General features: G+C 49.1%; 27 protein-coding genes, 3 tRNA genes and 1 pseudogene. 17 read left to right on the plus strand and 14 right to left on the minus strand.

Annotated features, from left to right (window positions below):
* The 3 genes from JIN82_RS05570 to JIN82_RS05580 form a co-directional block, all read right to left on the minus strand.
* Window positions 1-344: transposase (locus tag JIN82_RS05570; protein WP_200310654.1), on the minus strand; the 344-nt coding region annotated here is incomplete at its 3' end.
* A gap of 426 nt (window positions 345-770) precedes the next feature.
* Complete coding sequence (locus JIN82_RS05575; protein WP_200310655.1) at window positions 771-1,049, minus strand: hypothetical protein; 279 nt, start codon at window positions 1,047-1,049, stop codon at window positions 771-773.
* Between the two features lie 711 nt (window positions 1,050-1,760).
* Window positions 1,761-1,848 (minus strand) — tRNA-Ser (locus tag JIN82_RS05580).
* Between the two features lie 133 nt (window positions 1,849-1,981).
* On the opposite strand from JIN82_RS05580, the gene JIN82_RS05585 reads away from it, so the two are divergent.
* Complete coding sequence (locus tag JIN82_RS05585) at window positions 1,982-2,134, plus strand: hypothetical protein (RefSeq protein ID WP_200310656.1); 153 nt, start codon at window positions 1,982-1,984, stop codon at window positions 2,132-2,134.
* Window positions 2,135-3,140: 1,006 nt separating this feature from the next.
* Here the strand turns inward: JIN82_RS05585 and JIN82_RS05590 are convergent.
* Window positions 3,141-3,217, minus strand: a tRNA-Pro gene (locus JIN82_RS05590).
* Between the two features lie 548 nt (window positions 3,218-3,765).
* Between JIN82_RS05590 and JIN82_RS05595 the strand changes: the two genes are divergently transcribed.
* The 5 genes and pseudogenes from JIN82_RS05595 (at window position 3,766) to JIN82_RS05615 (ending at window position 12,275) form a co-directional block, all read left to right on the plus strand.
* On the plus strand, window positions 3,766-4,275 hold the full coding sequence (locus JIN82_RS05595) for a hypothetical protein (RefSeq protein ID WP_200310657.1): 510 nt from the start codon (window positions 3,766-3,768) through the stop codon (window positions 4,273-4,275).
* A 195-nt stretch (window positions 4,276-4,470) separates the two neighbouring features.
* Window positions 4,471-5,454: pseudogene (selD, locus tag JIN82_RS05600) on the plus strand (selenide, water dikinase SelD); the annotation flags it as partial.
* Window positions 5,455-5,948: 494 nt separating this feature from the next.
* Window positions 5,949-7,514, plus strand: a complete 1,566-nt coding sequence (locus tag JIN82_RS05605) for an MFS transporter (protein ID WP_200310659.1) — start codon at window positions 5,949-5,951, stop codon at window positions 7,512-7,514.
* Between the two features lie 337 nt (window positions 7,515-7,851).
* A tRNA-Lys gene (locus tag JIN82_RS05610) sits at window positions 7,852-7,924 on the plus strand.
* An 811-nt stretch (window positions 7,925-8,735) separates the two neighbouring features.
* On the plus strand, window positions 8,736-12,275 hold the full coding sequence (locus tag JIN82_RS05615) for a bifunctional proline dehydrogenase/L-glutamate gamma-semialdehyde dehydrogenase (protein ID WP_200310660.1): 3,540 nt from the start codon (window positions 8,736-8,738) through the stop codon (window positions 12,273-12,275).
* Window positions 12,276-12,333: 58 nt separating this feature from the next.
* Here JIN82_RS05615 and JIN82_RS05620 read toward each other — a convergent pair whose 3' ends face one another.
* Entirely contained in the window at window positions 12,334-14,124 is a 1,791-nt protein-coding gene (locus JIN82_RS05620) for a choice-of-anchor D domain-containing protein (RefSeq protein ID WP_200310661.1), read from the minus strand.
* A 164-nt stretch (window positions 14,125-14,288) separates the two neighbouring features.
* On the opposite strand from JIN82_RS05620, the gene JIN82_RS05625 reads away from it, so the two are divergent.
* From JIN82_RS05625 to JIN82_RS05635, 3 genes are all read left to right on the plus strand, one after another.
* The gene (locus JIN82_RS05625; protein WP_200310662.1) at window positions 14,289-16,805 is read left to right on the plus strand and encodes an AsmA family protein; all 2,517 of its coding nucleotides are present in this window, start codon (window positions 14,289-14,291) and stop codon (window positions 16,803-16,805) included.
* Between the two features lie 137 nt (window positions 16,806-16,942).
* Complete coding sequence (locus JIN82_RS05630) at window positions 16,943-17,860, plus strand: UbiA family prenyltransferase (RefSeq protein WP_200310663.1); 918 nt, start codon at window positions 16,943-16,945, stop codon at window positions 17,858-17,860.
* A gap of 546 nt (window positions 17,861-18,406) precedes the next feature.
* A complete protein-coding gene (locus JIN82_RS05635) occupies window positions 18,407-18,916 on the plus strand; it encodes a hypothetical protein (protein ID WP_200310664.1) in 510 nt (169 codons plus the stop codon).
* 13 nt (window positions 18,917-18,929) lie between these two features.
* Here JIN82_RS05635 and JIN82_RS05640 read toward each other — a convergent pair whose 3' ends face one another.
* Window positions 18,930-19,781: a bile acid:sodium symporter family protein gene (locus JIN82_RS05640; RefSeq protein WP_200310665.1), complete on the minus strand. Its 852-nt coding sequence runs from the start codon at window positions 19,779-19,781 to the stop codon at window positions 18,930-18,932.
* Between the two features lie 244 nt (window positions 19,782-20,025).
* Between JIN82_RS05640 and hemB the strand changes: the two genes are divergently transcribed.
* The 5 genes from hemB to JIN82_RS05665 all read left to right on the plus strand — a co-directional run bounded on the left by hemB (window position 20,026) and on the right by JIN82_RS05665 (window position 24,603).
* Window positions 20,026-21,018 carry a porphobilinogen synthase gene (gene hemB / locus JIN82_RS05645; protein ID WP_343221726.1) on the plus strand — a complete coding sequence of 331 codons (993 nt, stop codon included), beginning with the start codon at window positions 20,026-20,028 and terminating at the stop codon, window positions 21,016-21,018.
* 285 nt (window positions 21,019-21,303) lie between these two features.
* Window positions 21,304-22,134 (plus strand): 3-deoxy-manno-octulosonate cytidylyltransferase, encoded by an 831-nt coding sequence (gene kdsB, locus JIN82_RS05650; RefSeq protein ID WP_234041793.1) that lies wholly within the window; start codon window positions 21,304-21,306, stop codon window positions 22,132-22,134.
* A gap of 19 nt (window positions 22,135-22,153) precedes the next feature.
* Complete coding sequence (gene pyrG, locus JIN82_RS05655) at window positions 22,154-23,776, plus strand: CTP synthase (RefSeq protein WP_200310667.1); 1,623 nt, start codon at window positions 22,154-22,156, stop codon at window positions 23,774-23,776.
* Window positions 23,777-23,799: 23 nt separating this feature from the next.
* Entirely contained in the window at window positions 23,800-24,264 is a 465-nt protein-coding gene (locus tag JIN82_RS05660) for a RidA family protein (RefSeq protein WP_200310668.1), read from the plus strand.
* Between the two features lie 138 nt (window positions 24,265-24,402).
* Complete coding sequence (locus JIN82_RS05665) at window positions 24,403-24,603, plus strand: hypothetical protein (RefSeq protein WP_200310669.1); 201 nt, start codon at window positions 24,403-24,405, stop codon at window positions 24,601-24,603.
* Between the two features lie 80 nt (window positions 24,604-24,683).
* Here the strand turns inward: JIN82_RS05665 and JIN82_RS05670 are convergent, their stop codons facing one another.
* From JIN82_RS05670 to JIN82_RS17565, 7 genes are all read right to left on the minus strand, one after another.
* Window positions 24,684-24,896 (minus strand): hypothetical protein, encoded by a 213-nt coding sequence (locus tag JIN82_RS05670; RefSeq protein WP_200310670.1) that lies wholly within the window; start codon window positions 24,894-24,896, stop codon window positions 24,684-24,686.
* Window positions 24,897-25,070: 174 nt separating this feature from the next.
* The gene (dnaN, locus tag JIN82_RS05675; RefSeq protein ID WP_200310671.1) at window positions 25,071-26,174 is read right to left on the minus strand and encodes a DNA polymerase III subunit beta; all 1,104 of its coding nucleotides are present in this window, start codon (window positions 26,172-26,174) and stop codon (window positions 25,071-25,073) included.
* A gap of 130 nt (window positions 26,175-26,304) precedes the next feature.
* Window positions 26,305-27,699 (minus strand): chromosomal replication initiator protein DnaA, encoded by a 1,395-nt coding sequence (gene dnaA / locus JIN82_RS05680; protein ID WP_200310672.1) that lies wholly within the window; start codon window positions 27,697-27,699, stop codon window positions 26,305-26,307.
* 284 nt (window positions 27,700-27,983) lie between these two features.
* Window positions 27,984-29,711, minus strand: coding sequence for a sodium:solute symporter family transporter (locus JIN82_RS05685; RefSeq protein WP_200310673.1), 1,728 nt, complete (start codon window positions 29,709-29,711; stop codon window positions 27,984-27,986).
* 123 nt (window positions 29,712-29,834) lie between these two features.
* A complete protein-coding gene (locus tag JIN82_RS05690; RefSeq protein ID WP_200310674.1) occupies window positions 29,835-30,641 on the minus strand; it encodes a 3-keto-disaccharide hydrolase in 807 nt (268 codons plus the stop codon).
* 72 nt (window positions 30,642-30,713) lie between these two features.
* Window positions 30,714-32,708 carry a murein biosynthesis integral membrane protein MurJ gene (murJ, locus tag JIN82_RS05695; RefSeq protein WP_200310675.1) on the minus strand — a complete coding sequence of 665 codons (1,995 nt, stop codon included), beginning with the start codon at window positions 32,706-32,708 and terminating at the stop codon, window positions 30,714-30,716.
* Window positions 32,709-32,772: 64 nt separating this feature from the next.
* The gene (locus tag JIN82_RS17565) at window positions 32,773-33,822 is read right to left on the minus strand and encodes an L-threonylcarbamoyladenylate synthase (RefSeq protein WP_200310676.1); all 1,050 of its coding nucleotides are present in this window, start codon (window positions 33,820-33,822) and stop codon (window positions 32,773-32,775) included.
* 70 nt (window positions 33,823-33,892) lie between these two features.
* Between JIN82_RS17565 and JIN82_RS05705 the strand changes: the two genes are divergently transcribed.
* The 3 genes from JIN82_RS05705 to JIN82_RS05715 all read left to right on the plus strand — a co-directional run bounded on the left by JIN82_RS05705 (window position 33,893) and on the right by JIN82_RS05715 (window position 39,426).
* Window positions 33,893-34,447: a shikimate kinase gene (locus tag JIN82_RS05705; protein ID WP_200310677.1), complete on the plus strand. Its 555-nt coding sequence runs from the start codon at window positions 33,893-33,895 to the stop codon at window positions 34,445-34,447.
* Between the two features lie 144 nt (window positions 34,448-34,591).
* Entirely contained in the window at window positions 34,592-35,602 is a 1,011-nt protein-coding gene (locus JIN82_RS05710) for a polyprenyl synthetase family protein (protein ID WP_200310678.1), read from the plus strand.
* A 545-nt stretch (window positions 35,603-36,147) separates the two neighbouring features.
* Window positions 36,148-39,426, plus strand: a complete 3,279-nt coding sequence (locus JIN82_RS05715) for a glycoside hydrolase domain-containing protein (RefSeq protein WP_200310679.1) — start codon at window positions 36,148-36,150, stop codon at window positions 39,424-39,426.
* A 254-nt stretch (window positions 39,427-39,680) separates the two neighbouring features.
* Here the strand turns inward: JIN82_RS05715 and JIN82_RS05720 are convergent.
* Window positions 39,681-40,631: transposase (locus JIN82_RS05720; protein ID WP_200310680.1), on the minus strand; the 951-nt coding region annotated here is incomplete at its 5' end.

Consider the following 40,631-nt stretch of genomic DNA (forward strand, 5'->3'; position numbering starts at 1 on the left):
CGACGCTGATTTTTAGGCAAAATCTTCGGCTCAAATTCTCCCTTGCGATCTCGCGGGATGGCCACCTCTAACTCACCGTGCTCACTGATCGCTTTTTTGCGGCTGGTTCCGTTGCGCACATTTCCGCGTTTACCGCCTTTGCGCTGGCCTTTTTCGTAGCCTAAATGGTCATCCATCTCACCAGCTAAGGCACTCTCGTAGAACCTTTTCATTAGCTTTTTGATGAGATCGTCACCCTGAACTGCCAGCTCAGCCGGACTCGCTCCAGCTGCCTTTTGTTTCGCTATGAATAAGTTAAAAAATTCATCCAACGCCTTGTCTGCTTCTGTCTTTTTTTTCTTCATGGTCGTATTTTACAAATGCGACCAAAAACACAAATATTATGTCAGGCTCTCGTCTGCGATCAGAGTGGTCATTGGTCATTGGAGACTGCGCCCGCGGTGAATTATTTCTCTCAGTTGTCTGTCTAGTAATATGCACTTTTAGATGATTGCAAAAATTATTGGATTTAAACTGTCTATCTTTCTATACAGAATGTCTTTTTATTTATGCAATTTATCACCATGTAAATCCCCAACTTACCAGCTGACCGGACTCGTCAAATTCAACATCTAATCCCACAGGGTCATCATATAAGGGGTTCCTTGTTAACAACAAACTATCTACACCTTCAACTCGGTAGCTGTAAATCATACTACTTGAATTCTTTAGCTTTTCGTCTGGAGAACCTAAGTATTCAATAAGCTCCTTCTCTGTAACTCTCTGCTTCTTCAAAAAAAGCTCAATATCCAGAACTTTATGAGTCTTAAAAACCATGCTACTTGCTTGCACTTGCTTGCACTTCTTGCACTTGCTTGCACTTCTTGCACTTCTTGCACTTCTTGCACTTCTTGCACTTCTTGCACTTCTTGCACTTCTTGCACTTCTTGCACTTCTTGCACTTCTTGCACTTCTTGCACTTCTTGCACTTCTTGCACTTCTTGCACTTCTTGCACTTCTTGCACTTCTTTTGACTCACAAGCACTCAAGTGGAAAGCTGAGACCAACATTATTAATGTCCTATTTTGATACCCTCTCATAATATTTAAAAATACTCCATGTAGTCAACAGCTTGCATCTAATAGCTTCACTTCCAGAAAGAATACCAGAGGCTGGCCCCTGCCATTCACTTCCCCACCCATCTCTCCAGTCCTCAATTATACCGCCAAGTGTTTGATCGCCATTACACCTCTTAATATGACAAGACAGGTTTAGCATCGTATAACAGGTAGTTCAATCTTCAATCACATCATTTTGTTAGCTTAAATCGCTGAATTCCCTCCCCTAATGTAGATTTAAAATTCCAGCTGGACGGCTCTCTGACCAACTAGGCTTCAATACGTTACTAAATTTTATAACTGGAATCATTGAACGTCACTTCAGCAAGTTTCTAGCAAGCATTGCTTGCAACAAAAACACATCTCTCCAACAACAGGCTGATAGCACTGCTTATCTTGATGCCGGTTTGTTGGGTCAGGTGGATTCATCAAATGGCATCTCAAAATTTCAGCTAGCCGTCTCACTCCAGATCGTTTGCTGGTGCAGCTATCGCTAGGCCCATGCATGAGTCAGCACGAATCAACGAAGTGGTGAGACTCTATTTACTCCGCTGATATTCATGCAAAGTACCTGCTTTTACTAGTGACACTATAGTGTACAAAAGCATCTAATCATAAACGCAAAAAAGCCGCAATTGCTTGCGGCTATTTGCTTTAGATCAATGGCAGAGGGGGAGGGATTCGAACCCTCGATACCTTGCGGTATGCCGGTTTTCAAGACCGGTGCATTCAACCACTCTGCCACCCCTCCGTGTGACCTTGTAAGGCGCGCGCAAAGTGCATGGAAACGTGAATAATTGCAAGCTACAAAAGCAAAGAAATGGCATTTTTTTCATCTCCCATAGTCAAACCACACACAATTCACTCATCATCAGCGGGTAAAAATGAAAACAGACGAACCTGAAAATTCCTCGCGAGCAGGCACAGCCATGATGGTGATCGGTATTGCCTTAGCAGGTCGCATTCGCGTCGATGAAAAAGGCCCAACGTCCCCAGCTGATGAAACTACTCAGAGACCGATTCTATGTGAATGTTGAACTAGCGAATCGGGCTGAGCTCTCGCTCAACTTAAGATGAAATGGGCTTATGGCCCTGCTGGAGGGCTTGTGACGCTTGAGGTCAGATCGGCTAAATGCTATGGCTGCATTGCTACCGCATCGCCTTATATAATAAAGCGTGCCCGACGCTAGCTAGAGTTAATGAGACTAGGAATATAGACACTCCCCTCGCCGCTTACTGTAGCTGTAGCAAACCAGATGCAGTTCATTGAAAATGGCCCGCAGTCACTTTTTTTAACTGACTCAATGAGCGTAGGGTGCAGGTCGATGACATCGGTGAGCTATAGGAAATTTAAGGTGGATCTATCCTAGCTGGCAAAAGCGGCGAAGGATCGCCGCGCTACAAAGCCTGAAGCCGAGCTAATGGTGCCGCGCCGGTGCGCGCCACCTAGCTAGAAGGTGTGACTGAGTATAGATCGTAGTTTGATGACGTTGGTGAACTATAGGAAATTTAAGGTGGATCTATCCTGGCTGGCAAAAGCGGCGAAGGATCGCCGCGCTCCAAAGCCTGCGGCCGAACTCATGTTGCAGCGCCGGTGCGCGCCACCTAGCTAGAAGGTGTGACTGAGCATAGATCGTAGTTTGATGACGCCGGTGAACTACGGGTAATATAAGGTGGATCTATCCTAGCTGGCAAAAGCGGCGAAGGATCGCCGCGCTCCAAAGCCTGCGGCCGAACTCATGTTGCAGCGCCGGTGCGCGCCACCTAGCTAGAAGGTGTGACTGAGCATAGATCATAGTTTGATGACGCCGGTGAACTACGGGTAATATAAGGCAGATCTATCTTAACCGGCAAAAGCGGCGAAGGATCGCCGCGCTCCAGAGCCTGCGGCCGAACTCATGGAGCGGCTTCGGCTCCGGTGGCGCGAAGCTGATCTGATCTGATCTGATCTGATCTGATCTGATCTGAGAAATGTGTGAAGATTTTGCAGCTGGCTAGAAAACAAAAAACCTGCCATTCGATTTCTCGAAATGACAGGTTAAATGGTCGGGGAGACAGGATTCGAACCTGCGACATCTGCGTCCCAAACGCAGCGCTCTACCAAGCTGAGCTACTCCCCGCTGGCCTTGCGGCGGCGGGAAACTGCACTCGATTACCGTTTCGTTCAAGGAAAAACGATATCGAGAGATGACTTTTTTCAGCAAGCAGAAATCAATACGCCACGGGAGGCATTTAATTCCAGTCAATTAGCCGATGAAACACCCCATTGAAGATAATAAAGAAATGTGGATTATTAGCACCGCTGAAACTGTCCCCCTCATGAACAAAATACAAAAACCACCACAATTCCCCCACTATTGCGCCTGCCATTGACAGCAAAAATCACCCCTCTCCTGCCACATTTACTGAATATTCGTGAAATTATTTTTGCTCACGCGCTCATCTAGCCAGATGAGTTCGACAATCAGCTGGAAATCATCATGAGCGGATACGGAAAAATCCGCCATTTGGCATGCGCAGCGTGAGCTGACAGCTCACCCAGTCATGAAATAATTCTATAACCAGAATCAATCGAACGTTCATATTTATCTAGCATTTCTGAACTTTCAACCTATAGTGTGTGAGTATTGGGGTCAGCCCCGAACAAATAACAAACACAACAACTACGATGAAAACAATCCATACAATCATTGCGGCAAGCATCGCCATGAGCCTTGCTTCATGCGAGAAAGCAGCTGACGAAGCCAACAAAAAGGCCGAAGAAGCAAAAGCGGAAATGGCAGCCGCCACTGAAAAAGCAGCCGAAGCAGCCAAAGAATCTGCGGGTGAAATCACTGAAGGCAGCAAAAAGGTAGCTAACGAAGTCGTTGAAGAGACAGAAAAAGCCGTCGACGCTACGACCGAAGCTGCATCTGACGCCATGGACGCCACCAAAGAAGCCGCATCTGACGCCATGGACACTACCAAAGAAGCTGCTAGTGATGCCGCTGACGCCGCTACAGAAGCAGCCGCCGACGCTACTGAGTCAGTAGAAGAAGCTGCTAGTGACGCAGCTGACAGCGCTCAGGAAGCCGCTGACGACGCCATGGAAGGTGCTGAAAAAGCAGCTGACGATGCTGCAGACAAAGCACAAGATGCGATGGACGACGCAAAAAATTCATTACCATCAGCTCCATAGTTCTAGCTGACTGATCAAAGATAATCATTCCATGCATTAAAATCCGGCCGCTATCCGCGGTCGGATTTTTTTACGCAACCTTGCAAGCTAGGTGAGCCGTGCTTAGTGTTGGCCAGAAAGTAAATTATGGACAGAGAAGAAATCATCAAGCTAACAAGCATGGCATCCTGTGGTGGATGAGCGTCCAAGCTCGACCCTGCGTCACTGGTGCAAGTTTTGCATCAACTACCACAACACAACGATGATAGATTGCTAGTTGGCTCAGCTACCGCTGACGACGCTGGTGTATTCAAAATCGACGATCAGCGCGCGCTTGTGCAGACCTTAGATTTCTTCACCCCTATCGTCGACGACCCGTATTTGTTTGGCAAAATCGCGGCGGCGAATTCGCTCTCTGACGTCTACGCCATGGGTGGCAGACCGATTACGGCGATGGCTATTGCCGGCATGCCCGACGATTTGCTAGACAATGAGACCATTCGCGAAATTTTGCGAGGAGGAGCCGAAATGGTCATGCAAGCAAAGGCCAGCTTAGTTGGTGGCCATACAATTAAAAATCCAGAGCCGATTTACGGTCTATCAGTCACCGGCATCGTTCACCCAGACAATGTGCTAGCCAATGCTAACGCTGAAGCTGGCGAACTCATCATTCTTACTAAACCACTCGGCACAGGCATTCTATCAACTGCCATCAAAAGAGGCCTGTGCGATGCCGAGTTAGAGCTCAAAGCATCTGAGATCATGATCCACCTGAATACAGTGGGCGCCTATCTAGCTGAAAAAGGTCTGGTAAAAGCCTGCACGGACATCACAGGATTTGGCCTCGCTGGTCACTTGATAGAAATGGCTGACGCCAGCGGCACCACTGCCATTTTAGACAGCTCGGTCATTCCAGCTATCTCACCGGAGGTGATAGAGTTCATCGAACAAGGTTGCGTCCCAGGCGGCACGAAAAAGAACCTGCTCAACGCCGAAACCAAAATCAGCTTTGGTGAACACATCAGCGAATCACTCAAACTGCTGCTGGCTGATGCACAAACATCTGGCGGACTTATGCTCTCTGTACCAGCTGTTCACGCGGAAGAGGTACTCGCCCACCTCCATCAAGAAGCGACTCCGTGCGCCGTGGTCATCGGCAAAATGGTAGCGCGCGCGCAACACAGCATCATCGTCGAATAATCTATCGATTAGACTCTAATCAGCCAGCCTAGGAGAAAATTCCAGCTGGCTGGAAATTTCTAACTACCGCATCAGCCCAGCGCTGTGCGGTAATTTTTTGTCCACCTATCGCGGATAGTTTCCATCTAGCTAGGCCATCGTGCGAGGTGATCTAGCAAAACCTAGCTAGAATAACTCACTGATCCATTCGGCAAGTTAGATATTTTCTGACCCTTATCAGGAAAAATAAAAACTCTGAGAATGATGACGACGATGCCCATTTTCAGCCGATTTGACGAATTCGGACTAGAGTCAGACGCGTGCTATCAATCTCTGCGTTTATGGGGGAAAATCATCCTTGCCAGAGGAATGACTAGTCCGTAATCAAGCTAAGAAATCAGTAATACACGCGTATTACTGAATCCATATTCTAGCTAGCCCAATGCCATACTCCCACGATGGCAATCACCAGCTAGCAAGCTCACAATCAATTCATACCACTAACTACCATCCCTATGGATCTTACTAACAAAGAACGGAACCTACTTTTTTGGGCCAGCTTTCTCTCACTAGCAGCCGCTGGCTTCGGATTTGTCTTCCGCGTCATGATGCCCAACATCTGGGCCGATGAATTTAATATCACGGGAGCCGAAGTTGGCCATCTAGCTGGCGCCGCACTCTGGCCAATCGCCATCACCATGATTTTATTCAGCTTTTTGGTAGATAAAATTGGCTACAAGAGCTCGATGATGATCGCCTTCGGCCTGCAGACACTCTCGGTCATTCTCACTTTCGTGGCCAAAGATACACGTATTCTTTGGTATGCCTGTTTCGCAGCCGGCCTCGGTCACGGCGTGGTAGAAGCCTGCATCAACCCACTGTGCGCAGCCATCTATCGCGAAGAAAAAAGTAAGTGGCTCAACATCCTGCACGCTGCCTGGCCAGCTGGTATCGCCGCTGGCGGCACGATTTACCTGCTCACCCGAGATTCCCTCCACTGGAATACCGTTTTCCTTTTCATGCTGCTGCCCGTCATCGCTTACGCCGTGATGTTTCTGCTCTGCCACCGCTATCCAGCTGACGAGCGCGTGGAGGCAAATGTTTCCACTCGCGACATGCTCAAAGAGTTTGGTGGCCTAGGTGCCTTTATCGCCATCACCTTCCTGTTTTATGAGATCGCCAAACAAGCTGGCGGTCATTTCGATCCAGATGGCAGTTCATTTGTCATGCAAAACCACCTTTCCGTCAGCCTTGCCATTGGCGCGCTGGGCGGCCTGATCTTTGGATTTGTGGTGAAATCCATGGGCCAGATCCTCTTTTTCATCCTCTGCCTGATCATGATCCCGCTCGCCACTGCCGAACTCGCCACTGACGGCTGGATTCAAAGCCTGATGCAGCCGGTGCTAGCTGAAGAATATGACATGCACTCTGGCTGGGCAATTGTCGCCTCAGCTTGCATCATGATGACGCTGCGCTTCTTTGCAGGCGTGCCGCTGAAATTCATGAGCCCGCCAGCCCTATTGCTCTTTAGCTCGATATTTTCCATCATCGGCCTCTATCTGCTATCTGGCGCTACTGGCATCATGATTTTTGTGGCCTTTGCTTTCTACGCGGTAGGTCAGACATTTTACTGGCCCACAGTGCTTGGATTTGTCGCTGAGCGATTCCCTAAAGGTGGCGCGGTTACACTGAATACCGTCAGCGCCATCGGCCTGCTAACCGTTGGCATCTTTGGTTTCCCATTCCTCGGCGCCGTCAAAGATAGCTTCGACGCTAAAGCAGTGAAAGCCACCGAGCCAGCCATCTACGCCGAAGCTCAGGCGGCTGGAATTGCCGAAAACAAAAAGCTTTTTGGCGTTCCCTACCAGAGCATCAATACGGAAAAACTGATGGATGAAGTCGAAATCGACGCCCACAACAAAACCGTGCTGGAAGATGAGATCGACAAAAGTGCGCGCAAAACCATCAAAGTGGCTGCCGTATTGCCGCTCACTATGGCTATCGCATTTTTGTTTATCATCATCTGGTTCCGCATGAATGGTGGCTACAAAGCCATTCACCTCACCCAGCCAGAAGCGTAATTGATACCATTGGAGAGCTAAATTGGGCGAATGGTATAAGCCCACTTCCCCAGCCATCCCCTGACTAGCGCCGAGCTCAGGGGATTTTTTCCTGAAAAATCACAATTTCGCAGCTAGCTGACGGGTCATAAAATCACAAACATCACCGCAAAATTGTATTTCGCCTACGCGCAGCTGTGAAATTCATCACCAGCAGCAGAAAAAATCATCATCTCAAATCGTTGTATATTAAACACTTCTTAATTAAATCGAAAATTAATACAAAAACGATCTTGCCATGAGGCGATTTCTGAGTACTTTTCCGCCGCCGCGAGGCACCAAGCAAATCCAACTAAAGGCGCAGATAGCTCAGTTGGTAGAGCAGTTGGCTTTTAACCAATTGGTCCTGGGTTCGAGTCCCAGTCTGCGTACTTTTAGTTTGCTTAATTTAATCCACACGATTCTCTTGAACGTGTGGATTTTTTTGCCCAAAACTGGGACGAGAACCCAGCTGGGTTTGAATGCACTATCGTGCATCACGATTTCCAATTTCCTGCGCGCAGCGCACATACCGGCATAGCCGAAGGCAATCCCAGTCTGCGTACTTTTAGTTTGCTTAATTTATCCGCTAGCTCATCCCGAGCCTAGCGGATTTTTTTGCCCTAAAACACAGCAGCTCTGCCGAAGGCTTTCGGACTGCGGAGATCCTTCTCCGCTTTGGCCACACTAGCTAGCCACCTCCAACAAACTCACATCCACAGCCAGACACACACAAAAAAACCTCCAGCATAGCTGAAGGCAATCCCAGCCGCACCCATTTAGATTTGCTTAATACATCCGCCAGCTCACATCGAGCTCAGCGGATTTTTTTTGCCCTAAAACACAGCAGCTCTGCCGAAGGCTTTTGGACTGCGGAGATCCTTCTCCGCTCTGGCCACACCAGCTAGCTAGCCACCTCCAACAAACTCACATCCACAGCCAGACACAAAAAAAACCTCCAGCATAACTGAAGGCAATCCCAGCCGCACCCATTTAGATTTGCTTAACATCCGCCAGCTCACATCGAGCTCAGCGGATTTTTTTTGCCCTAAAACACAGCAGCTCTGCCGAAGGCTTTCGGACTGCGGAGATCCTTCTCCGCTTTGGCCACACCAGCTAGCCAGAAATTCACCCACAACCCAAACCAGTAATTCTCCACAAACCCGTGCAAGTTGCCGAGAATGGCTTATATTTACCGCTGAAATGAATCCCCGCGGTGACACCCCATCATGGCTTCAGCTAGCGCAACAATCATCTGGCCAGCCAGATGAAATCGCCTCGCTCGCCAGCCAGCTTGCCAAACAATGGCTCGAGCAAGCCATGGACGCGCGCCAGCCACACGAGATCCACCACGACCAGCGCATGAGCCGCCTGCTCAACGACCGCCTTGGCCTTGCCTTCACGCTCGCGCTTACCGACCGTGTTTTTCGCCCCAATTACTCAAGGCACTCAGCCCGCCAGCTGCGTCAACTCATCGCCGAATTTGGCATCCCCAACTACCTCGACATGACTGAAAAACTAGCGCTGCAGATGGCTTCTATCAGCTCATTGTTCATGCCGCATTTCTGCATGAAAAAAATCCAACGGGAAATCCGTCAACAAAGCCGGCGCGTGATGCTCAACCAACACGACCAACAGAAGCATTTACCGCAACTGCAAGCGGATGGATTTGAATCCCAAATTAACCTGCTAGGAGAAGCCGTACTTGGTCAAAAATCCGCCAACCGCAGGCTTGAGCAATTGATTGAGCGCGTCCGCAAGCCAGACACCACCGCCGTTTCAGTGAAAATAAGCGCGATCGATAGCCAGCTAACCCCGCTAGCGCACGAGGAATGCGTGAGCCGTGTAGCAGAAAAGCTACAACGCCTCTATCACACAGCGCTAGAGAACCCAGCTAGCCCATTAGTCACGCTCGACATGGAAGACTATCGGGAATTCCAGCTCACGCTGGACGTTTTCCAACAAATGCTCGCAGACAAGCAGCTAGATCAAGTCAACGCTGGCATCGTCCTACAAGCATATCTACCAGACAGCCATGCCGCGCTGGAAAAAATTCACCACTGGGCGCTGCAACGAACTCAACGAGGCGGAAAAAACATCACCCTGCGCATCGTCAAAGGCGCCAACCTAGCTATGGAGAAAATCCACGCCGCTAGCCACAACCACGCTCTAGCATGTTTTTCTAGCAAATGCGAAGTCGATGCCAGCTACAAACTTCTCATCACCCGCTGCTGCCAGCTCGACGCCGACAGCTGGACCACTATTGCTGCCGCTAGCCACAACTTGCTAGACCTTGCCTACGCAGTGCTCATCCACAGCTACTACCAATGCACCCATGCCTTACAGATAGAAATGCTACAAGGCATGGCGATGCCACAAGCGCGCACCTTACAAAAAGGCGGCCAGCCACTTCGGCTATACACCCCAATCATGGACGCCAACAGCTCGTTTACAGATGCACTCGCCTATCTGATGCGCCGGCTAGACGAAAATAGCAGCCACGGAAACTTTCTGCGCGATCAGTTTGAAATTTCTAACCAGCCGGAGATATGGCACCGCCAGCTGGATGCATTTCATCAGTCTATCAAGATGATGGACAAACTCGACACTTCTAGCCGACGAGCAAAGAACAAGACAGCCAAACCAGCTGATCAAGGCCCCTTCACCAACGTGCCTGATAGCGATTGGACTCAGCTAACCCAACGCAAATTAATAGAATCTGCAGTGGAATCATTCCAGCCAGAACAGGTGATTCCATTGCAGATAGATGGCAGATTTCTCACTCCCGAGAACCCCAACGCCGCCTACTCACCAGCTAATACAAGCCAAGCACTCTATCATTTCCACTGTGCTGGCAAAGCGCAGATCAACCAGGCCTATCAATGCGCACACGACAACCAAAATTACTGGAACCAGCTGGGCGCCGCTACAAGGCGCGAAATGCTCATCCGCGCGAGCCGCGAACTCGCAGGACAACGCTCTCAGCTAACTGCCGCACTCGTTCATGACGCAGGCAAAACCATCAGCGAGGCTGATAGCGAGATCAGTGAAGCCATCGACTTCGCCCACTACTACGCCAAATCATTAGATAATAGCTCATTTTTTGATGGCACCATCTGTACCCCGCGCGGCGTCATTACGGTGATTTCCCCGTGGAATTTTCCCATCGCCATTGCTTGCGGCGGCATATCAGCTTCCCTCATGGCTGGAAATACCGTGATCCTCAAACCCTCATCAAAAACAGTCCTCTGCGCATGGCTGTTAGCTCAGGCATTCTGGCGCGCAGGAATCCCTAAGAAAGTACTGCAATTCATGCCAGCCAGCCGCATTCACGGTCGGCAAATCAGTCGCCATCCATTGAATAATGGAGTCATCCTAACTGGATCAGCCAACACAGCCGAACAAATCCTCATCACCAACCCAGAACAATTTCTCATCGCTGAAACGAGCGGCAAAAATGCCATGGTGATCTCAGCTAACTGCGATCGCGATCTAGCCATCAAAGACCTGCTCACCAGCGCATTCAGCCATGCTGGCCAGAAATGCTCAGCCGCCTCGCTAGCCATCATTGATGCCCAACTATACGATGATGAATCATTTCTCCAAACACTCAAAGATGCCGCGCGCAGCCTGAATATTGGACCAAGCTATCAGGCTAGCAGCAAAATCCCACCGCTCATCGGACACGCCAATACAAGACTGCACAAAGCAGCAACCCAACTAGAAGACGGCGAAAAGTGGCTTCTAGAACCACACCTAACGAGCGGCCAGTCTCATTATTGCACACCGGGAATCAAGCTTGGCGTAAGCGCTCAAAGTTGGCTGCGTAAAACCGAATGCTTTGGCCCCATCCTTGGCATCATGCGCGCCAACGACCTCCACCACGCCATACAGCTTCAGAACGACTCTAACTTTGGACTTACCGGCGGCTTACACTCACTTTGTGATATAGAAAAAGACACCTGGCAACGCGCGGTCGAAGTTGGCAATGCCTACATCAACAAAGCGACCACTGGCGCCATCGTTCAGCGCCAGCCATTCGGCGGCTGGAAGCGATCCAGCTACGGCCCCGGCCGCAAAGCTGGAGGCCCTAACTACCTAATCCCTCTCATGCATTGGCATGACGATGGGCCACCAGAAATGCAGTCACCTCCCAAATCCTCGTGCCTCGTAAGAAAACTTAGCGACTTCTGCCATCGTCCAGCCGAGATAAAGCAAGCCGCCGCCAGCTACGCCTATTGGTGGGACCAGGAATTTTCCAAAGCACACGACTTCGCGCCAGTGTTAGGTGAAAAGAACTGGTTCCGCTACCGCGCCCGACACCACATATTAGTTAGGACGCACAAGATGACGCGACTACAGATCAGCCTGATTCTGCTAGCCGCAAGAACCTGCAATACCCAAGTCGACATCAGCTGCTGCACAGAAGAAACGGCAAATTTTCTCAGCCAGCTGTGCTATCACGTTCAGATAGAAAGCGACAAACAACTGCAGCAACGACTGAGCAAAATCCACCCACACTACAGCCTAAGAATCCTCAATGCTAGCCAGCAAATCTATCAAACATGCACGCACAACAAGCTATTCATCAACGATGCCGCACCCGTAAAAAATGGCCGCATCGAGCTGCTACACTACCTCCATGAACAAACTTTATCGATGTGCACACATCGATACGGGCACATCGAGCAAAGCGCTAACGAAATCCTAAACGAACTGCAAAATGACGGGTCAACGAGATGACTGGCTCGGCGAACTCATTCATGTGGTCACAAAAATGCGCGCTGGCTTGAGTTCAACACTACGGCAAAATCACTTTCACCCTACCAAACAGCCTATCAGATTCATCCTCAATGGCATGCTTAACAGTAACCCTCTGCCAGTTAGCATCAATGACTTCGATTTGCTCGTCTGGTGACTGAACTTGTACAAAACCATCTTCAGCTAGGTCGCTAGATAGCTGACATTCATATACCAAACCAACGCCGCGGCGCTGCAAATAGACCATCACCAAATAATCATCACCATCCTCCTGCTGGCGCTCTATCAATGGCAGACCACTCGTGCCTGCGATCGTCATGTGTGAGCGGTCAGCTTCACCCAACTGCATATTAAATGCGTATTTCAGCAAGTTGCTAGAGCCATCAGCAAATGGCTGCGCTGTAGGCAAAGCATCATCACCAACCAAACCTACTTCTGCAGCAGCATCCGCAAAGAGAGCAGCTGGCGCAATGGCTTCACCTGCTAACTGAATAACAAAGGCACCTTCATCGAGGTCGTTATTAGCAATCGTCAAACTCGCCGATCTATCACCCGCTGAACTTGGCGCAAACTGCAACTCAATGGACGCGCTCTCTCCAGCCGCCAAACTAGCAGGAGGAGAACTTACAAAAGCAAAATCAGAACTAGCCACTCCCTCAATCAGGTAGTCGGATAGGCTCAGTGACGCATCACCTACATTTTTTAATGTAAAGCTCAATGTCGAACTGGCACCAATCAAAGTATCATCTGCTGAAAACGTCGTCCCACTAGATAATTCTTGTCCATTAGTATCTTCAGCTGCAATTTCGCCAAAGCCACTCACCTTAGCCACCGCAAAATAGTTTTTGGGACTAGTGAATGTGCCGCCTACAAAAAGTTTATCTCCGTAGCTAGCCATGGCATTTACCGAGCCATTCACACCACTTGCCACTGTTTCCCAGCTAGTTCCCGTATCCACTTTCAAACCAAATGACCCACCTGCAAATAGATTACCATTTTGATAGACCAAACTATTTACCGTAGAACTAGGTTTGCTAGAACTGCTAGGCGAGCTCCAAGAATCGCCACTATAACGTAACACTTTCTGAGAAAAGCTGCCACCCACATAGATAGATCCTCCGCCACCAGTGATAGCATTCACCTCACCGCTAGAAACCCCACTAGCCATCTGACTCCAGCTAGATCCGTTCCATTTCGCGGCTCGGTAAACGTAGGGAGGCCACGATGCATATGGCTGAAGCTGTGTAAAACTCCCAGCCATGTAGAGATTAGCACCATCTGAATAGAGACTACTCACGCCATTTGCAGTATATTGCACAGACGCCCCACCTGACGTCTGCCAGACATCACCTGGTGCAAAATACAACCTTGACGCAGTAGCTAAATACACGGCTCCTTGATGATAGGTCACAGCTACGCCTGGAATATTAATACCACTTCCGATGTGCGACCATGCCCCGCCCGAATACTGAGCAAGATATTTAACAACCCCTCCGTCAACATTAGTAAAAAGCCCTGCTACATAGAGCCTATTATTTCCCCAATGAAGGTCATTGATAGATCCTGCTGCTGCTCTATTCTTGAAAGCCCCCAACAGAGCCCAGGAACCACCGTCCCAACGATAGACCATCGCACCCGAAGCCGCATTCACGGCAACGTAGGCATTGCCCGATCCATCAGACACGATATCGACAATGGCGCCAGATACTGGAAAATTGGCTGAGTCCAGCCAGGATGAATTAAAACTAGCTAGAGTCGAAGAAATCGTCACCACCATGACGGCACAACTAAATATCAACCTCCCCGTGAGGCATACAAAGGCGTTAAACATGCATGCCTCATAATCAAATCAGCTAAGCTAACAATCATTTAATTACAAAAAATAGTTCACCTAAGAATTAAGGTTAACAACTATGCCCGAAAATCTAAAAGTCGATTGACGATTGGCGAGAAATTCTAATTGGAATCCATAGTGATTCGCGCCTAGATTAATGCATGTTCATCAAGCGCCTATTACGACAATGCCGCCTCTGCCTATTTTTGGCTGGCAGCCTCATTGTCGTTCTTGTTGTAGCCGCGATGGTTTATTACAACGAAGTCGGCCTCGATGAAAAATGGCGCACTAAAATAGCAGCTGAAATCGAGCAACTGGGCATTGTTGCAGATTTCGACAACGTCCACTACGACCCATCGCGTGGGCTCGTCGCCAAAGGAGTGACCATTTATGAAGATGCCACGCGCGAAGTCATCTCAGCTAACATGGCTAGCATGATCATCGACATAGACAAGTCGAAACTAATGCGCGGCGAAGGCATCCGCGTCAACAAACTCCATCTACGTGGCGTTCACATTTCCCTAGCCGTAGATCCGGCTGACCCAAGCAGCGAGCACATCGACATCCACGACCTGAAGGGCAATATTTACCTGCCCGAGGCAGATGTATTGCAAGCAAACAGCCTATCAGGGTATGTTAGCGGCATCAATATCCAGCTAGATGCCAAACTTTGGGGACGCAAATTCATCGACGAATCCAAGCCAGCCAGCGAAAAAGACGTTGTTGCACACGCGTCACGGCTGCGCTTGATCACCGAAACCATCAAGGAACTCAAACAATGGCACTGGCCAGATGAGTCACCGCCAGTGCTCAAAGTGTTTGTTGAAGGCAATCTAACTAACCCGCAAGACCTCAGGGTAGATTTAGAGATTATTGCTAAAGAACTCAACAAAGGAGACCGCACGCTACGCGACGTTTTAATTCGCGGTGATTTTAAAAATCAGCTCATCACAGTTGACCAACTAGCCTTCAAATTCAAAGACGGACAGCTTAAAGGACAGGCTGACTATCATATGGCGACTAAACGAGGACGCTTCATCGCCGACTCAAGCATCGACCTCGAAGCCATGTTGGAAGAATATTTTGGCTTGGAAATCGAGCTACCCGTAGTTCTCGACGCCCCACCTAACATCCACTGCTCTGGTGATTTCACCATCCGCGAAGGTCAACTCCCCGATCTTCGTTTGGTTGGTAGATTTAACGATGCTAGCGGCACGATTCTCAAAACTGAATTTGACGCTATTTCTGGCGACGTATCGTGGAAGAGCAATGGCGACGTCTACATCACTAACTTGCAGGCCAAAAGACTCGATGGCGAACTCTCGGGACGCTGCCTACATAAAAACGGCAAGATTCGCTTCGAGTTTGATAGCACCTTACCGTACTCAAGCTTCAACCCACTGCTCGCCTCTATCAAATCAGAAAAAGGCCAACAAGCGCTGTCCCGCGCCAAGCTCGGCAAGAAAAGTAAAATTCACCTCAAAGCCTCCGGCGAATACGACCTACACAATAAGGCAGAATGGTTAGTAAGCGGTCGTGTGCAACTCGACAAATTTGCTTACAAGAAAGTAGACCTTCACCACGCCTCAGCTGATTTTGACATCAACCCGACGCGCTTGATATTCGACGACATCAACATCCGCAGCGACCACAGAGATTACAAATTATACAAAAAATGGGGCGGCCCATCATCGGGCAAAGTGACAGCCGATCAGGTAGAGGTGAATTTTGCAGACAAAATGGTTCACATCAAAAATGCTAACGGCACCGTGTGGCCAGCCCCTATCGTTAGGTTGTTTCATACTAAAGTCGCCGATCACATCGAGCAATACAGATTCCACCACCCCCCAAGCCTTAGCGCCAATGGCAGCTTTGATCTCGTCGGGCCGTGGCCAAAAACAGATTTTTTCATCAATGTGAAATCCAAGGGCATCACCGACTACAAATTGCTTGGTGAAGATGTGCCAGTGCGCGGACTATCAGGCAAAGTGCACATCACCCAAGGCCGCGTAGATGTAACCAAGTTAGACTTCGTCGCTTGCCAAGGAAGCATAGAGGGCAATATCAACGTAAAAACTACCAACCCAAAGTTAGTCACTTATAAAGGAAATTTCCACGGTGAGCGCATCCACCTGGGTGACATCGGCCGCATCTACGACTTTGACGCCAACCAAGGACTGATCACGGGAAATATAGAATTCAGTGGCGCAGCTAACGACATTCGTAAATTCAACGGCTCAGGTGATGCAGGACTAGAAAATGGTAACCTATTCTCGATTCCTATGCTGGGACCACTCAGCCCGCTGATAGGCGGAATCCTCAACGATAAGGACATTGCTAGAGAGCAGGTTGAAAATGCCTCCATGAGCTTTGTGATTCGCGACGGCATCATCTACTCAAACGACTTCATCGCAGCTTCCAACACCATCAAATTTACAGGTGAGGGCAACATCGACATGAAAACGAAAGTTGTTGATGCCACCATGCGCATGAACGCAAAAGGACCGTTAGGCATCCTAATGATCCCGCTAAAACCATTCGCCGGACTCTTTCAGTTTCAAGGATCAGGAACTCTATCATCGGCAAAATGGCGGGCTGTCGTCTTCTCTTCACCGAAAAAAGGTAAAAACGACCCCATTTTCAGCAAAGCGCCTAAAGCACAACAAGTCAGAGAATAAGCGTATTGAACCCGCGCATTCTTGGGTTGAATTTTTGATTATTTCCCTCACTCTGCCTCACCAGCGACAGGCACTTTGTCATGAATCCCTAAATCTAATTGGCGATTCGGGAAAATGCTTTTAGCTAATTTCTATTTATGAGCCCATTCATTAAAGCCTGCCTAGCGACTGGACGAGTTTCTAACCTACCAACAGTATGGTCGACTACAGCCGTCGCCTACTTCCTGAGCTCCGCATGCTTCTGCCACAGCAATGAATCTCTCTGGATGATCATCGCTCTATGCCTAGCCAATGCGCTATTTTACGTTGGTGGCTGCTTTATGGGTGATGCCATCGATGCCGACTACGACCGCAAGCATCGCCCTAACCGCCCCATACCATCTGGCGTACTCAACGTAAGCAAAGTGATGGCTACGGGAGCTAGCATGATGGGCCTCGCCTATATTCTCATCTGCTTGCTATACCCCGATACTTCCACACGCACAGCCATGACTGCGATGGTCGCCTGCATCTGCACCTACGCCATCTGGCATAAGAAGAAGCCTCAGTTAGCATTGCCACTCATGAGCTCATGCCGCGCGCTGCTAGTCATATTTTCCGCAACAGCTGGCATCAGCCAGCACCCAGAGAACCTAACTAGCAGCATCGCAATAACAGTGATTTTCTTTTCACTAAGCATGTTTGTCTACACCTATGTCTTTGCTAGCGTGGCTAGGCACGAGCACAAAGCTAATGTAACTTCCCCTGTTCGGCTGCTAGCAAGCATCGTATTTGTCCTCCCTTTCGCCGCCCTAATCTCTAACTACAACTGCTTCATTAGCCTTCACTGCTCGATCGCGTTCACCCTCATCGCACTCGTGACTTACTGGCTCTGGCAGCTCGTCTCGTTCCAGCTACTGAAAAAGAGCAAGATTGGTTACGTCAGTTATTCGCTGGCTGGATTTTGTCTGATAGACGCGATTTATGCCAGCTTCCATTCACCAGCACTGGTCGGGCTAACATTCATTTTCTTCGCCTGCGCACTGGGGCTGCAGAAAATATCATCAGCTACATAGCGGGCAGCATTGCCGCCATTGCGGAGCCTCTATCGGCTAAACTATGGGGCATCAAAATTCCGCCCAAAGAAAGTAGTGAATGCCAATACCTGATGCCATCCACAGCCAGCCTAACATGCATAAAAACAGTCGCAAAGTAGCTTGCGAGCTTGAGCCAGCCAGCTGACTTAGCAAACTAGAAAAAGCTGCAGCAAAGATACAAACTCCAATCAAACAGCCTAGCATATAGGTGACCGCTACTACTCTCCTACCAGTAACATCCCTCTGGCCAATCTGCCATTCATCATAAGAATAACCAATCGCCGCAGGCTGATTCATCGCCACCATTTGCTTATACCTACACTTTGATGATGGAGAAATACTAAGCCAGCCAGAGAAGAGAACTAGCAATCCAAGCGCAAATATAATCCAACATTTATTTCGGCTGACCATATCAATTAGCTAACTCGAAACAGCCATCACCACCAGCCCCATTCACTGAGGCCGGCAAGTTTGAACAAAGGTACATTTACAATGATGCTTAAGCCATATAATTAGAAATCAATCATGCTCAGCAAACAAACCGTTCTATCTGAAAAGATATGCCTCAATCTAAATATGCCGTACGAGCAAGCTAGACAAAGCTTGCTGCTCACCCTCGAGCTAGACGAAGCACCCATTTCAGCGATGGGCTACAACAACTCCCCACTGCTGCGCGGTCAAATCACTAGCTCTAGCGACGATCACATTGAGTTTCATGCCAACTACGGCAATACTGGGCCAGCCAGCGTCGCGGGCGAGCTACAACGACAAGGCGAGGCATGCACGCTCACCATCTGGAGCAAAAGGGTCAACATACAAAACCAGCTCTATTTCAGCCTACTCTGCGCCATCATCGCTACAATTTTACTCATATTCTTCCCCGAGCGTTCAGTGAGCGCCATTGCTCTGGGCTCCTTGGCCGTTTTTCTACTGTGGAAAATATCCAACACCTTGGTTCAAACATCTAGCATTCGCTCTCATTTTCTCAGCATCTATCAAACGACACTAGATGTTCAGCGAAATATAAATAAATAAACAGCTAGGGCTATTATGCACGCATTAGCCGAGCACGATAGAATGCCAAGCCCAACACAAAGGGCGCTTGAATAAGGAAGAACGAGGTAGCCGTAAGCATCAACTCCGGTCGATCTAGCGCCGTGATACCTAGCAACCCCGCGATAGCCAAATTACGACATGGCCACTCGAAGATGACCGCTGAGCGATCAGCTGAGTTATCTGCACATGCCCTAGCCACCAAAACAGCAACTAACAACATCACCGTGCTGATTAATAGCGCAGGGAAAAACAGCTGACGCAACTCCTGAATCACTGAGCCAGGGCTGGCGTAGAGCACGATGCCTATCACCACAAATAACAAAATCAAACTGCCGTAGCGCAATAAGTTAGCATTTTTAGTCACCCAGCTATCAGCAAACTGCTTCACCACCATGCCAAGTGTCGTTGGCAGAATCATTAGAAATGCTAACTGGGCAAACAAGATTGATAGAGGGATCTGAAATTTCGACCCCTCAACTTCGTTAAGCATAGAAACCGCAATCCCCAGACTGAGTGGCGTCATGACAAATGCAGCCAGAGTAGATAGGCCCGTTAGTGATACGGAGAGCGAAACATTGCCCCTAGAAACAAAAGTATAGGTATTGGAAATCACTCCAGACGGACATGCCGACATCAACAATAATGCAAGGGTGATCGACTCATCGAGGTCGAGCCATACGGCAATCAACAGCGTCACAGCTGGAACCAGTAGATATTGGCCAAATATCGCCGTCGCCACCAGACCCGGCTGCCTTAGACATTTCCTGAAATCGGCAAGACGACAGTCCGTGCCAACAATGAACATCAGGCAAAAAACCGTAGCTGAAGTAATTATATCTATCATTTTGAGGGTGATACAAAAAAGTGTGTCCACTCAGCTTGCCGTAATCTCGTAAGCGCACCGCAGCTGAATGTTCGTGTGATACAATCATACCAGCGAACACGGAAACGAATTTCTTTAAATTTCCTCGTAAATTAGAGAAACAATTTTTCATACACAGTTCGAACACACCCTCATTTCAATCACCTCACACTAGCAAGAAATTTGAAAATCTCGCGCGTGACAAATGCCCTAGCTGGCAGTAGCAATGGGCATGCATATTCGCCCACGCCGCAACCGCAAATCACCCGCTGTCCGCTCATTAGTGCAGGAAACCTCACTCAGCGCCAGCGACTTTATCTACCCGCTATTCCTCCACGATAAAGAGGTAGACGAGCAGATTGAATCCATGCCGGGCTGTGTGCGTTGGTCGCTAACAGGCCTAATCAAAGAAGCCGGCGAAGCCTACGCCTTGGGCGTTCCAGCTGTGGTTTTATTTCCAGCCATTGACGAATCATTAAAAACATCAGACGCCGCTGAGTGTCACAACGACGCTGGTCTTGTCCCGCGTGCCGTGCGCGCCCTCAAAGACGCCTACCCAGGGCTATGTGTGATCACTGACGTCGCGCTAGATCCATACAATAGCGACGGCCACGACGGCTTGGTAGAAAAAGATGCCAATGGCGAGCTGGAAATCGTCAACGATGAAACTGTCGCCGTGCTCTGCGAACAAGCCCTTTGCCACGCCCGCGCCGGTGTCGACATCGTCTCACCCAGCGACATGATGGACGGACGCGTTGCCGCCATTCGCGATGCTCTAGACGCTTCTGGTTTTGAAAAAGTATCCATTCTCAGCTACTCAGCCAAATACGCATCCGCCTACTACGGTCCATTCCGCGGCGCACTGGAATCAGCGCCGAAAGCAGGTGACAAAAAAACCTATCAAATGGACCCAGCTAACATCCGCGAGGCGATCCGCGAGATAGAGCTGGATGAGGCTGAAGGCGCCGACATGATCATGGTGAAGCCAGCTGGCCCCTACCTCGATGTCATCGCCAAAGTCAGCGATCACACCACCCTGCCTGTCGCAGCCTATCAGGTGAGCGGTGAATATTTGATGATCAAAGCCGCCTCCAAAGACGGCTGGGTCAACGAAAAAGCCATCGCGCTAGAATCACTCATGGGCATCAAACGCGCTGGCGCTAGCATGATCCTAACATACTACGCCAAACTTGCTGCTGAGTGGCTGAAGGACGCGTAGATAGATCTCTAATTAAAATCTCCCGCCAGCTAGAATTCGGCATTCTAGCTGGGTGGCGAATTTTCAAGCACTAGCAAATGGCGCTAACACATTGTACTACCACTGCGCTACAACTTAGCCACTAGGGCTAACACAGGTGAGTTTATCATTTTCTCTAAGTTCTAACTAGCCTGCTACGCCAGCTTACTAAATCCAGCTAGCTGGAAATCACAGTAACACAAGCTAGTTACTTACCAATCAAACGTATCACCTTCTCGCCTTGTTGATTGATACGCATGCAGCGAAATGATGCTGATTTACGCTTGGCTTTCTGGGCAGATCGTTCATAAGTACCGTCCAGATTTGCGTATCGTGAAAGACAATCAACCATCACCACACATTCTGGGAATTATTCCAGCTCGCTGGGCGTCCACTCGCTTCCCCGGTAAACCTCTCCACCTCATAGCTGGCAAGCCATTGGTGCAGCACGTTTGGGAGCGCTGTCAGGAGTGCTCCAAGCTCGACGGCGTCTTAATTGCTACCGACGATACTCGTATCGCCCAAGCAGCGCAGGCATTTGGCGCTAACGTTGCCATGACTTCAGCCGATCATCCAACGGGAACAGATCGCATTGCTGAAGCTGCACAGGTAGATCCAGCGGCTACCCACATCGTCAACATTCAGGGTGATGAACCATTGATCGACCCAGAACTAATCGACCAGCTGGCTGAGTCATTGCTTAATGATGCGGGCTTGGCAATGGCTACAGCGGCTAACGAAATTGACGACGACGATTTGATTGCCGACGCAAATGTGGTTAAAGTGGTAATGAACAAACTTGGTGATGCCATGTATTTCTCCCGCAGCCCACTGCCCTACCGTCGCGCCGACAGCCCTGAGCTGAAGATTTACCGCCACAAAGGCATCTACGCGTACCGCCGCGACTTTTTAGAATCATTTATTACTTGGCAACCATCACCGCTTGAGCTTGCAGAATCCTTAGAGCAGTTGCGAGCGCTGGAAAATGGTGCCCGAATCCGCGTGATCATCACTGATGACGAATCCGGCGGAGTCGACACATTAGAACAAGCTAACCAGCTTGAAGCGTATTTAACAAAACAACCATCATCTCACTAATAGAGCCCATATTACCGACATGTCTCAACCAACAAAATACATCTTTGTCACCGGTGGCGTCGTTTCCTCATTAGGAAAAGGCCTTGCCGCTGCCTCCCTCGGCACCCTGCTAGAACACCGTGGGCTCTCCGTAACCCTGCAGAAATTTGACCCGTACCTGAACGTAGACCCAGGCACCATGTCACCATTCCAGCACGGTGAAGTTTACGTGCTCGATGACGGCGCCGAGACCGACCTCGACCTCGGTCACTACGAGCGCTTCACTAACTGTACGCTGACCCGCTTCAACAACCTAACTTCAGGGCAAATTTTTGAAAACGTCATCCGCAAAGAGCGCGCTGGCGACTACCTCGGCAAGACCGTTCAGTTCATCCCTCACTGCACAGACGTCATCAAAGAGCGCCTGCGCGACGTCACCCTGCGCACCGATGCGGATGTGATCATTACTGAAATCGGCGGCACAACTGGCGACATCGAAGGTCACCTATTCCTCGAAGCCATGCGCCAATTTGCACTAGAAGTTGGCCACGAGAACGTCTGCTTCATCCACGTCACTCTGCTGCCATACATTTCTGCAGCTGGCGAAATGAAAACCAAGCCGACCCAACAATCGGTAGCTAAATTGCGCGAGATCGGCATCATGCCAGACATCATCGTTTGCCGCACCGAGCACGACATGGAAGAAGATCATCGCCAAAAGATCGCCATGTTCTGCAACGTTCAGCCAAAGAACGTGGTCGCCTTCAACGACGTCAACCACACGATTTACGAATGTCCGCTCGACCTGCGCCGCGACAAACTCGACCGCCTCGTCTGCGAAAAACTTGGTTTAGAAACTGACACACCAGACCTCACCGAGTGGCGCCAGTTCGTCAATAACATCATCAACCCAGCTAACGAAGTTAGCGTTGCTGTTGTTGGAAAATACATCGAGCTGCAAGATGCCTACAAGTCCATCTACGAATCTCTAACTCACGCCGGCGCCGCTAACGACACCCGCGTGAAAATCCTCCGTGTGGATGCAGAGAAAATCGAAGACTGTGGTGCTGATGAAATCCTCAAGCACGTTGACGCCATCCTTATCCCTGGTGGATTTGGCGACCGCGGCACAGAAGGCAAAATCCGCGCAGCTCGTTATGCTCGTGAAAACAAGATCCCATACTTCGGCATCTGCCTCGGCATGCAAATTGCCACCATCGAGTTTGCCCGCAATGTCTGCAAACTAGAAGGCGCGAACTCCACCGAGTTCAACAAAAACACCGCTCACCCGGTGATCAGCCTGCAGGAAGAGCAAGAAGGCATCGAAGACATGGGCGCCACAATGCGCTTGGGTGCTAACGAAGCCAAAGTCACCCCAGGCACTAAGATGGCTGAGATTTACAAATCCGAGTCTATCACCGAGCGTCACCGTCACCGCTATGAGTTCAACCCAGCTTACCGTGAGCAGATCGAAGGCGCCGGCCTGAAGATCTCAGCCACCTCAGCTGAAGAAGGTCTGGTAGAAGCTGTGGAAATCACTGATCACCCATTCTTCATTGGCGCTCAGTACCACCCAGAGTTCCTCTCCAAGCCAAATAAACCTCACCCGATCTTCTTCGCATTTGTGCAGGCAGCACTAACACGCAAGAACGACTGCAAGTAAACACTCTAAGAACCCTACCTCCCATGTCCAAAGCAGAAGATAAAATCAAAGCATTAGGATACGAGCTCCCAGCTCCACCAGCACCAGCTGGTAGCTACCTCAACTGTGTGCGCTCAGGAAACTTGCTCTTTCTAGCTGGTGGCATCCCGCCGCTAGACTCAGAAGACTACATTGGCAAAGTTCCAACAGACACATCTATCGAGTCAGCTCAGGAAGCTGCGCGCCTGATCACCCTGAACCGCCTCGCCGTGGTGAAGGAGGAAATTGGCGACCTCGACAAAGTCACTCGCATCGTCACCGTGAATGGCTTTGTTAACTCAGAGCCAGATTTTTACGGCCACCCAGCTGTGATCAATGGTTGCTCAGATTTCCTCGTGCAGATCTTTGGCAAAGAAATCGGCACTCACTCACGTACCGCTCTCGGCGCCGCCGCGCTGCCGCTCAACGTGTCTGTCGAGATCAACTTCGTTGTCGAAGTGGCTGATTAATCAAGCCAGCTAGAAAATCTCCAGCTAACTAAAATTCTATCATCAAGCCCTGCAGCCCAGCTGCAGGGCTTTTTTATTTCTAGCCATCTAGCTAAATCATCAATTGACCTAGCCTAGCAAATCATCTCACTAAGGCGCATGAACCTCACCCAATTCATATTCCTAGCTACTATACTCACCCTAAGCTCGTGCGTCACTAACGAAGACCAACACCTCCCTAAAGAACTCAGACCTACCAGTAATCAAAATAGCTGGCAAAACCACGTCTCGGATGCAGACAGGTTTGACCAAGACGCACGTATCGAAAGCAGCTCTGGCTCACACAACTCCTGGCGTTAACGATACAAAAAATTGGCCGCACCCGAAGGAGCGGCCAATACGATCAACTCAAACAAATTGAGTAGAGAAATAAGCAAGGACTACTTCTTCTTGCACTTGTCGCAGTCTTTTTTGTCACAGTCTTTTTTGCACTTATCTTTCTTTTCGCAGCCACCGCAGTCGTTGCTGAATTCAGTTTTTTCGACTTTCTTTTTGTCTTTACCGCCACACTTACCACAGTCGCTGTCAGCGAGCGCGAGTGGTGCAGAGAACATAAAGGCGATGAGGGAGCAGGCTTTGATTGCGTTTTTCATATTTCGTATTTTTAGGGTTGGGCGACCGTTTCAATAGGTCGTGTGATCATACTCACGTTACTATGAGTACTACGGACAGAAATTATTTCATTATTTTTTTCAAAAAAAATCCGCCACTCATAGAAATGAATGGCGGACTTCGATTCGTCTAAGGATAAACCTCTTGAATATTAATTACTTCTGCTGAGTCACACGCATTGGCATAATGACATACAGGAATGACTCGTCGATGCGAACCACACCTGGGCTCATGCTATCGATAAGGTCTAAATAAATGGTCTCTTCGTTGAGATTCTTCAGCGGAGCCATCAAGAATGTTGGGTTAAATGCGATAGAAAACTCTTCGCCATTATAATCAGCTGGAATGCTCTCTTCGGCATTACCAATCTCCTTGGAGTTAGCCTGCACATCTACGCTGCCTTGGCTGAATGAAAGCTTCACTGAGTTAGAGCTCTCAGATGTTAGCAGAGAAACACGACGGATCGTATTTAGGAAATCTTCACGGCTAATGCTCAGACGCTCTTTGCGCTGGCCTGGAATCACCTGCTTGTAGTTAGGGTAGTTACCTTCAATCAGCTTGGAAACAATCAAGCTGCCGTCGATTTCAAAACTAATCTGGCTGCCACTGAGCTGAACATGTACATCACCGTCATCGCTGAGCATGCGCTGAAGTTCAGCCACAGCCTTAGCTGGCACAATGATGTCAGCTTCGTTGCTAGCTGGGTATTCGAGATCGTTCTCTACCATAGCCAGACGACGACCGTCTGTAGCCACGAATGTTACTTTGCCTTCTTTGAATGAGACGTACACGCCATTGAGCACGTAACGAGTCTCATCGTTAGAGATGGCATAAGATGTTTTCTTCAGCGCGTTAAGCAACAGCGCTTGAGGAATCTTATACTCTTTACCATCATCAAATGTTGGAAGTGGAGGGAACTCCTCTTCACCAAGACCGATGATTTTGAAAAATGATGGCCCACTCTTAATGCTAGCCTGATTATCACTACCAACTTCTACAGAAACTTCACTTGCAGGCAACTCGCGCACGATACTTGCTAGACGCTTAACAGGAAGTGTTGTCGCGCCATCCTGCTGGACATCAGCTGAAATAACAGCACTCACGCCAACGTCGAGATCTGTTGCTGTTAGTCGAATACTCCCACTTGCGGCTTCAATGAGCACGTTTGAGAGAATTGGTAATGTAGCTCGAGAGCTTACAACGTGCTGCACCTGCTGCAACACGTCCAAAAACGCTTCCTTGGTGATAGTGAATTTCATAAGACGAATATAAGTGGCCCAGAGCCGCGAATCGACTCCAGATGCACATTACTGTGTCTGGATTTTCACCAAAGGCAAGCATTCATTAACTTTCCTTTACTATTATTTCCCCCACCTAGGGGTCTATCACCTACGCCCGAGAGAGCGTAGAGCTTAATAAATCAACGGTATCGCCGACACCGCGCTCACTCTCAATGCGTTGTTTAATTTTTCTACAAGCATGAATAACAGTACCGTGATCGCGACCACCAAAGGCATCACCAATCTCCATTAGAGAGCTTTGTGTGAGCTGACGGCTAAGATACATCGCCATTTGTCTAGCAAAGGCAATATTCGCTGGACGACGACGGCTAGTCATATCTGCCATGCGCACATCATAGTGCTCACAAACAGCTTTTTGGATAGCGTCGATAGTCACACGCTGAGAGCCTTCCTGACGAAGAATGTCTTTAAGTAATTCCTCGGCGCGCTCCTGAGTCATTAGACCGCTACCTAGCGACGCGTATGTCGCCAGACGAACAAGACCACCCTCCAAGCGACGCACGTTACTGCGAATGCGCTCAGCTAGGAAATAAAGCAGGCCGTCATCTAACTTCACGTCCCAATCTTCCATCTTGCGCTGCAGAATTGCTAGACGCGTCTCCATGCTAGGCGGCTGCATCTCTACAGTGAGACCACACTCAAATCGTGAGATAAGACGCGGCTCGACGTTTTTGATTTCAGATGCTGGACGATCAGACGTTAGAACAATCTGACTTTGCAGATCGAGCAGCGTATTGAAGGTATGGAAAAATTCTTCCTGCGAACGTTCTTTACCAGCGAGGAACTGAATATCATCGATCAGCAGAATGTCAGCACGACGATACTTCTTACGGAAATTTTCTAACGACCCCTTGCGAACCATGTCGATAAACTCGTTAGTGAATTTCTCACAAGTAAGGTAAACAACACGCGCGCTTGGGTTATCATTCATCAACTGCTGGCCAATTGCCTGCATCAGGTGAGTTTTACCAAGACCTGATCCACCGTGAATGAATAGTGGATTGTAAACTGCCCCACCGCGCTTCTCAGCAACAGCCGCACAAGCAGCGTGGGCAAATTCGTTATTGTGACCAACCACAAAACGATCAAAGGCAAATTGTGGATTCAGCCCAGCTGTCTTCAAACGCTTATCGATATCACCCTTTGGTTGAACTCTACCCTGAGAGCTAGTCGATACAGCCTCCTCTTTAACAGCCGCCTTAACGATGCCATCTTCAGCCACCACTACGGAAACCTTGCTAGGAAGCCCTGAGTCCTTAGTGAAGGCGTTCTGCAGCTCTGGCAGGTAGTTAGTCTCAATCCACACCTGGTGCATATCACTCGGCACTCCGAGCAGCGCCTGAGTCTCAGAAACGTCGATGAGCTCAGCAGATTGGAACCAGCGACTGTATGCATCCGGGCTTACTAACTCCTTCAACGACACTGAAATTTTTTCCCAAAGGCCAGGTAAATCTAGACGCTCGGTTTTGGAAACTTCAGTCATTTTGTCGTTTATGGAGATAGCGGATGACATTTTTTAAAATTATAGGAATTGGGTTTGAAAATGTGTGATGGAGTCGCCTTGCGGCAAGACCAAGTTAATGCCAAATTTTTAAAAATTTGCAAAACATTTTACGCCTTCTAACTTTTGCAAAAATTTAACTCCCCATTCCACAATGGTTCCACGCTAAAAGTTTAAAAAAAAATAAAAATCCTTGACTGCAGTGGACCTCAAGAAAAGTCAAACACCTGTGCTAACAGCCGCAATCCATTGGTACATATAGGTTTTTAATTTTTACTCGGAATAAGTAAACCGCACAGGACGGTCAAAACTGTGGTCACTGGCCAGGCCCATACAAAACAGTAAACTGGTGCAATTGATGGGCTTACACCCACTTCACCAGTTAGAACATAAGTAGGCAGTTTTGCTAGATGCTCAGCAAACGCAGGAATCACCTTTATCACCAAAACCCATACATCGGTGCGAATAAAGAGAACCAGCAGGAATGATACACAGACCCCGACTATCAAGCCACGAACAGACCCCCTGCCCAGCAATGAACATAAAAATAATCCCAGTAGCGGCCCCATAGCATAGGCCGTCATACCAAAAGCTAAGCTGAGAATAGGAATCCCCTGGCTCGCCACCTGAAGCAGCAGAGTAAATATGGTCAACCCAATGCCCCACATCACCACTAAGTAACGTGACTTCTTCACCAAGTTCATTTCCTCCAACTCTTCATCGGTGCGATCTTCTGGATGGTATATAAGAGACAGCGTGGTCTGACTGAGAGCCGCCAAAATGGAATCCAAACTAGAAACCGCGGCTGCAAATATTCCAGCTAGAATCAAACCCGACAAACCAACTGGCAGCACGGTGACAATCCACATTGGAAAGACCGAGTCTTTCTTATCTGGGACAGGCACGTTAGACACTAGCTCAGGATTGACGATCACGCCATTCTGATAGGCATCGGGGTGAGCCGCTCGCGGCGCTTCAGTTAGCGCCAACTCAGCAGCTTGGTACTTCGCGGATAACTCCATAGGTTGCTCAATGTCCATAACCACCGCCCCCTCTTGCGGTGTAAATGGATTCTGATGGTAGTGAACAAATAAACCTGCACCAACCAAAAGCATCAGCAGAGTTAGAAACTGCCCCATTGAACTCCAAACCAAAGCTTTCGCTGCATCCTTAGCATTTTTGCAGCAGAACATGCGCTGTGCATTCAATTGATCAACACCAAATGCTGTTAGATTCTGGAATGGCACCGCAATGATAGCCACCCATAAGGTAAACTGCAATTCAGCTGAAAAACCAAAAGTAGTATCCCATGTTTTAGTACGGCCAAACTGCTCGGCAGTTTGCCAGTATTCAGCCCAGCCGCCAGAAAGCGAATTCACCACCCAGAACAGAGCCAAAAACCCACCAAAAGTGAACAGGCAGAACTGCATCACGTCGGTCCAGATCACCGTGCGCATGCCGCCCATCAATGTCCACCCGATAGCAAAAATACCGATGGCGACGATGCAGATCCAGATTGGCAAACCTGTGACTACTTGAAGCGGGATCGCAGCCACTAACACACGCACACTTTGTCCTAGAATACTACCGACGGTAAATACAACGGTCGCTAGCGTTTTGATAGGAGAGCCCAGTCGCTTGCCCATATAGTCGTATGGGCTATAAATTTCATCTTTATAAAATACAGGAACAAAATATTTGGCGACGATGATACGACCGAGCACCGATCCTATCCCCCACAGTAGATAGGTAAAGTTTCCATGCAACGCGAAGAGCGTACCAGCGACACCAATGAAGGTCACGCCGCTGATTTCAGTCGCTATGATAGATCCACAAACAGCAGGCCATGGCAGTGAACGACCACCGAGAAAGAAATCTCTAATGGTGCCCTGCTTACCGCGCATCGCGTGGCCAACTAATGTCGTCAGCATGAGGTAGCCAACGATGACTACCCAATCCCAGTTAGTAAAAAGTTCGTGAACTTGAGGCTCCATGCCGCAGACCCTATCACCCTAATCTTCCAGCCAACAATCACCAAATCATTGAAGGTCGATAAATCCCCAATATCATCATTGTTAGCCAGTAATTAACACCATTTCAGTTACCTCAAAAATGAATCACTTAGAGGCTTTAGTTGGAGATTCTACTTTCTCTACCAAATGACGTGCCCAGATATTACGAAATTCGACAGGATCGCTGTGCCACTGCAATCTAATGGGCGCTTTCGCTGGCATGGATGCTGGGTATTTACCGAGTTTGCGAAACTTTGTAGGCCCCAAAAACGCTCGCTGAGCCTGTACCACCACGCCATTATGAATCACAGTAACCAACGCAGGAGACTTCAGCCCGCTCTCGTCATAAACTGGAGCCTGAAAAATAATATCATAACTCTGCCATTCACCCTGAGCTGTAGAAGCATTCACTAGTGGTGGATACTGACCGTACATCGCCGCCGCCTGACCGTCCGCATAAGTGACGTTAGAATGACTCTCTTGAATTTGAATTTCAAAATTATCCATCAAGAAGACGCCACTATTAGCGCCTTTTTGCCCAGAGACTTCACGCCCAGCTGGAACCCGCCACTCAATGTGCAGCTGCATATCGCCAAAGGATTCTTTACTGCGGATGTCGCCAGCTTCTTTACCGCCAGTGGCAATCATCACCCCATCTTTGACCTCCCACGCCTTATCCCAAGCATCCGTCGACTTGCCATCAAACAACACCACCGCATCTGCTGGCGGAGCTTGCACAACTACACCCTGCGAAACCACTTTTTGCGGACGCGGACGCTTAACATCATGAACATGATATTTTTCATCCGGCGGCAACAGCGGGGTTAATTTAGGGCCCGCTAGAAGAGACAGACTTCCAGCTAACGACAGCGAACCGAGCATGCAAAGGCTTGGGAGACATATAGGATTCATAACTATCTATACGCACTAGCATCTACGCCCTATCAGCTCAATCAATAATAACAGGTTTTACCTATCATTACTCTAGCGCCTAAACGAACTCTTAAGCTCGGCAATACTCGTCGCCTTCAGCAATAAAACAAATCCAGCGTAACTAGCCATACCTGCAGCCACCATTATTGATAGAGAAATGAGGCGCTCGATAAAACTGCCATCGAGCCAGCTGATCAATGATACACGCAGAGCAAACACAACTACGCCCATCAGCACGCTGGCACCCAACATCATGGAAATACGACGTAAAAATGCGGCATTTGGTTTCACCAACCCGCGTAAGCCGTAAACTAACAAACCAACATTAACCCATGCCGCCACGGAAGTAGCCACTGCAATACCAACATGACCAAATTTAGGGAACAACAGCAGGCTAACAACAATATTCACCAGCACAGTCACCCCAGCCATCTTCATTGGCGACTTGGTATTTTCCTGTGCAAAGTAACCCGGCTGAAGAACCTTGATCAAAACGTAACCTGGAAGGCCAACAGCAAATCCAGCTAGAGCAGCAGCACTCGCCTTGGTGCTCACGGCATCAAACTCACCGCGCTGGAATAACACCGAGATGATAGAATCCGGAATCACCATCATCGCCACCGCAGCTGGCAGCGTAATAATCAAGCCGAACTCAGCACCACGCAAAATACTCTCGTTAGCCCCCTCACGGTCATTTTTACGCAATTGACGTGTCACCTCAGGCAACAAGACAACACCTAACGCGATTCCTATCATACCTAGCGGCAATTGATAGACGCGCTCAGAATAATACAGATAAGAAATAGCCCCAGCTTGGAAAGAAGCGATGATCGTTCCTATCACCAAGTTCACCTGCTGGATGCCAGCGGCAATCACCCCAGGACCCATCAGGCCAAAGAGCCGCTTCATGTCGGCATTGAAATGCGGCCAGCTAATAACAATAGGACAGGCGTAATGTTTGCACGCCCACCATAACAAAGCAAATTGTACCACGCCAGCTAGAGCCACACACCAAGCCAGCACGTGGCCAGGGAACTCAGATTTCATGCCGTAGACAAAAATCGACAAGCCAAGAATAAATACAATATTCAATAATATGGGCGCAGCTGCTGGAATGCTAAAAATATTAAAGGTATTGAGCATGCCGCTCATGTGAGCCACCAACGCCATGAATAACAAATAACAGAAAGTAATCTGTGAAAGCTTAATCGTTAGCGCCAAGGTATCTGGATGATTTCGATAAATGCTGAGCTCAGCAACGCGGCCAAGGTTTTCTTCAGTTGCGCCGATCTGGCTGGAAATCCAGTTCACCCGGTTGCCGCTCGCCAGCTGAATGTTAGCCACCTCATCAGTCAACACCCACTGATCTTCTATGTACTCAAACCCGGTTAACTTGAAAAGTTGATGGTTTTTCACCAATTCTTTTTGCTCAGCTGATAATTTCAGCTCGCTACCATCAGCAGGCATGATGACCGTATTGCTCTGATCGAGAACAATGTGTTCACCTTTCGCGCCGGGCTCAAAGATTCGCAGCAGCGCGCCAAGTGAATCTAATGATTTTTCCTGCTCAACCACCAATGTGAGATCGTGCAGCTGGATTTCTTCTAGATGGTTCTTATCAGCATCTAGCGAAAAGAAGATCTGTTTGGCGTGCTTGGTGCGCGCTTCTACCAGCTGAGCCTCTTGAGCAATTTCGCTAACCGACTCTGGATTAAATCCAGGCACGATCACCTTGCCCATAATCCACGGCATGCATGGAATGGCTATCAGCGAGGCAATACCCAAGACCACTAGCAAGGTGCTGAAGGCATTGTTAGCAAATTGCATCGCCGTCGGCTTTCCCCCATCAGCCACGCGCCGACCAAACATCGGCACAAATGCCGCATTGAAGGCGCCTTCGCCAAAAATGCGGCGAAACATGTTAGGGAAACGGAAGGCAGCAAAAAAGGCATCACCAACCAAACCCGCCCCAACAAATGCAGCAATAAATGCGTCGCGCAGAAATCCAAGCACCCGGCTAATTGCCGTGAAGCCGGATACTTTCATGATAGATTTCAGCATATGCGTCGCAGATTTCTAATGAAGCGTAAGTCACGAATGACCCACGAGCCTACTTTTCGCTGGCGCGACGGAGTCGATCCATGATGGCAACACCAATGCCTACTTCTGATAGCGGCTCAGCGACAATCATGTCCACGCCAGCTTCATCCAGCTTGCGCATGCAGTAGAATAAGCGCACGGCAGCCTCTGACAGCTTCCCTTTACCTGGGCTAAGAATTTCCACTGTATCCCAGTCATGCAGATGCAGGTATCCAGCTTTAGAAGTACCGCGATGGCTGAGCAGAGCGTAAACTTTCCCTTCTTCAGCAACAAAGTCTTCAGGTTTTTCAAGCAACTTAAATGGTGTCACTGGAGAATAATGGCTATCTAGCATACCTGGAGATTCCTGTGCTTTTGCATCAGCTTTCCCTTCAGCATCACGCTTCACCTTTGGTTTCACCATTTTACCAAATGGCAACATCATCTCACGTGTCACAGGACCACTGCGCAGCAGAACGATCTCATCTTTAGATTTTTTACCTGGCTGAACTTTGACGATGGTGCTCTCAAGACCATTGAGGCAAGCGCCGCCGTCGATAATAGCTGGAATGCGACCACCGAGCTCCTTGAGCACAGCCTGCGCAGAAGTTGGGCTGATGCGACCAAACAAGTTGGCGCTTGGCGCTGCGATTGGTTTGCCAAATTTTTTGCAAATAGCACGCATCACTGGGTGAGCGCTCATGCGTACAGCTACGGTAGGCAGACCAGCGGTCACTGAATCAGGCACGGAATCTTTTTTCGGCAGAACAAAAGTAAGTGCACCTGGCCAGAACTCAGCCATCAGCTTGTTGATGGTTTCTTCCACCTCAGCTGGAATTTCAGCCACCAAATGAACATCTTCAGGTTTGGCAACGTGCACAATCAATGGATCGTACGATGGGCGGTCTTTGGCTTCAAAAATTTTAGCAACGGCATTTTCATCCAAGGCATTGGCAGCCAGCCCGTACACAGTCTCGGTAGGCAAGGCAACAATCTCCCCAGCTGCAAGCAATTCAGCAGCAGCATTGATGGCGATTTGCGGGTCCTCAGGATCAGCTTCGATGATTTTAGTGGTGCTCACGCAGACGTGGTAGCTGAAAATATCCGTAATTAGAATTTAAATTTCACCTTAGTTCAGTAGTGTCACTCTCATGAATGAAGATCAGACCAACCCGATGAGGAAAAATATTATCCTCATCGGCTTTATGGGCTGTGGAAAATCGACCATCGGCATCAAGCTTAGCAAATCGCTAAACTATACGATGATTGACACAGATCACTATATAGAAAGCCGCGAAAAACTCACCATTCCCGAAATTTTCGAAGCGCGTGGGCAAGAAGCCTTCCGCGACATGGAGACCAAGCTCTTGCGCGAGCTGGTAGCCAACAAAACCACCTGCCACATCATTGCCACCGGCGGAGGCATTATCAGCAGACCGGAAAATATCGACCTGCTGCGCCAGCTGGGATTTGTCGTCTGGCTGAATGCGCGACCAGAAATCATTCTCGAGCGCACGTCACGCAACCAGAACCGCCCGCTGCTGCAAGTTGACGATCCGCTCAGCGTGATCAAAAAACTACTCAAGGAACGCAAACCTCTGTACAAATCGGCCGCTCATGTGAAAATTTCCACCTCGGACCTGTCACAAAGAGAATTAACTCTTGGAATTTCCGAAAGTGCCCGCTACCACTTCGGCCACCACTAAGGGCACTTCACACAAACTCGCGCTAGATACGTATAGCAACTCGCTAAATCCATCAGCTGACAAAGAGTTTTCCCCCACGCCCCCAAAAGGCAGTTGCAATGCAGCTGACACTGTGACACCTATTCCTAAGAAATTACCGATCATATGGCGCTGATACGCACATCAAAAAATAAGCATCAACTTCCTGTAAACCTCGTTCGCAAGGAACTCAAAGTCGTTGAAGCACAGATCCGCCAACAGGTAGAGGGATTTGACCCAGGCGTCGCGCCTTACATTGACTACATCTGCAATACTAGCGGCAAACGTCTCCGACCCGTTCTCGCCATCCTCGCTGGAGCTGCTGCAGGTGGAAAAAATACCGAAGATCACATCAAGATCGGCGTCATTCTCGAGCTCATCCACATGGCCACTTTGGTTCACGATGACATCATCGACGGAGCTGATACACGCCGCAAAGTCCCTACAGCAAATGCCAAATGGGGCAACGGCATGGCCGTCCTCCTCGGCGACGCACTCTTTTCTCACTCACTCATGCTCGCCACCGAATTTGGCAGCATCGATATCTGCAGCAAAGTTGGCAAAGCATCACGCGAAGTTTGCGAAGGCGAAGTCATCCAGACTCAACGCCGCTTTGATCTCACCCTGAGCAAGGCTGAGTATTTCCGCATTATCGAAATGAAAACCGGCGCGTTATTTGCCGCCGCAGCTGGCATCGCTGGCGCCCTCTCCGGCGCATCGGAAGATGCTGAAGAAAAACTTTACCAATACGGACTCAAGCTCGGCACTGCCTATCAAATCTACGACGACGTTCTCGACCTCGTGGGCGACGAAGAAGAAGTGGGCAAAACTCTGCGCACCGACCTAGAAAAGGGCAAACTCACATTGCCAATGCTCAATTTGCTGGAAGTCGCCAATAAAGAGCAACGTGACAAACTCAATAAACGCATCATCGAGCAGAAGCCGCTCGACCTGCACGTGCTCGTTGGCATCGCCGAATACGAAGGTGCTGTAGAAAGCGCCATCGACACCGCCATCCAGCTACTTGTTGAAGCGCGCGAAGGCCTCAAGCTCGTTCTGCCAGAAAATAAATACCGTGACGGTCTCGACCAAGTCACCCTGTACCTCGAGCAGCTGATCAACGACTGCCGCAAGTAAACCTCTAGTTATTTAAATTTTCCTCACCGCATGGCCAGCTGGCCGTGCGGTATTTTTTTGCCTATCTATTAGAGCAAATCGCCCAGCTCACCTCTTTACCTCCAGCTGGAGCTAGACGGCACCAGCCAACACTATTTGGAGAATCGATTAAACCGCCGTATATCAGCGATAAAGTCCTTAGCGATAACAGTCGATGCTACAAATCGCCATCAAAATGCGGCCACCACCGCCACGCCGAAAAAATCATTAGGTCAGCCAGCGCAGCACACAAACCTAATTAAAAGCTCCACAGCCAGGCTAGGCCACCCCTTATTTCGTGAGACCTCCTTGCAAACCAACTAATCACCCCCTGTCACCCACCCAAAGAAACCAAAGGCGCTAAATTTCAATCGGAATTGCACAATCGTGATGATTTGACAGCAAAGTAGCCTGATTTTTCAAATAAAAATGATTTTTGGTCGTATAGAGATATCAACAATAAATTTCTATCCGAAAGAAGCTATCTGGCCTGTGCCAGAATAGATAAAATAATCCACATTATCACTATGAATGACCAAAATAAAACCAGTCCTTTATTTTCTCATAGCAGCCGAACGATCACATGCCTGAGCTTAGGTGTGATGCTCGCTATGTCAGCTGCTACTCCTGCCATCGCGGCGGGCAATGATGTTAGCACTCCAAGACAAGTTGCCGTTTGGCAAAAAGAACTTGGTAACCACCGTGTGCTGCTCAAAGTAGACAAAGCCAGCCCAGCTGTAGCTGCCAAGATGGATTGGCGCCGTCCAGGCCGCCTCTCTGAGAAAAATAACCTTCTCGTCGTTCATCTCGATAGCGGCAAAACAGTTGATAACCGTGTGATCATCAAAAGCGATCGCGAGTCCGGTGAAATCATCTTTGATGCAAGTGCAGGCCCAGGTTTATACGCAGTTTACACTCACCAGCCACGCAACCCAGCCCAGGTCATCCTCGAAGCTGACCCAAATGCTCTGAAAAAAGCCTCTAAAGGCAAAAAGAATTTCGACCCGAGCAAGATGGCTAGCTCCAAGCCAACTGGCTACAAAAGAGCTGATTTGAATGCTGAGTACCCGCTGGTTACTTACGTTACTAAAAAGGACACTGCTGATGCCAAGTGGCTCAAAGCAAACAACCTTAACGACAGCAAAGCTCAAGCAGCTCAGCTGGATAAACTTCCTCAGGCATCCGTTGTTGCCTTTGAAGCTCTCAAGATTTCAGGCGATCCATCCACTCAGTCACGCAACTTGTTTGACAACATGGAGACCATTGCCACAGCTAAAGAGACTGCTGATTTCCTCAGCAAGCAAAATTCAGCTAATGGATTCCTCGTTTTCCCTGAGCCACGTGAAAACCAAATCAAGATGCGCCGCGACATGCCCCAGCACTGGGTGCAAAATGGCACATCTGACAAATTCACTGTGAAAGCTCAACCAGGTGAGTACATCCCGTTCCAGATGGGTGTCTACGCCATGGCGGAACTGAAAAACCTCAAAGTGAATTTCAGCCCAATCTCAAACGGCAGCGAAGAAATCTCAACAGACCAGATGAACTGCTTCCAAAATGGTGGTAATGACTGGACTGGTAAGCCATTTGAAAAATCAGTAGAAGTAGGCGCTAACCGCGTACAACCAATGTGGTGTGGCATCATGCTGCCAAAAACTGCCTCCGGCAACTATAACGGCAAACTCACCATCACTGCTGACGGATTCCCAACTCAAGAAATCGACCTCACCGTAGCTGTGAGCGGCGCCGTTCTCGAAGATCACGGTGACAGCAACCCAAGCAAGCTTACTCGCCTTCGCTGGCTCGATTCTACTCGTGGTGCTAATGACGACGACGTTGTGACTCCATTCACTCCGCTCGAGCGTAAAGGCAATAAAATCAGCCTACTCGGCCGCGAAGTTGAGCTAGCTGAAAATGGCCTGCCAAAACAGCTGACTAGTTACATCGACATGTATTCAATCCAGCCAAACGGCCAGGATTTGTTTGCTGAGGCAGCCAGCCTTAAACTCACTGGCGCCAACGGCGATATCGCCCTGAAGTCAGAAGGCATCAAGTACGTCACTGAGAAAGTTGGAGCGATCTCATTTGAAACTGTTCAGACATCAGACAAAATCAAACTTGTTGGTGAAGGTAAACTCGAAGCAGATGGCTACATCCGCTACCGTTACACATTCACTTCTGATCAAGCAGTTAAGCTCGACAATGTTGCGCTGACTCTGCCACTGCAAGCTGACACCGCAAAATACGTTGCGGGTTCACTTTCAAATATCGCTGGCCTCAGACCTGAGAAAGCCAACATTCCAATCGAAGGTGGCATCATGTACCAGGCATTCTGGTCAGGTGATTACAACGTCGGTGTTGGTTGTATCCTCAAAAACCACGAAGACGAGTGGAACGCAGAGAACAAAACTAAGAAGTCCACACCTACCTCCCCAACATGGGAAAACGGTGGCAACGGTAACTACCAGATCAGTGAATCCAATAATACTGCAGTGGTCTCCGTTAACACAGGTGCAATCACTATCTCACCTGATGAACCTCTTGAGCTGAACTTCTCACTCCTGCTTACACCATTCAAGCCGATCCGCGGTGACCGTTGGGGATTCCGTATCAACCACCGTAAGCCAGGTATGGACCCTGAGCTTCCTTACGCCAAAAAACATGGCGCTAAAGTGGTTAACCTCCACCACGGTGCTACTTGGAACCGTCACATCAACTACCCGTTCATCGACTCACAAGGTCTGAAAGCATTTGTTGATGAGGCTGCTAAGTTAGACATCTCAGTCAAACTCTACAACACAGTGCGCGAACTTTCTACTCGCTGTGAAGAGCTCTGGATTCTCCGTAGCTTAGGTGACGAAATCCTCTGTGATGATGTAGGCTTTGAAACATTGGACCCACAGCCTGCTACAGCTCAGATCGACCGCTTTACACGTACTGGTGGTCAGTGGATGAGTGAGCACATGCGCGACAATTACCGCGTAAGATGGCACACTAACGTGCACTCACTTGACGAAGAACTCGAAACCAAAGTTGGTCGCCAACACGATGGCGCATTCTCAGTACAAGGTCTGAGCCGCTGGCACAACTTCTACGTTGAAGGCCTCAACTGGCTGAGAAAGAATACTGGCGTCCGTGGTGTTTACCTCGACGGTATCGGTTACGACCGCGGTATCATCAAACGTGCTCGTAAAGCAATGACCATCGAAGGTCTTCCTGCTCCACAAATCGATTTCCATGGAGCCGTTAACTACGCATGGATTCAGCACGCACCATACTGTGATAGCATGTGGTACGGTGAAGGAGCTAAGTACACTGCTGACCCAGCATACTGGCTGGTAGAAGTATCAGGTATTCCATTTGGCCTCACAGGTGAAATCCTCTCAGGCAGCCCTACAGCTAACCAGTACCGTGGTATGCTCTACGGTATGTCACGTCGACTCGACTGGGGCGGCAAAGAAGAAACAGCTGCGCTGTGGAAACTCTGGGACGACTTCAAAATCGAAGACGCTGAGTGGATTGGCTACTTCTCTGAGAAGCCACTGGGTAAAACCAACCTCGATAACGTACCTATGACCATCTACAAAAAAGATGGCGAGTCCATGCTGGTGATTGCTAGCTGGGAAAAAGGTGACTGCGAAGTGACTCTTGACGTTGACTGGAAAGCTCTTGGGCTCGATCCAGCCAAAGTTACCCTCACTGCTCCAGCAATTGACGGCATGCAAGATGCTGGCCAATTCAAAGCCAACGATAAGATCAAGCTGGAAGAACTCGGCGGCAAGATCCTCATCGCTAGCGAGAAATAATATCCCAGCCAGTTGGGTTACATGATCCAGCTGGCTAGTTAATTCTGCGCTAATTGCGTAGATGCACTGAAAACCTGATCAGCCTAGCTGGTCAGGTTTTTTTCTTTTTTAGCTGAAATAGGCAAATCGCTCGGCATGAATAAGTGATTCACAGAAATTTCTGCGCAATCACCACCTCGCATCTACTTTCAGCCAATCAAAACAATCTCCCACCAAAACGTCATGATGACGGCGTATCTGTAGTTACCATGTGTCTAGCTGGAAAACCTTCGTAGCGAGTAGAGTTTGCTAGGACTTTCAGCTGGCTGGCCAGCTGAGGTGATAGGTTTTGCGCCTTGCTTGCGTTTCTTGCCAAATTTTTTGCGGTGAGTTCTGAATTGATTGTTGATAAAGGCTTTGCCGCCGATGGCCACGCCGTCGGTGAAGTATTTTATTTTGTGTCGTAGCAGCTCGGCGGGTGAGATTTTGCCCTCTCTAGCACGTTCATTTTCTAGCTGAGATTTGGCATTTTCATTAGTCACGGCAGCGTCTTCTATCAGCCAGAGTCGGTAGCGATGGGCGTTTTTGAGCCAGCTGGTTTGCGCTACGCGCATCAACTCGCAGAGCCCGTAACGACAGCGTTTGCTGCCAGCCAGCGCGGCGGCGTAACCACACCAGCGGTAGTCTTTTGGATCGCTAACGACGCCCGCTCTAACTGGGTTCAGATCGATGTAGGCGGCGATGGCATGCAGCGCGGTGAAATCTTCACCGGTTTCGTGTTCGGCTGGTTTGTTAGTAGATTCTACCAACACGCTTTTGTAACGGCCCATCCACAGCGCACCGCGTCTACCGTGAGTTTTGTTATACCATCGGCTGTAGCGCTCTTTGAGTTCTTTAACGAATTTTTCTAAGTTACAAAAACGCTCTTTGTATTTAGTTAGTTGCTCATCAGCATAGCGCTCCATGCCATTGGCGCGCATGTGCGCCAACTCGGCTCGCAGCTGGCTGATGTACGCTTTGCTATACAGCGTTCGCAGGTGGTCGATCAGCCGCTCTTCTCCTTGCTGCTTGGTTTGCGTCGGTCTTTCGTCTGGCCTACCTTGTGACTCGTAGGCTTCAAACTTGGCGTTAAATTTCACCCTGCTAGGCACGCGAATGAGCAAGTGAAAATGGTTATCCATCAAACAATAAGTCAGGATTTTTATGCCTGAGAAGCGCGCCATGCG

Origin of the sequence: Persicirhabdus sediminis (assembly GCF_016595495.1) — a bacterium.
GTDB lineage: Bacteria > Verrucomicrobiota > Verrucomicrobiia > Verrucomicrobiales > Akkermansiaceae > Persicirhabdus > Persicirhabdus sediminis.

Excerpts from the sequence above, each read along its gene's own strand:
- JIN82_RS05585 (WP_200310656.1), top strand. The coding sequence starts at position 1,982 with ATGAAAACAGACGAACCTGAAAATTCCTCGCGAGCAGGCACAGCCATG.
- JIN82_RS05595 (WP_200310657.1), top strand. The coding sequence starts at position 3,766 with ATGAAAACAATCCATACAATCATTGCGGCAAGCATCGCCATGAGCCTT.
- hemB (WP_343221726.1), top strand. The coding sequence starts at position 20,026 with ATGGGCATGCATATTCGCCCACGCCGCAACCGCAAATCACCCGCTGTC.
- murJ (WP_200310675.1), bottom strand. The coding sequence starts at position 32,708 with ATGAAAGTATCCGGCTTCACGGCAATTAGCCGGGTGCTTGGATTTCTG.
- JIN82_RS05630 (WP_200310663.1), top strand. The coding sequence starts at position 16,943 with ATGAGCCCATTCATTAAAGCCTGCCTAGCGACTGGACGAGTTTCTAAC.
- JIN82_RS05625 (WP_200310662.1), top strand. The coding sequence starts at position 14,289 with ATGTTCATCAAGCGCCTATTACGACAATGCCGCCTCTGCCTATTTTTG.
- JIN82_RS05575 (WP_200310655.1), bottom strand. The coding sequence starts at position 1,049 with ATGTTGGTCTCAGCTTTCCACTTGAGTGCTTGTGAGTCAAAAGAAGTG.
- JIN82_RS05690 (WP_200310674.1), bottom strand. The coding sequence starts at position 30,641 with ATGAATCCTATATGTCTCCCAAGCCTTTGCATGCTCGGTTCGCTGTCG.
- JIN82_RS05660 (WP_200310668.1), top strand. The coding sequence starts at position 23,800 with ATGTCCAAAGCAGAAGATAAAATCAAAGCATTAGGATACGAGCTCCCA.
- JIN82_RS05670 (WP_200310670.1), bottom strand. The coding sequence starts at position 24,896 with ATGAAAAACGCAATCAAAGCCTGCTCCCTCATCGCCTTTATGTTCTCT.
- dnaA (WP_200310672.1), bottom strand. The coding sequence starts at position 27,699 with ATGACTGAAGTTTCCAAAACCGAGCGTCTAGATTTACCTGGCCTTTGG.
- dnaN (WP_200310671.1), bottom strand. The coding sequence starts at position 26,174 with ATGAAATTCACTATCACCAAGGAAGCGTTTTTGGACGTGTTGCAGCAG.
- JIN82_RS05620 (WP_200310661.1), bottom strand. The coding sequence starts at position 14,124 with ATGTTTAACGCCTTTGTATGCCTCACGGGGAGGTTGATATTTAGTTGT.
- kdsB (WP_234041793.1), top strand. The coding sequence starts at position 21,304 with ATGATGCTGATTTACGCTTGGCTTTCTGGGCAGATCGTTCATAAGTAC.
- JIN82_RS05635 (WP_200310664.1), top strand. The coding sequence starts at position 18,407 with ATGCTCAGCAAACAAACCGTTCTATCTGAAAAGATATGCCTCAATCTA.
- JIN82_RS05685 (WP_200310673.1), bottom strand. The coding sequence starts at position 29,711 with ATGGAGCCTCAAGTTCACGAACTTTTTACTAACTGGGATTGGGTAGTC.
- JIN82_RS05665 (WP_200310669.1), top strand. The coding sequence starts at position 24,403 with ATGAACCTCACCCAATTCATATTCCTAGCTACTATACTCACCCTAAGC.
- JIN82_RS05640 (WP_200310665.1), bottom strand. The coding sequence starts at position 19,781 with ATGATAGATATAATTACTTCAGCTACGGTTTTTTGCCTGATGTTCATT.
- JIN82_RS05605 (WP_200310659.1), top strand. The coding sequence starts at position 5,949 with ATGGATCTTACTAACAAAGAACGGAACCTACTTTTTTGGGCCAGCTTT.
- JIN82_RS05705 (WP_200310677.1), top strand. The coding sequence starts at position 33,893 with ATGAATGAAGATCAGACCAACCCGATGAGGAAAAATATTATCCTCATC.
- JIN82_RS05710 (WP_200310678.1), top strand. The coding sequence starts at position 34,592 with ATGGCGCTGATACGCACATCAAAAAATAAGCATCAACTTCCTGTAAAC.
- JIN82_RS05615 (WP_200310660.1), top strand. The coding sequence starts at position 8,736 with ATGAATCCCCGCGGTGACACCCCATCATGGCTTCAGCTAGCGCAACAA.
- pyrG (WP_200310667.1), top strand. The coding sequence starts at position 22,154 with ATGTCTCAACCAACAAAATACATCTTTGTCACCGGTGGCGTCGTTTCC.
- JIN82_RS05715 (WP_200310679.1), top strand. The coding sequence starts at position 36,148 with ATGAATGACCAAAATAAAACCAGTCCTTTATTTTCTCATAGCAGCCGA.